Below are 55543 nucleotides of genomic sequence, written 5' to 3' on the forward strand. Positions count from 1 at the left end.
ACACCAGCGCCTCATCCCCGTTGAGCCACGCGTTGCACCGGGCCACCACGGGCGAGTGCGGGTTGAGGTCCGCGCCGTGGATGTGCGCCAGCCGGGTGAACTTCGCCAGGGCGATGCAAATCCACCCCGAGCCCGCGCCCACCTCCACCAGCCGCTTCCCGGCGTACTCGTCCAGCGGCACGCTCAGCAGGCCCTCCATGAAGGTGTAGGCCCACGCCTCGGGGGCGAAGATGGACGGCAGCAGGAACAGCTCCAGCCGCTCCTGCGAGGCGCCCACTACCACCGTCACCGTCACCAGCCGCAGCGGCGCCGTCTCCGGCCGGTTGCGAGCCAGCTCCGCCAGCTCACGCAGCTCCACCAGCGCGCGCGGACGTCGGTCCGGGTGGGACAGGTCCTCCGACAGGGCACGCAGCAGGTGGAACGCATCGCGAGGTGAGGCGGGGTAGGTGGGCATGGCGCGCGGACTGTCCCGGGCGGCATGGGCCGTGTCAACGACATCACTGTCGTCCCCACGCAACAGGTTGGCGCCCCGGGGCAAGTCAAGGATTCGCGGCCTGGTCGTAATTAGAGGTGTGCAGTCCGAAACCCGGGACTGACGGAGAAGCATCGATGTCGCTCATGCCCGTAGGCGGACCCCGTAGTGGAGAGGGGGCAGTGATGGAGATGAACATCTGGTCGCCGGGCCTGGCCGGCATGCAGGGGATGCGGAGCACACCGTCACGGACGCAACGGGCCCTGAGAGACCCCGCGCGGACGCGGTGGGAGGCGCAGTCGTGGCGCCGTCAGCTGCGCGACCCGGGGGAGTACGAGACTCCGGTGGCACGTGGCGCGCTGGTGCAGGCGCTGGTGGCGGAGGGCCTCACGGTGGACGCGGAGGTGGCGCGCTACGCGGGCACGTCGGAGGACAAGGACATCATCAGCGTCGCGCAGGTGGTGCGCTTCGCGGACACGCTGGCGCTGCGCATGGCGCTGGCCCGCACGGATGACGAGGTGCTGCAGCTCGCGCACCTGCGCCGCAACGCCGTGGAGCTGGCGGAGCGGATGATTGAGTGGGCCAACGCCGGCCGCCTGTAGGCGAGCGCCTTCTCTCGAACCGCTGACACTCCGGGCAGGCACCCGGGCGTGTCCTCCTTGACAGAGGCGGAGCCCGGCTGTTCTCACGGGGGGCATGTTCTCCTCGCTCGTCCTGGCGGCCACCCTGGCCGCGGCCCCCGCCCCTCGCTCCGCCGCTTCGGCGCAGACCGTCGTCCACGTCCCCAGGCTGGATGCGATGGCCGGCCTGTCCTCCTTCCTGGAGCGCGCGGGCAACCACGCGGCGCTGCTGCGCCCCTCCGCCTGGCGCGCGGAGCTGCACCCCTTCCTCGTCATCGACCCGACGAAACCGGAGACGCTCGCCTCGGCCGGGTTGGACGCGGCGGGCCCCGCCACGGTGTCCCTGCGTGACGATGGCCGCGTGTCCTGCCTGCGGGTGAAGGACGCGAAGGTCTTCCAGGAGAAGGCCGCCGAGGCCATCTCCGCCGCCGGCGGCGAGGAAGTGAAGCCCACCACCTCCAAGGGCGTGACGACGGTGAGCGTGAAGCGCTCGGCGGGTGGCGCCATGGGCTATGCCCTCAAGGGCCAGGAGGTGTGTTCCTTCGGCGCCACCGACACCGGCGGCCCCGCGCTCCTCAAGGAGGCGGTGAAGCTGGTGGGCAAGGCGCCCGCGCAGGACGCGCGGCTGGGCAAGCTGCCGGGCGTGGCGTACCTCACCTCCGGAGGGACGGTGCTGGGGCTGGACGGCACGAGTAGCGCGCTGAAGGTGGAGGGCACCGCGGCGAAGCTGCCGCTGCCGCCCTTCCAGGCGCGGAGCACCAGCCCCTACGGGACGATGAAGTCCGAGGGGATGCTCTTCTCGCGCGTGGCGGTAGCGCCCGCGGGGGTGTCGCAGGCGGTGGGCTCGCTGCGCGCCACCATCCAGGCCGTGTGCCCCGCGTGTCCCAGGGAGCAGGTGCAGTCCATGACGGACGCGGTGGCGAAGCAGCTCACCGGCAACATGCTGGTGAACATGGACAACGTGCAGGTGCGCGGCTCGCTGCGCGCGCCGGAGTCGCGCTTCTTCGCCGTGCGCCAGGCGCTGGCGGCGGAGGTGACGGACGCGGCGGCGGTGAAGTCCGCGCTCACGCCCCTGGGCAGATTCCCGGGCGCGAAGGCGCTGGCGGATGGCTGGGCGCTGGCGGTGAAGGGCGGCAACGTCTTCGTGCGGCTGAAGGACAAGCAATTGGTGGTGGGCAACGACGAGGCGGTGACGCAGGCCACGCTGGCAGCGCTGCCGGTGACGAGCGCGAAGCTGGAGCGCGCGGCGGACTTCTCGCTGGACCCGAAGAAGCTGGCGCGGGGGCTCAATCAGGTGTCGCTGGCGGACGTGCTCGCCGACGAGCAGCTCGCCGCGCTGTTCGCCGTCAGCTCCGAGCTGGGCCCGCTGCTGGAGCAGAGCGAGCGAATCACGGGGTGGATGGACAGCGCACCCGGCAATGCGCACCGCTTCTCCTTCACGTGGACGCTGCCGGCGGCGAAGTAGGCCTCGATCCGGGAGCGGCTCAGGGTCATCACCGGCACCTGCCCCAGACCTGACTGCCTATCCTTCCTTCAGCTCAACTGATCTTAGCGTCAAAGCGGGCGGTGCTTCTTGAGGAAGGCTTGCAGCTCAGCATGTGGGATACGCTTGAGCTTCCCAAAGTTCGTGTCTTCATTAAAATCCCTGCCCTCAGATTCTTTTCTTCCATAACCTGATAAATCCAGAAGCTTATTAAGCTTACGTTTCGCCCGACCAATCTTGCTAATCACGGTTGGAGTTTCAAAATTCCCAAACCAGCGACCGCCCCCCTTTTCAAGCCGTTGATCCCTCGCTTCGACCAGCTCTATCATCGACAGAACCGCAAGGTCGATGATGGTAGGACTGACAACCGAGCTGTCATCATCCCAGTCCTGCAATTGGTAAGCAATCAGCAACATCGCGTCCTTCGCAGGATAGACGTTCTTTACCGTTACCTTTTGCGTGAGCCTGGCCGACGCCTCTCGCTTCGTCGAAGGCTTCTTTGTCTTGAGCTCGGGGTTATCGTCGTACAGGAGTTTGAGCTCGAGGCGAAAGCCAAGCACGTGCTCATAGTCTGGATATCCTTCTCGGTCGCCCATGATGCCGCGGTGCTTGGTCAGGCCGACATTCGGCATCTCCTTGGCGAGGTGAGGAATCATGGCGTCCATCAGAGCTCCGACAATTGAGCCGAGCTGCGATGGCTCAAAAGCCGTAAGAGCTACTTTCGGAAGAGCCAAGTGTCGGATCTGCGTCCCAACTAGGGGGCTGAGGACGCGTTTCAGCGATGTCAGGTCGCTGGCGGAGATTCGCGGACGAGAGGGAGTCATGCGCCTCCCGATTTCTTGCGAAACTCGCTGGGGGTTATGTCATCAAGCGTGACGCCCAACGCGCGGCACCACTCAAGAGTCTCGACGAAATCGAGCCGCCTTTCCGTCCCCTCCGCTTTCGATACAAAACTCTGTGGACGCTGAAGGCGCTTGGCAAGTTCTTCTTGGCTGACGCCCAACCGCCGCCGTTCGCGTCGAAGCAGGGCAACGAACTCCACGTAAGTGGGCCTCCGCGCTGATGGCATGGCTTAGTGTCGGATCTGGTCAGAGCGCACGAGCTAGCATCGTGCAACGCACAAGCTACTATCCCAAATTGGGATTCGATCGACACATCAAGACGATTGTCTTGACGATGGCGGACCCATGTGTCATCCCCTGACTCCATGGCAAAGCGACATGCTGCCCGCGTCGGCAGAATGGAGTCGATTTTCTTGCGACTGGAGGAACTTGTCCTGGCGAACTCGGGAGAGGATGAGTTCGAGGAGATCTTCAAGCTAGTTATCGCGAAGCTCTGTGCTGAGCGCGCATCAATGGCTGTCCGATTTGGGAAACATCGCTCCCCGGAGCAGACCGCAACCGCCATAAATACGCTCTTGGGGGATGCCGAGCGAATCTGGCCAGGCGTGCTCGGCGAGGAGATACACTCCCGGCTCTCTCCCGAGCACCTCGCCGTGTGCGTTGAGGCACTCGAACCTCATCAACTGTCTTCAGAGGGGTTCGAAGTGATGGATAGCCTCTTTGAGTTCCTGATTTCCCGGCAGGCAAAGGGAGCGAAGGGGCAGTATTTCACCCCTCGACATGTAATCGAGCTTTGCGTACGGATGCTCAAGCCGCAACTGGGTGAAACCATACTCGACCCAGCCTGCGGCTCAGGCGGATTCCTGATCCACGCCTTGAATTACATCCGGAGCAGTGCCAACCCGTCGGCCCGAGAACTCGCGGACTACTGCAAGAAATGCATCTGGGGCGTTGATATCGACGCCCAGGCCATCCGGGTTGCAAAGGCCCTGATGATCATTTCTGGCGGCAGCAATAGCAACATCCTCAGGGCAAACAGCTTGCTGAAGTCGCGTCTCAACCCACAGCTCCTTCCGGGCCTTTTCGACGAAAGCCCAGCATCACAACTATCTATTGAAGAAATCATCCATAAAGTCTTCACAAAAAACAAGGGCTTTGACGTCGTCCTCACCAATCCACCATTCGCTGGAGAGGTGCGAGAGAAGGAACTTCTTAGCACCTATTCTCTCGCGCATGGGCGTGACCGGATTGAGCGCGATGTATTATTCATTGAGCGCTGCCTTCAGTTCCTACGACCTGGAGGAAGAATGGCCATCGTCCTTCCCCACAACAAGTTCGGAGCAGAGTCGTACAGCTACGTGAGAGAACATGTTGCCGCCCATGCGAGAATCACAGCAGTAATTGGGCTGGGGAGAAATACGTTCCTGCCGCACACACACCAGAAAGCAAGCATTCTTGTCCTGCAGAAGAATCAACTTGGCTCGCAGTCCTCCAAAGCGGCAAATATCTTCTTTGCCATTTCCGAAAGGGACGGAAAGGACTCCAAGGGACAGTACATTCTAAAAGGTCACGAGAGTAACTCACTGTGGAACAAGGTAGATCATGACTTCGACGAGGTTGTGAGTGCCTTCGACACATTCTGTGTTCGGGAACGTCGCTTCTCCAAGGAGGCCTGACCATGGCAATCTGTGTGATTCAGTCATTTGCGGACCTAGCCCCCGGATTGGTACTCGCTCCCGAGCGGTATGATCCTCGGCGCCGCGTGAATGCAACCAGAGCCGACACGGCAGGGATGATTGGGGACTTTTTCGCTCTTCGACGGGAGACCATCTCCGCGACTAGCGATTTCAAGCAGCCCATTATTGTCCTAGACACCTCAGACGCCCTCGAAGGAGTCATCCATGGAAACAAACCACAGGTGCCAGTTGCAACCCTGGGAAGCAACAAGAAGCTACTGTGTCCTGGCGATGTTATCATCTCGCGGCTTCGTCCCTACCTGAGACAGGTTGGCTTTCTGGACGCGGGCTTGTTCACAAGCGATAGCCCCCCTCAATTCGTCGCATCGACGGAGTTCTTTGTTCTCCGTCATCTGGGTGAGGGCTCCGGCGCATTCCTGGTGCCGCTCCTTATGACTACAACGGTACAGGCGGCATTGGCGGCCGCGCAAGAAGGCGGGCATCATCCAAGATTCGGTGAGGAAACGCTCTTGAAGCTACCTGTTCCCATGGAACTATGGAGGAAGCGCAAGGAGCTCGCCCTAGCCTTTGAAAACGCGGTAAGCACACTCCGGAAAGCAGAGCAGTCCCTGCTCAATCTTCGCCTGACGGTCGAACCCATGTTACGCAAGCCGTAGCTCGCACTGCGGGCCTGATTCATTGTCAGGAGTTGCGGAGGACTGGCGAGAAGGCTTCACCGCCTTGCCCGAGAGGACCAGCGCCAGGAGCAGTGAGAGTCGACCTCGACGTCGCCTCTCCTGAGTCACGCCGGCCGCTCCTGCCGGAAGCCCCGCTCCGCGCGCCCGGCCCGCTCCGCGCGCGCCTCGTACAGCGCCAGGCCGCGCTGCACGTCCGCCAGGTCCAGCGTGCCCACCAGCAGCCCGTCCTCCGCCACCACGGCAAGCTGCGGCACCTCCTTCTCGGCCATGCGCCGCAGCGCCGTCCACCCGTCCTCCTCCACGCCCACCACCTCCACCGGACGCATCAGCTCGCGCGCGGTCCGCGTGGCTCGCTCCGCCTCCGACACCCCGCCCACCGCCTCCATCCCCACCCAGCCCACGGGCCGTCCGTCCTCCGTCACGGGCAGCGCCAGCCGCCGCGCCTGCCGCAGCGCCCACATGGCCTCCCACGCCGACGCGCCCGCGTCCACGCCCGCCAGCCACGGCGTCATCAGCGCCGACACCGGCACGCGCTCCAGCGTGGCCTTCATCCGCACCTGCCGCGCCTCACCCTCCGCGCCCAGGTAGATGAACACCGCGATGACCATCAGGAACGGGTTGAGGACGAACGCGCCCCACAGGCCGAACAGCACCGCGAAGCCCCGTCCCATCACCGACGCCACCCGCGTCGCGCGCACCGCGCCCAGCCGCCCCGTCAGCGCCGCGCGGACGATGCGACCTCCATCCATGGGGAAGGCGGGCAGCAGGTTGAACGCACCCAGGAAGAGGTTGAGGCTCGCCAGGTAGAAGCACGCGAACTGGAGGTTGAAGGAGCGCGTGCCCTGCAACAGCCATATCGCCACGCCGAAGGCCATCGCCACGAAGATGCTGGCGAGCGGCCCCACCAGCGCCATCAACGCCTCGTCCCTGGGCCGGGGCGGTGCCTCCGTCAGCTCCGACACGCCTCCCACCATCATCAACGTAATCGAGCGCACCTTGCCGCCCCGCCGCAGCGCGTAGACGGTGTGCGCCAGCTCGTGCACGAACACGGACGCGAACAACCCCACCGCCACGCCCAGCCCCCACAGCGCGGGTGAGCCGAGCAACCGTTCCGGTGGCACCTCGGCCACCTCCGCCGCCCGGCGGAACGCTCCGCCGAACATCACCGCCAGCAGCGGCAGGACGAGCAGCAGCGTGAAGTGGACGCGAATGGGAATGCCGCGAAACGCGCCCACCTGCAAAGAACCCCGAGCAGCGCGCATGGCGGACCTCCAGACTCGAAACGTCCGTCTCCTCCCGGCCATCCGCACGGGCCCGGGAAAGGCACGTTCGACCGCCCGCCCCCCCAGTGTCGGCTCCCGGGCGCTCGGGATGTCCGCCCGCGAGCACCTCTCCGGGCCGCGCGCCCGTCCTTCCCCCGGGCGCGTACCCTGGCGCCACACGACGCCCGGCCGGTGTCGCGACACCCATCTCGAGAGGCAGGCATGCGGAACCCCGTCGCGTATGCCCGGACGGCGTGGCGGATGGCGCGCACCCTCCGGAATCCCGAGCAGCTCCAGGACATCCTGGAGCTGGCCGCCGTGCTGGCCCCACCCACCGCCATGCGCCGGCTGGTGGAGCGGCTGATGCACCATGACTCCGCCGCCCACGCCTTCGTCGAGCGCCCGCGCCTGGGCTTCCTCCACCTGGCGTCGCTGCGCACCCTGCCCGAGGGCACCCTGGGCCGCGCCTTCGCGGACCACCTGGTGGAGAACGGGCTGGACCCGGATGCCCTCCCCTACCTGGAGGCCCACACGGACGAAGAGTACGTGCGGGCCCACATGCTGGAGTCCCATGACATCTGGCACGTGCTCACCGGCTTCCACACCGACGTGGCCGGCGAGTTGGGCGTCCAGGCCTTCAGCCTCGCCCAGGTGGGCAGCCCCTTCGCCCTGGGAATCCTCGCGGGCGGGCTGGCCAACACCCTCCTCTACGCCTTCTCCGAGCGGGACGTGCGCATGCGCGCCATCGTCCGGGGGTGGCTGCTGGGCCGCCGCGCCGGCCTCCTCTTCGGCGTGCCCTGGCGCCAGATGTGGGAGCTGCCCCTGACGGAGGTGCGCCAGCGTTTTGCCCTGGACCTGGAGGCCGTGGACGGCGTGCTTCCAGGGAGCGCGCACCCCGCCCAATCGTGCTAGAGGGGGCGCCCATGGACGAGACCTCCGAGAACCCCCTCCGCGCACGGCTCCAGCAGTTGGAGAAGCAGGCCGAGCTGGGCGGCGGTGCCGACCGCATCGCCAAGCAGCACGAGGCCGGCAAGCTCACGGCCCGCGAGCGCATCGACCTGCTGCTCGACCCGGGCTCCTTCATGGAACTGGACAAGTTCGTCACCCACCGCTCGAGCGACTTCGGCATGGGCGACAAGAAGATTCCGGGCGACGGCGTCGTCACCGGCTACGGCACGGTGGAGGGCCGCAAGGTCTTCGTCTTCGCCCAGGACTTCACCGTCTTCGGCGGCTCGCTGTCCGGCGCCTATGCCCAGAAGATCTGCAAGATCATGGACATGGCCACCCGCATGGGCGCGCCCGTCATCGGCCTGAATGACTCGGGCGGCGCGCGCATCCAGGAAGGCGTGGAGAGCCTCGCCGGCTACGCGGACATCTTCCTGCGCAACACCCTGGCCTCCGGCGTCGTCCCCCAGATTTCGCTCATCATGGGGCCCTGCGCGGGCGGCGCGGTGTACTCGCCGGCCATCACCGACTTCATCATGATGGTGAAGGACACCTCCTACATGTTCATCACCGGCCCGGACGTCATCAAGACGGTGACGCACGAGGAGGTGTCGAAGGAGGCGCTGGGCGGCGCGCTCACGCACAACCAGAAGTCCGGCGTGGCGCACTTCGCGGCGGAGACCGAGCAGGCCGCCATCGTCATGACGCGCGAGCTGCTGTCCTTCCTGCCCTCCAACAACCAGGAGGACCCGCCCGCCCAGCCGTGTGATGACGACCCGTTCCGGGCCGAGGCGTCGCTCAAGGACATCGTCCCGAGCAACCCCAACAAGCCCTACGACATCAAGGAAGTCATCAAGGCCGTCGTCGACAACAAGCACTTCTTCGAGGTGCAGGACCAGTTCGCGAAGAACATCGTCGTCGGCTTCGCGCGCATGAACGGGCGCAGCGTGGGCATTGTCGCCAACCAGCCCGCGGTGCTCGCCGGCGTGCTGGACATCGACGCCAGCGTGAAGGCCGCGCGCTTCGTGCGCTTCTGCGACTGCTTCAACATCCCCCTCATCACCTTCGTGGACGTGCCCGGCTTCCTCCCCGGCACCGCGCAGGAGTGGGGCGGCATCATCACCCACGGCGCCAAGCTGCTGTACGCCTACGCCGAGGCCACCGTCCCCAAGGTCACCATCATCACCCGCAAGGCCTACGGCGGCGCCTACGACGTCATGGCGTCCAAGCACATCCGCGCGGACATCAACTACGCCTGGCCCACCGCCGAAATCGCCGTCATGGGCCCCGAGGGCGCGGTGAACATCATCTTCCGCAACGAGCTGCTCAAGGCGCCCGACGCCGCCGCCGAGCGCGCGAAGCTCACCGCCGAGTACCGCGAGAAGTTCGCCAACCCCTTCAAGGCGGCGGAGCTGGGCTACATCGACGAGGTCATCCGCCCGGAGGACACCCGCTCGCGCGTCATCCGTTCCCTGGAGATGCTGAAGGACAAGCGCCAGGAGAACCTGCCGCGCAAGCACGGGAACATCCCGCTGTAGGCCTCTCCCGTGTGGGTCCCGCCTGCCCTCCCCTGCCTGGAGGGCAGGCAGGCACGCGCCATCCAGGAAATTTGAGGGTGGCGGACGGGCTTTCAGGTTGCCAGGAAAGGAACCCCATTTGTCCCACCGCCGACTCATCCTCTTTCTCTCCGACGTTGAAGGTAACCTCACCGCGCTGCGCCAGACGTTGAAGCGCGTATGCGAGGCGGTCGAGCTCCCCACGCCTGAAGTGAAGTGGGTGGAGACGCCACCCGAGGGCCTCGCGGAGGCCGGCTGGCACGCCGCCGAGCTGGAGCTGCCCCCCGCCCCCGGCCGCAAGGCCCGCAAGTCCGAGCAGCCCTTCCTGGAGGAGCAGCTGGACGCCATGACGCAGGCGCTGGCCCAGGACTTCCGCGACAGGGCGCTGGGCGTCTTCGTGGACCGGGAGCACAGCTACGCGCGCACCTGCGTCAGCGGCCCGGGCCGTCCGTCCAAGGCCGTGGAAGGCGAAGTGCTGGATGTCCTCCGCCAGGCCGCGCGCTGGCTGGACGTGGAGACGGGCATGCTGGCCAAGCTGTTCGGTGGCGGCAACGCGGCCCGCAACCTGCTGGCCGCGGCCGTGGACTTCGGCAACGAGCCGGGCAGCGTCAAGCCCCCCTCCCCGCCCGAGCCGGACGAGGATGACCGCTTCGTGGAGGCCAAGCTGGCCCAGGCCAAGGTCTACATGGAGCAGTACCGGAGCAACCGGAAGTAGGGGCGCGAAATCCGAGGCGCCCCGTGCTAGAGGGGCGCCCATGCCCAAGATCCGCAAAGTGCTCGTCGCCAACCGCGGCGAGATCGCCATCCGGGTGATGCGCACCTGCAAGGAACTCGGCATCGCCACCGTGGCGGTGTACTCGGAGGCGGACCGCGCCGCCCTTCACGTCCGCACCGCCGACCAGGCGTTCTTCGTGGGCCCCCCGCCCTCGCGTGAGAGCTACCTGGTGCAGCAGCGCATCATCGACGCCGCCAAGCAGGCCGGCGCGGATGCCATCCACCCCGGCTACGGCTTCCTGTCCGAGAACGCCTCCTTCGTCCGGGCGTGCGAGGCCGCCGGCATCGCCTTCATCGGCCCGCCGGCCTCCGCCATGGACGCCATGGGCGAGAAGACCCGCGCCCGCGCCAACATGATTAAAGCCGGCGTGCCCGTGGTGCCCGGCTCCACCGAGCCCTTCGCCAGCCTGGAAGAGGCGCGCGCCTACGCCCTGAAGATTGGCGTCCCCGTCATGCTCAAGGCCGCGGGCGGTGGCGGCGGCAAGGGCATGCGCAAGGTGGAGCGCGCCGAGGACTTCGACTCCTCGTGGCGCGCCGCCAAGAGCGAGGCGATGAACGCCTTCGGCAACGACGCTGTCTACATCGAGAAGTACCTGGAGAAGCCACACCATGTGGAGATCCAGGTGTTCGCGGACCAGTACGGCAACACCATCCACCTGAACGAGCGCGAGTGCTCCGCGCAGCGCCGGCACCAGAAGGTGGTGGAGGAGACGCCCAGCCCCATCCTCACGCCGGAGATGCGCGCGAAGATGGGCGAGGTGGCGGTGAAGGCGGCCAAGGCCGTCAACTACGTGGGCGCCGGGACGGTGGAGTTCCTGGTCGACGTGCACCGCAACTTCTACTTCCTGGAGATGAACACCCGCCTCCAGGTGGAGCACCCGGTGACGGAGTGGGTGACGGGGCTGGACCTCGTCGCCATGCAGCTTCGCGCCGCCGAGGGCGAGAAGCTCCCGCTCACCGAGGCGCCCGAGCCGCGCGGCCACTCGATTGAGGTGCGCGTGTACGCGGAGGACCCGGGCCGCAACTTCATGCCCAGCCCCGGGAAGATTACGTACCTGCGCGTGCCGGGCGGCCCCAACGTGCGCGACGACTCGGGCGTGTTCCCCGGCTACACGGTGCCCAACTTCTATGACCCGATGATTTCCAAGCTGTCCGTGTGGGCTCCCACGCGGCGCGAGGCGATTGCCCGGGCGCAGCGCGCGCTGTCCGAGTACGTGGTGAAGGGCATCACCACCAACATCCGCTACCTGAAGGCGATTCTCGCGCACCCCGAGTTCATCGAGGGCGACTACGACACCAGCTTCCTCACCCGCGAGCACGAGACGCTGCTGGGCGTGGAGGACGCGAAGCTGAGCGAGATGGCCCTGCTGGCCAGCGCGGTGCACGCGTACCAGCGAGACCAGAAGCGCGCGAAGACGCTGCCCGCGGCCAGTGGCCAGGGCGGCGGCAATGGCGGTGTCTCCCCGTGGAAGCTGGCGCTGCGCACGCGCCGGTAGTCCCCTCCCCTTCGAGCTCGGAAAGACCTCCATGCGTTACTTCACGAAGCAGCAGGGCCAGAAGGAAGCGGTGCCGGTGGACCTGGAGCCGCTGGGCAACGACCAGTACAAGCTGACCGTCAATGGTCAGACGTACCAGGTGGACGCGCTCATGCTGGAGCACGGCACCATGACCATGCTGGTGGACGGCCAGTCCTACAGCGTCGAGTTCGAGGAGAACGGCGACGAGGTGGGCGTGCTGCTCCGCGGGCAGGTGAACCGCATCGACGTGGCGGACGAGCGCCGGCTGCGCCTGCGCGCGGGCACCGCGGCCTTCTCCGTGGAGGGCAGGCAGCTCATCACCGCGCCCATGCCCGGCAAGGTGGTGAAGGTGGGCGACGAGGTGAAGGAGGGCCAGGGGCTGGTGGTGGTGGAGGCGATGAAGATGGAGAACGAGCTCAAGAGCCCCAAGGCCGGCAAGGTGACCGAGCTGTTCGCGAAGGAAGGCACCGCCGTGGAGAACAACGCGAAGCTGGTGGTGGTGGAGTAGTCCGCCGGGCCTGGCAGGGCCCGGCGTCCCGACGCGCGAGGGCTCAGGCCCAGAGCTGCGCGGCCAGCGTGTCCACCAGCGACGCGGCGACCTCGGGCGCGGGCATGCCAGCCTCGGTGACGAGGGCGGCGTCCAGCGGCTGGGCCACCTCCTCGCGCAGCTTCGCCACGGCCTGCTGCTGCGCGGCGCGCAGGGCCTCGCGCTCGGAGGCGGAGAGCCGCTCCCGCGCCCAGCCGTCAATGGCCCAGGACAGCTCGGCGTGCCGCGTCTCGTCCTCGGCGATGCGCACCATGGCGCCGCGCACCTCCTCGTCCCTGGCGTGCAGGGCCTGGTGGTGCGCCACCAGCGCGCCGAACGTCTCCCGCACGCAGCCCTCCACCGCGTTGTCCAGCGCCACGTCGAAGAGGGCGCGCGGCGGCGGCGAGTCCACCTCGAGCCGCATGGGCGTCCCGCCGAAGCGACGGGCCAGCCGCGTGCTGACGTCGGTGTGCATCACCTCCTCCAGCGCGCTGACCAGCGCCGCGTCCCGCAGCGCGACGTCGGCGCCGTGCAGCTCCAGCTCCTCGCGCAGCCGCAGGAAGGCCCGGATGGAGGCGGCCTCCAGATGGGCCACCGTCGCGAAGTGGCGCCCCAGCGCGTCCGAGCAGGCGACAGGGCCCGCGTCGCGCAGGCCCACGGGCCGACGGCCGATGGAGCAGCCCGGGTTGCCCCGCTCGAGGATGTGGCTGCGCACCTCCCGAATCTCTCCGGAGGGGGACACCTCCAGGACGAAGCGCTTCAACGCCGTGTCCTTCCCGCAGGTATGGCCCGTGGTGCCGATGACGCTGAACGTGCCCCCGGACTCCGCCCGGACCGCGCCGCGCTCCAGGTCTTCGCACGACAGTCTGTAGCCGTCGGCGAAGGCAAGCAACGCGGCCTCCTGCGCCGTGTCGATGGTGCCCAGCAGGCTCCGAAGCGACTCCAGTGTCGAGTGGGCAGTCACCTCGTCGCCCCGCGTCGTCGCGACGTAGTACTCCGAGCACACGTCCTCGCAGGAGCGGCGGAAGCCACTCGACGAGCGAAGGGCGCTCAGGGACGACTCGCAGGCCGCGCGGTCGGTGGCCGAGGCGCAGGACATGCCCGAGGAGGCCACGACCGACTCGGACCTGCCCTCCACGCCCCCGTTGGAGCTGACGTGCCGGAGCTGCACGAAGTCCACCGGCGCCGCCGGCGACAGCCCGCTCACCGCGAGGACGCCGCCTTCACAGGCAGGCGCGGCGTACCCCGTCAGGTCCACATCCGTGTCCCCATCACAGCCGGCAAGCAGCAGCGGCGTGGCGAGCGAGGCACGCAGGGCTCGGTTGAACAGTCGGCGCAGCGACATCGGGTGCATGGAGTGGCTCCTGCGAGAAGAGAGGTAGGTCCGCTTGAGCAACACGGATGCCAGCGCCCTGCCCCCGGAGCAGACCCTCCCCGGAGACGCGGCACCTGTGACGGAGGCGACACCCCGGCTCAGAAATCTGACTCCCAGGCCAGCGACGCCTGCTGCTCACGACAGATTCTCAGCATTTCATGGATTCCAACAGACCCGCCTGGCCAGGACGCCCGGCACTCAACCCCGCTTCCAGGTCCGCCAATGACATGAACCGGCATTCATGGTTCGGTCGCCGCGCGTGTCATCAGGTCGGTGCCCTCCAGGATGCATGAGTCTTCCGAAGAGGAGCTGAAGCAGCTTCGGCTCCGGCAGTTCCTCCAGTGGATGTTCCCCGTCGCGGTGGGCTTCCTGCTCGTCTATGCCGTCTTCGCCTTCGTGCTGCGCAGCCCGGCGCTCACGGGCGGGATGGTGGCGGTGGGCATCTACACGGTGGCGCTCGCCTGGGCCCGCAGGCTGGCCCTTCGCGGGAGCACCGAGCGGGCAGCGTGGGTCATCGGCCATGCGCTGCTGGTGATGGTCGCCCTCGGGGCGCTGTTCCTGCACTTCCTCCATCCGGCGCTGCTCTTGATGCCCGTCTGCGGGGTAGCGCTGGTGCTGCCATACCTGGAGCGGCCCGCGCTCGGCCGCTACATGCTGGCCGCCTTTGGCGTGGACACGTGGGTGATGGTGGTGGACGGCCTCCTGCCGCCGCTCGTCGAGCAGCCTCCGCTGCCGCTCCAGCGGTGGGTGCTCGCCGTGGCGGTGATGGCGAGCGTGGGGCTGACGCTGCGGCTGCTGGCGGTGGACTCCGCGCGGCTGCGCCGGAGCCTGAAGCTGGCGGAGCAGGCGGTGTCCACCCGGGACGAGTTCCTCTCGGTGGCCAGCCACGAGCTCAAGACGCCGCTCACGCCGCTCAGCCTCAAGCTGCAGACACTCCGGCGTGAGCTGTCGGCGTCGACGCCCCCCTCGCCACCCGAGCGCGTCCAGGCCCACCTGGACGTGGCCCAGCGGCAGGTGAAGAAGCTGGCGGAGCTGGTGGATGACCTGCTGGACGTGTCGCGCATCTCCGCGGGCCGGATGGAGTTGAACCCCACCCGGGTGGACCTGGCGGCGGTGGTCCACGACGCGGTGGTGCGCTTCGAGCCCGAGGCGGCGCGCGTCGGGTGCGCGCTCACGCTGGAGGTGGACGGGCCGGTGATGGGACGGGTGGACCCGCTCCGCTTCGAGCAGGTGCTCGACAACCTGCTGTCCAACGCCCTGAAGTACGGCGCCGGCAAGCCCGTGCACGTGCGGCTGGAGCGCCAGGACATCCGGGCGCGACTGATTGTTCGGGACGAGGGGCTGGGCATCGCTCCCGAGGCGCTCGAGCGCATCTTCAATCGCTTCGAGCGGGCCGTGTCGGGACGTCACTTCGGCGGCCTGGGGCTGGGGCTCTACATCGTCCGGAGGATTGTCACGGCGAGTGGCGGCACCATCTCCGCGGCCAGCGTCCCGGGACAGGGCGCGACGTTCACCGTCGAGCTACCGCTGGGCGCCAGCGCCTCCCTTGTTCCGTTGGCGAGCGGCGGGCGGTAAGGTCCGCCCCCGCGCCATTCCCCTCCCGCGCGCCCGAGGTCATCGCATGGAGATGCTCTGCACCCTTCGCAGCGCCACGGAGGCGCAGCGGAACGCCCTGCTCCAGGCCCCCGAGCGGCTGGAGGCCTTCGTCGACGACGAAGAGGACTTCGGCGATTCGAAGGGCGCGGCGTTCGTGGAGCTGGACATCGGCGAGGCCTGGCACGGCCTCCAGTACCTGCTCACCGGCACGCCCTGGGAGGGCGCCGCGCCGCTGGACTTCCTGGTGCGCGGGGGCGAGGACGTGGGGGACATCCCCTCGGACGAGGGCACGGCGCGCAGCTTCACGCCCGCACAGGTGAAGGCGCTCTCCGCGGCGCTCCAGAAGGTGTCCGAGGACACACTGCGCCGCCGGTATGACCCGGTGGAGATGCAGGCCCAGGACATCTACCCCGGCACCTGGGACGAGCCGGAAGAGGACGTGGACCCGCTGGAGGAGCTGATCTCCTACTTCGAGGAGCTCCAGAAGTTCATGGCCACCGTGGCGAAGCGCGGGGACGCGCTGCTGGTGCACATCGGCTGACGGGCCTCAGCCCATCACCAAATCGCTCCCCAGCTTCAGCACCAGCGCCAGCACCACGCCGAGCACCACCTTGCGCACCAGCGTGTCGCCGCCCTTCACCGCGAGGTGCGCGCCGACGTACGCGCCGACGAACTGGGCGCCGGCCATGGGCAGCGCCACCTTCCACAGCACCACGCCCTTGAAGGCGAACATCGCCACCGAGGCGAGGTTGGAGGCGAAGTTCACCACCTTCGCGTCGGCGGACGCGCGCGCCAGGCCGTGGCCCAGCAGCGTGGAGAAGCCCACGATGAGGAAGGTACCCGTGCCCGGCCCGAAGAAGCCGTCATAGGCGCCGATGCCCAGCGCGATGAGCGCGCCAATCGCGTGAGCGCGGGGGCGGGGGCCGGGCTCGGGCCTGTCACCGGGGCGCGGGGCCTTGCGAAAGGTGAGGAACACCGCCACCGCGATGAGCAACACGAGCACCAGCGGCTTGAGCACCTCCGGCTTCACCAGCAGCACCAGCCCGGCGCCCGCGAAGGCGCCCACCAGGCCGAAGGGGAACGTCACCCGCGCCAGCTTCCAGTCCACCAGCCCCGCGCGGGAGAAGCGCACCAGCGCCGCGAACGAGCCGAAGACGGACTGCCCCTTGTTGGTGCCTAGCGCCACGTGCGGCGGCAGGCCGACGGCCAGCACGGCGGGCAGGGTGATGAGCCCGCCGCCTCCGGCGATGGCGTCGACGATGCCCGCGGTGAACGCGGCCAGGCAGAGCAGGATGATGTGCAGCGTGCTGACGTCCACGTCCACCGGGAGCCCACCTCCGCGCGGGCGCGCCTGGGTACCACGCTCCGCGTGCGCCGTCGCGGCTGCCCGCTTCTTGCGTCGCCGCACGCCTTGGGCGTCAATGGCGGCGCGACTCCGCTTCCCTGCCCGAGGTCCCCGTGCTCGCTTCCCTCATCACCGTGCTGGCGCTCACGCTGGCCTCGGCTCCGCCCTCGCAGGACCCGTCCGCGCCCACCTGCCGCTCCATCGATGGGCAGGTGTCCTGCGGCTACGGGTGCAAGTCGGACGGACAGCGGGTGCGGTGCGCGCAGACACCCCAGGGCCGCTGCCAGGTGGTGGACGGACAGGCCGTGTGCTTCGACCCGCCGGCCTACGTGCTGAAGGCGTACGGCTCGGCGCTGCCAGAGCCCCAGTGCAAGAACATCGATGGGGTGGTGGCATGTGGCTACAACTGCGCGATGCAGCCGGGCAAGGTGAAGTGCGCGAAGTCTCCGGCCGGGGTGTGCAAGGGGCGCGGTGGCGAGGTGGAGTGCTTCGACCCGCCGGCGGTGGTGTTCGCGGTGTACGGCAAGGAGACGCCCCCCGCGGACTGCCGCACCAACGGGGTGCAGCTGACGTGTGGCTATGGCTGTGTGAATGCCCCGGAGGGGGTGCGCTGCGCCCGGACGCCCGCGGGTGTGTGCAAGCTGGCCAGCGGCCGCATCACCTGCTTCGACCCGTCCCCGGCGGCGCTGTGCGCCTGGAAGCGCTCGCTGCCCACGCCCGAGTGCCGCAATAGCGAGGTGGGGCCGGTGTGCGGCTACGGGTGTACGACAGCGTTCTCGAAGTCGGACTGCGCCTCGACGCCCGCGGGGATGTGCAAGGTGTTCGATTCAGAGGTGTTCTGCTTCGACCCGCCCGCCGAGCAGCAGGCGGATGCCGCGTGCCTGGCGGCGCTGGGGCTGGCGGCGCTGGACGGCGCGACGCCCTGACGCGGAATACGGGCATCCCGCCCGGTCGTCTGCTTTGAGACACCCGGGGACAGCGGTAGGGTTCTCCTTTCTCGCAACCTCTTCGGAGTCGAGCGGCGCATGGCGGAGGGTGAGGTCCGGCAGTACTGGGTTCGCAACGACAGGGGCACCATGTGGGGGCCCCTCACCCTGCCGACCATCGAGCTGCTCGTGGAGAGCGGCTCCATCAAGGGCAAGCTCCAGGTCTCCGAGGACGGCCTCAACTTCGCCTTCCCCTGGCGCTTCCCCGAGGCCCGCGACTCCTTCCCCCGAGCCCTGTGGGGCGATGGAGCGCCGGAGGTCCCGGCCGGGGCGCCCGCCAGTTCGCCGGGTCCCAGGCCCGCTGCGGCTCCGGGCGGCCAGCCCCCGCCGGGAGCGCCTGTAGCAGGCCCGGGCGCGGCGCCGATGGCGGGCCCCGGCACCCGTCCGCCGATGGCGGGCCCGGGTGCGGCACCGATGGCCGGCCCGGGCGCGGCGCCCATGGCAGGCCCCGGCACCCGTCCGCCGATGGCGGGCCCGGGCGCAGCGCCCATGGCGGGGCCCGGTACCCGTCCGCCCCAGGGCCCCATGCCGATGGCGGGCCCGGGAACCCGCCCGCCCGTGGCCCCGGGAGCGGCTCCGGCGGCAGGTCCCGGTCCCCAGGTTCCCCCGGGGCGCCCGGTGGCCGCCCCGCAGCCCGGTGCCGTGCCGGGAAGGCCTCCCGTTGCGCCCGGCACGCCCCAGGCGGCGGGCCCCACGGTGGCGCCGAATGCCGTCGCCAGAGGCGCCACGGCCCCGACACCGCCTCCGTTCGCCAACCCCACGGCCGCCGCGCCCGTCGCCGCACCGCCGCCCGCGCCCGGCCCCGCCGTGGTACCGGAAGATGCGTCGCCCTTCACGGTCCCAGCCCAGGGGCCGCTGGACCAGCACTCCTCCATCCGGCTCTATGGCCGCATCGCCGCCGGGGAGCAGACGGGCCTGCTGTCGCTCCTGCTGTCGGACCGCACCGTCCTCATCCACTTCCGCAAGGGCAACCCGGAGTTCGTCGACTCGTCGCACGCGGAGGACGCGCTCGGCACGTCCCTGGTGGGGGCGAAGCTCCTCACGCCCGAGCAGCTCCAGCAGGCCGAGTCCTCGCGAGAACGCTTCGGCGGGGACCTGCTCGCGGCGCTCTTCGGTCAGGGCCTGCTCCAGCCGGCCAGCGCCTTCACGTACCTGGCGCAGCGCGCGGTGAGCATCCTGTCCAAGGGCCTGCGCGCGGAGTCCGGCACCTTCACCTTCGAGCCGCGTGATTTGCCGGGGCAGAAGGCGATGCCGCTGGGCAACCGCTGGGCGGTGCTGAGCGACACGGTGCGCCGCCTGCCGACGGGGGACCTCAAGCGCCGGCTGGCGCCGGTGCTCCAGCTTCCCATCATGAAGTCCGGCGGACTGGTGGCCGCGAGCGAGCTGCGCCTCACCCCGCACGAGGTCCGCGCGCTGGCTGTCATCGACGGTGTGCGCTCGGTGGCGCAGCTCCTGAACGACTTCCCGCAGGACGCCGACCACCTGCTGCGCATCTCCTTCCTGCTCAAGGAGCTGGACGCGGTGTCCTTCGCCGCGCCCGCGAGGGCCGCCGCCGTGTCACCGCCCCCTGGCGCCTCGGCCACGCCGCCCCCGCCGGCCGCCGCGCAGCGGCCCGCGCCACCGCCCCAGGCCACCGCCGCGCGGCCTCCGGGTGCACCACCGCCCGCCGCCGCTCCCCAGGCGGGGCCTGGCGCCCAGCGCCCGCCGCCCGTGGTGGGCGCGTCCAGTCCAGGTGCTCCCGCCCAGCCCGGCGCACCCCGTCCCGCCGGCCCGCCCGTCGTGGGCCCGAGCGCCGGAGCGGCATCCCCTCCCCGTCCCGCGGGTGCCGCGCCCGTCGCGGGTCCGGGTGCCACCGCCGCGCGGCCTCCGGGTGCGCCGCCGCCCGCCGCCGGTGCGGCGCAGCCCCGTCCTCCCGTCGCCGCGCCCCAGGCTCCGCAGCGTCCGGCGCCTCCCACGGTCGCCGCGGCGCCCGCGAATGCTCCGGGCTCCGAGGAGATTCCCGCGCTGCGTCAGCTGGCCATGGCGATGAAGCAGCAGAACTTCTTCCAGCGACTCAGCCTGACGGAGCAGACGAACGCGAGCGCGGTGAAGATTGCCTACTTCCGGCTGGCAAAGCTGTACCACCCGGACACGCTGCCGCAGGGGGCGCCGCCGGAGCTGGAGAAGCTGAAGGCGGAGGTCTTCGCGTACATCGGCGATGCGTACCGGATGCTCTCGGACGACAAGAGCCGGGCCGAGTACATCGAGGAGCTGAAGAGCGGCGGCGCCGGGGCCGACGTGGACATCAACTCCATCCTCATGGCCGAGGAGCTGTTCCAGAAGTCCTGCATCCTCGTGAAGGCGCGCAAGTTCCCCGAGGCCGTGAAGATGCTGGACGAGGCCATCAAGCTGAACGCCGAGGAGGCGGAGTTCTACGCGTGGCGGGGCTACGCGCGCTTCTTCATGGCCACGGACAAGAAGGCGGCGCAGCCCGAGGCGTTCCGTGAAATCCAGAACGCCATCAAGCGCAATGAGCGCTGCGCGCCCGCGCACTACTTCCTCGGGGTGATTGCCAAGCTGGTGGGCGATGCTTCGAGCGCCCTGAAGCACTTCAAGAGGACCGTGGAGCTTCAGCCAGACCACATCGACGCGCAGCGGGAGATCCGCATGGCGACGCAGAAGAAGTAGGGTGCGTCCCCCGTCGTCGTCGGCCGGGGCGCCCTGCCCCCGCCACCTACCAAGAAGGAGTTGAGGAACGTGCCGCTCACCGGGAAGCAACGCCGCGCCCTGCGCGCGCTAGGACACCACCTGGAGCCGGTGGTCATCGTCGGACAGCACGGCGTCACCGAGGGCGTCATCGCCGCACTCGATCAGGCCCTGACGGACCACGAGCTCATCAAGGTGAAGATCAACGAAGGCCCGGAGACGCGCCAGGAGGCCGCCGCGAAGATGGCCGAGGGCACCCAGTCAGAGCTGGCCCAGCTCCTGGGCCGCACCGCGCTGCTCTTCAAGAAGCGGAAGGAGAAGTCGAAGTTCGAGAAGTTCTAAGGGCAGGCGCTACCAGGACAGGGCTTCGGGCGCCTCGCTGAAGAGCGCCCGGAGTTCACGGTGTTGCCGCTGCTGCCGCTTCATCTCCCACCACACCGTAGGATGCGCCGCCAGCTGGATGGCCTCGATGCGCCGCTGGAGCGCTGCACGCGAGGCGCCACCCTCCCGAAGGGTGATGTACTCAGCGAGGCGAGCCCGGTAGGAACCGAAGGCCTCTGCCCGGGCGACCGTGAGGAGTTCCCGGTTCAGCCGCAGGATGCGCCGCGTGTAGTCGGCCCGCTCGTAGTCGCGTGTGCCCCTCGTGTCCATTGGCTCGAACATGAAGGTGCCCTGAAGGTCGAGGACCAGGAAGGCCATCGGGTCCTCACCGCGCGGGTCGATGAGCGCGGGCTCGCCCTTGGGTGGGGGCCGTGAGGGAACACGGGAAGAAGAGCTGACCTCGACAGGCTTGCGTGACCAGCCTGGGAAGACCGCGAACTGGTTGTTCTTCGGCCCGTTACACGGACCACAGGCATACAGGTAGTTGCGCCAGGCGAAGACCAGCTCCGGATAGAGATCTTTGGGCCGGATGTGCTCGACCTCGTCGGCGGCGGAGTCCTCACAGTACCCGCAGCGTTGAGCCCCTGAGCACATCGCCGTGAGCTGCCGGCGGACCTCCGCGAACGTCCTGTTCCGGGGAGTGTTGCGCTGCTTGAAGATTCGCTTCGCGGCCTCGACGCGCGCCGTATGGCTCGCGAGTGCATCCACTTCCGCCTGCCAGCTCATGAGCTGCCGGGCGGCGGTCGTGGGCAGCGGAATGTCGGGCAGCTTGATCACTCCCTGCCCCACGCCTCCGATTCATGGACGGTCATCGCCGCGGTGGGCTGGCTCGCGCGCAGGGTTGCCTGCTCCTTGCGCTCAGCAGCGGTAAGCCCCTTCCGCAATTCCTTCATGTTCAGCTCGGCCAACCGCTGGAGCCTCTCCTTCGCGCGCTCCGACCGGGTGATTCCCTCGCCGAACACGCCCGTGCCATAGGCGTCGAGCACGTTGCCGTAGATGAGCCGGTCCAGTTCCACGCCGGTCACCTGCCGAGCCTCTTCATCCGTACCCGGCTTGGGGAGCCGCCAGACCGTCCCCTCTTCCGCTGCCTGACAAACCAGGGGGCTGTGGGTCGTGACGAGGAACTGCATCTTCGGGAAGTGCTTCCGGAACCAGAGCCCCACGTTGCGCTGCCACGTCGGGTGCAGGTGGGCGTCCACCTCGTCGATGAGCACCACGCCCGGCACGTTGATGCGTGTAGGGTCCTTCGCGTCGAAGACCCGTTTGGCGCCATAGGCAGCCACGAGCTGGCGGATAAGCTCGAAGGTCATGCTCAAGATGGAGCGATAACCATCGCTCAGTTCCTCCACTGGGACATGGTGCCCATTGCCATCCACGAAGATCACCTCGTCCGAGGTAATCTCCTCCAAGCGCGCATGATGCGGCAGGAAGTCAGGCTGATTGATGAACTTCTTGAGCAAGCGCAGCAGTTGGCCCTCGGGCCCCTTCTCGAGCGCCTTGAACTTCAACTGCTGAAGCCACTTCAATCCCTCAGTGAGGGCAACGCTCTCGTCGAAAACAGACAGATGGCGAGCAAGTTCGGGGTTGGAGGAAAAGAGCTGGTCGTAGTCCTTATCTCCCCCGGTGAACCTCCGGAAGGGACCGTACGAGGCAGAGAACCATCCTGTTCTATCCCCCTGCGAGAACCACGCGGGCGCGTGATCAATGAAGGCGGTCACGGTCCTTGACCCGAACTTCATAGGCGCAAGCTGGAAACCAGCTTGAATCGCGCGGTTCTGCGACTGTTTTTCTTTGCTCTTGTCGAACCTGGGTTCAGGCGCGAGTGTCAGGTGAACGGCTCCATTCGGCCCGTGCCGTGGCCACCGTGCCAAGTCGACACGGAGCGCGGACGCCCCAAGATGCCCCACGAGCGCCAGTGCGATAGAGCGCAGGACCGAAGACTTCCCGGATCCGTTATCTCCTAGGATGACGTGCCAGCCCGGTGCGTTCTGGAGTGGGACCTCCCACTCCAGCTTCCGGATGGCCCGGATGTTCTCGATAGTGAATCGCGTCAGGTACATGGCTCGGCCGAACACGCTAGCCGCATCCGCGCTCCGTTCCCAGAAAGGACGATGATGCTCACGCCAGGGCCACTACGTCTGCACACGGTCCCGACTGCATCCACCGCACCTCCCCTTCCCCCCGGGTAGAACCCGCCACCCGCCGGATGCACACCTGTGTCATCCGGCAAGGCAATGGCCCCCACCGCGCCGCACCCCAGCTTCCGGGGTGATGCGAGTTCCCGCGACCTTCGCTTCCATTGCCCTGCTGTTCCTCGTCCCGGGGTCCATGGCCCTGGGCCAGTCCTTCGTCTCCGACGAGGGACTGCACCCGCTCGACGCCGGCCCTCTGGAAGGCGCGGACTGCTCACTGCGTCCCGAGGGCTGTCTCCCTGTCGCGGCCGCGTCGGCCCGCGAGGTCATCTACGCCTTCCTCGACGAGGGCACGCTGGCGGACGCGGACCTCATCCTCGCGGACCGCTGGCCCGTGCCCCGCTTCGAGCCGGTGCACCTCGGCCCGTCGCTCACGTGGACCGAGGACCCCTTCGCGGAGAAGTACTGGCGCTTCACCTTCTACGGCATGCGGCCCACGCGCCACCTGCTCTGGGCCTGGCGCCAGACGGGAGACCCGCGCTACCGGGACAAGCTCCTCCACGTGCTGGAGGGCTTCGTCGTCCGCGGGCACCAGTCCGAGCACGCCTGGGACAAGCACACCGCCGCCTTCCGGGCCATGGTGCTGGTGAACACCTACGTCAAGCTGCTGTCCGACAAGAGCCTCAAGGAGCCGCTGGCGGGCCGGCTGCGCCTGCGCATCCAGGAGCTGGGGGTCTTCCTCCGAGATCCGAAGAACTTCGAGGATGACTACAACCACGGACTCGCCGAGGCCGGGGCGCTGCTGCTCATCGCGGAGAACTTCCCCGGCTTCGACGCCGCGCCCGAGTGGCGGGCCACGGCGGTAGCGCGGCTGGAGGGGCTGCTCGACAAGGTGCTCGACGCGGACGGCGTCGAGGTGGAGCAGTCGCCCTTCTACCATTTCTACTTCCTGACGGGCTTCTGGCAGCTCTACCACTGGGCGCACTCCCACGGCGTGCTGCTGTCCCCGGGTGCCGAGCAGCGAATCGTGCAGATGCTCCGCTACGCCACGCACATCGTCCTGCCGGACGGGGACATCCCGATGATTGGCTCCAGCGTGGAGCGCAACATCCGCAAGTCCCAGGACACGCCGCTGTACCAGCAGATGGCCGTCCTGGACCCGAGGTTCGCCTATGTCCTCTCCGCCGGCGCCACGGGAACCCCGCCCCCGGAGACTCGCGTGCTCTTCCCCTCGTCTGGACAGGCCGTGCTGCGCTCCAGCTTCGGGACGGTGAAGAACTTCAAGATGCAGACCCACGTCATCTTCGACGTGGGGCCCTACCGCACGCTACACAGCCACCTGGACGCGCTGGCGGTGCAACTCTACTCGGCGGGGCGCACGCTGCTGCCCGACTCGGGCCACTTCACCAACGAGCCCGAGACGGCGGGCTACGACTACTTCCGGGGCACGCGCTCCCACAACACGGTGTTGGTGGACGGCAAGGACCAGCGCGAGGGCACCGCGCAAGCGGGGCTCTCCACCGGAGGCCCGCCGGGCGGCTGGGCGTACCAGTCCGGCTGGCACGCGCTCTACGACGGCGTGGTGCACAAGCGCGCGGTGGCGCTGCTGCGGCAGGACCTGGTGCTCGTCCTCGACGACCTCGCCAGCGACACCGCGCATACGTACGACCAGACCTGGCACCTGTTCCCCCAGGCGGACCTGCAGATGGACCGGCTGCGCGCGAGGGCGCTGGACCCCGTCACCGGGAAGCCCCTGCTCGCCATCCAGCAGGTCCTCACGGCCAGCAGCATGACCGTCAACGTCCGCAAGGGACACGCCACGCCAATGGAGGGCTGGCACTCCGCGAAGTTCGAGCAGAAGGAGCCGGGCTTCACGCTGCGCTGGCGGCGGACGGCGACGAAGCGCGTGCAGTTCGCCACGCTGCTCGTGTCCGGCGGCTTCGCGGAGTCCACCGCGCTGCCTGCCTTCGTGGAGCGCAACGCCCAGGGCTGGGTGGCCACCGTGTGCATCCCGGATGGCCGGGGCTACCGGCTCACGGTGCTGGACCTGGCGGGCCCCGGAGAGCGGGCGATGATGGAAGTGACGAGTTCCTGCCCGCTCACACCCGCTCCCTGAGCCCCACGGCACGAGGCCCTCTCGCGCCGCCGCTCAGCGGCCGGTGAAGCGTGCTTCGCGGCGCTCGATGAAGGACTGCACGCCCTCGGCCGCATCCTCCGAGCCGACCAGCTGGAGCAACCGGGGGAGCAGGGCCTTCGCGGCGGCCTCGGGCCCCTCGTGCAGCGTCTGCCGGGCGGAGGCCAGCGTCGCCTGCACACCGAGGGGCGCCTGCTTCGCCACCGTCTCCGCCAGGGCGAGCGCGCGCTCCAACTGACGGCCGCGCTCCACCACCTCCTGCACGAGCCCGATGCGGTGCGCCTCACGCGCATCGAACTCGTCACCGGTGAGCAGGTAGCGCATGGCGTTGCCCCAGCCGGCCGCCTGCGGGAAGCGCAGGGTGGCGCCGCCGAAGGGGAAGATGCCGCGCTTGATTTCAATCTGTCCGAAGCGCGCGTCCTCGGAGGCGACGGAGATGTCGGCGGCGAGGATGAGCTCGATGGACAGCGTGAGGCACAGGCCCTGGACGGCGACGATGAGCGGCTTGGTGCGCACATCGCCCTGGGTGGCCCACGGGTCGATGAGGCCCTTCGGCGCGAGCCCCTCACCCTGGGCGAGCGCGGGCGCCACGCTGGCCAGGTCCAGACCGGCGGAGAAGTGGTCTCCCACGGCGTACACCACCATGCAGCGCACGTCCGGGTTGCGGTCCGCGTCGGTCATGGCCCCGGCGAACGCGCGCAGCATGCCCAGGTCGAACGCGTTGCGCTTCTCGGGACGGTTGATGCCGATGACGGCGATGTGGCCACGCACTTCCAGGGTGATGCGGGGGTCGGTCTGGCTCATGGGGCTCCCGAGGGGCGAAGAGTCGCCGGGCATCTTCACCCGTCCCAGGGACGCCGCACATCGCCTTGTGGCCGGAGGACGGCCAAGCATCGTCCACGGCACATCACCCGGCCCGCGACGTCAGCGCGTGAAGCCCGCCGTCTCCGCCGCCAGCTCGGCGCCCTCGGCCAGCCTCTCCAACAGGACCGGCCCGAAGTACTGGCGCATGGACTCACCGCGCCGGTCCTTCACCAGCTCCGGCGACTCCACGTAGCCCACGTACCCATCCGCCAGCCCGAGCACTCCCGTGGCGCCGGTGCGTCGCACCAGCTCCGCGCCCGCGTCCACCGTGGGCTCACCCGGCACGGCCAGCAGCTCCAGCGGTCCCAGCGCCAGCGCGCCCACTTCCGCCACGCGCTGCGCGGAGCTGCACAGCAGGTTGTCCCCGGCCGCGCGGGTGAACGCCGGCACCAGCCGCGACGCATCCGGACGGGGCATTGCTACCTCCACGCGCGCCAGCGACAGTCGCACCGACTCGCCCACGGGTGACAGGGCCACCGTGCCCGCCAGCGTCGCCAGCGTCCGGGCGAAGCCCGACACGCGCTCCAGCCCCTTCCCTTCCGAGAAGGCCACCGAGGCGTTGCCCACCGTCCCCTGCAACAGCAGCGTCACGCCGCTGCCCTCCGACTCCCGCAGCGCGCTGAGCCGGCCGGGATAGTCCGGGTCCACGTACGCGCGCTCGCGAGGCACCATCGTCGGGTGCGCCGAGTACAGGAGCAGCTCCGCCACCGGCCCCGCCGCCCCCCGCAGCACCGCGCGAGTCATCGCTCCGTCCGGCGCCGTCCCCCCGCTGCGCGAGTAGACGAGTCCGGGCTCGCGCACCTCACCCACCTCCAGCTTCACGTCGGTGAGCGACGCGTGCGCCCGCGCCAGCGCATCCACGGCCGCGGCGGTGATGGCATCCACCGACTCCTGCCGGAAGCGGCCGGTGCCGACGAGCTGCGCCACCAGCCGCTCGTCATACCCACCGAGGGACGAGTGCGTGTGCGTGGCCATCACCAGCACCTCGCTCAAGCCCAGGGCGGTGGCCTGCGAGCGCACGCGCTCCATCACCTCGCTGGTGACGGAGAGCAGCTCCAGGGACACCAGCCCCACGCGCGCTCCCCCGGCCTCCAGCACCACCGCGCGCGCATGCAGCGGAGGGTCCGCCTGGCCTGCCTCGGGACGGGGCGGCGAGTAGCCGGCCACCACCACCGGGAAGGGCGGCGCGAGGGCCACCTTCGCCGCGCCCGCGCGCAGCGGGCCCTCGCCCCGAGCCTGGGACAGCACCACGGGCGCGCGCTCCGCCCAGACGCCGCACCAGTTCCAGGACGCCAGCGAATAGGCGGCGCCCACGGTGAGCAACACCAGGGGAATCAGGGAACGCCAGGGAACATGTCGCAGGAAGGCCATTTCGCCGGCCAGAGTACCCGTACACCCCGCGTCCCGCGATGCCTCATGGCCCACATGAGCCGACTCTGGCGGCGGGTGGAATACCCACCAGAGGGGCATGCGTTCCTGTTCCGCTCATCGCCCGAAAGGAGTAAGGCACGCGCCATGTGCGGCATCTTTGGAATCGTGGGGCACGCCGAGGCCTCCAACCTGACGTACCTGGGACTGCATGCCCTCCAGCACCGCGGGCAGGAGTCCGCGGGCATCGTGTCCTCTGACGGCAGCGGCCTTCGGGCGCACCGGCAGATGGGGCTCGTGGCGGACATCTTCGACGCGCCGGTGCTTGCCAGCCTGCCCGGACAGGCTGCAATCGGGCACGTGCGCTACTCCACCGCGGGTGGCAGCGCCCTCAAGAACGCGCAGCCGCTCTTCGTGCAGTACGCGGGCGGCCAGTGCGCCATCGCGCACAATGGAAACCTGGTCAACGCGGCCGAGCTGAAGGAACAGCTCGAGGCCGACGGCGCCATCTTCCAGTCGGACGCGGACACGGAAGTCATCCTGCACCTGCTGGCCCGCTCCAAGCAGGCCACCTTCGAGCAGAAGCTCGTGGAGGCGCTGCGCCGGGTGAAGGGCGCGTACAGCCTGCTGGTCCTCACCGAGAACAAGCTCGTCGCGGTGAGAGACCCGATGGGCATCCGCCCGCTGGTGCTGGGGCGGATGAAGGAAGGCGCGTATGTGCTCGCCAGCGAGTCGACGGCGCTGGACCTCATCGAGGCGGACATCGTTCGCGAGTTGGAGCCGGGCGAGCTGCTCGTCATCGAGAACGGCGTGATGCGCACCAGCAAGCCCTTCGCGGAGCCGAAGCGGCTGGCCCAGTGCATCTTCGAGCACGTGTACTTCGCGCGGCCGGACTCCACGCTGTTCGGCAACAACGTGTACGAGGTGCGCAAGCGCCTGGGCATGCAGCTCGCCCGCGAGCAGCCGGCCGAGGCGGACCTGGTCATCGCGGTGCCGGACTCGGGTGTGGCGGCGGCCATCGGCTTCTCGCAGCAGAGCGGGATTCCGTATGACGTGGGCCTCATCCGCAGCCACTACGTGGGCCGCACCTTCATCGAGCCGCAGCAGTCCATCCGCCACTTCGGCGTGAAGCTGAAGCTGTCCGCGGTGCGGCAGGTGCTCAAGGGCAAGCGCGTGGTGGTGGTGGACGACTCCATCGTCCGTGGCACCACGAGCCGCAAAATCGTGAAGATGATCAAGGCCGCAGGCGCGGTGGAGGTGCACCTGCGCATCTCCTCTCCGCCGACGAAGTGGCCCTGCTACTACGGCATCGACACGCCGAGCCGGCAGGAGCTCATCGCCGCCACGCACTCCATCGAGGAGATCGCGAAGTACGTCACGGCGGACTCGCTCGGCTACATCTCCATCGAAGGACTGGGGACGGCGGTGGGTGACCCGAATCGCGACAAGTTCTGCACCGCGTGCTTCTCCGGTCAGTACCTCGTCGGCGAGCTGACCTCCCCTTCGGAAGGGCCCAGCAAGCTGACCGCCTGAGGCCGCGCTCCGCGTGGCCTCACCCGCCAGGCCCCCTGCCCTCACCGGGTCGGGGGCCTTGGCGTTTCTGCAGCCTCAGTGGCGGTTGTCGAACTTGATGCCCTCGCGGACCTCGCTGAGGGCCTGCTCGGTGAGACCGATGGCCTTCACGCGATGGCCGCCCTTGTCGGTGTCCGCGTTCTTCAGCGACGTGAGCGCCCGCTCCAGGTGCGCGAGCGCGTCCCGCATCTTCGGCTGGCGGTCGGCATGGGCCTGGTTGGCGAAGCCGCCCAGGACGAAGGCGGCGGTGACGGCGACGAGGGTGCGGCGCATGGTGGGCTCCAGGGAGGGAAACAGCGTGTTTCCCCCATGAACCCGGGTGCCCGCCGGAAGTTGCGCCGGGAGTTTTCGATGACGTTCCGGGGCCCGGAGCGCTCAGGCCGCGTCGGGCTCGGACTCCGGCCGCGCGCCAGGCAGCGGCCTGCCGTCGATGAAGTCGGTGAGGTCCGCGGGCAGCGGCGCCTCGAACGCGCACTCCTGACCGGAGCCCGGGTGCGGGAAGACGATGCGCGCGGCGTGCAGCGCGTGCCGGGGCAGGCGCAGCCGGAGCCACGCCTCGGGCTCCAGGCAGTGCTTGCTGAAGCGGTCGAAGTAGCCGGGGTCCGGCCCGTACATCTTGTCGCCCACCAGCGGGAAGCCCGCCTCGCGCAGGTGGACGCGAATCTGGTGCTGCCGTCCCGTCTCCGGGAAGCAGCGCAGCAGCGCGAAGGGCTCGCCGTCGCGGGAGAAGCGCTGGAGCACCTGGAAGCGGGTGCGGCTCTCCTTGCCCTCCACCGCGTCGATGCGGACGGCGATGCGGATGAGCTCGGTGCCCTCGGCGATGGGCGCGTCCACGACGAAGGAGTCCTCGGGCGGATGCCCCTCGCAGACGGCGAGGTACTCCTTGTGGACGTCGCGCGACATGAAGAGCCGGCCCAGCACACGGCAGGAGTCGGTGGTGCGGCCACAGACGACGAGGCCGCTCGTCTCGCGGTCCAGGCGGTGCGCGGGCTCGGCGTGGCGCTCCCCGAAGCGCTCGCGCAGGAGGGTGACGAGGGTGCCCTTGTGGTAGCGCGCCGTGGGGTGGATGGGCAGCCCCGCCGGCTTGTCGAGCACCATCAGCCACTCGTCCTGGAAGACCACGGGCAGGTCCGTGGGCGTCTCGGGCTCCTCGCTGGCGCGGCGGCGGAGGCGGAAGGTGAGGCCCGGGTAGACGGGCGTGGACGGCTTCAGCTTCCGCTCGTCGCAGAGGATGCCGCGCCGGATGACGCCCTGCAGGCGCTCGCGCGTCATGCGGCGGATCTTCTGTCCCAGGTATCGGTCCAACCGCCACCCGGCGTAGTTGGGCTCCACGACGTAGGTGATGTCGACGTAGCCCTCGGGGGCCTCGTCCGTCGTCACGAAGGCGGGGGAGTCCGCGGGTGTGTCCTGCTCGCTGTGCATGGGCCTTCCGCGCGCTCTAACACGGCCGACCCCGCCGCACAGTCCACATGGACGCCAGGCCCCCTGACAGCGAAACGGGCACCACCCCGCCCCCCTGTCGGGAGACGCGGCCGGTGCCCGTCACGTCACTGTCGGAAGGCGCGTCCGCCGCTCAGGCGTAGACCGCGCGCAGCGGGGCGTTCTCCACGCCCAGGTAGCGCGCGAACAGGTCGGCGATGCGCTCGCCGGCGCGGCCGTCCCAGAGGTCCGGGATGCGGCCCTTCTTGCCCTGACCATCGAGGATGCGGTCCGCGGCCTGGCGGATGCGGTCCGGGTCGGTGCCCACCACCTCGTTGGTGCCCTCCTCCACGGTGATGGGGCGCTCGGTCTGCTCGCGCAGGGTGAGGCACGGCACGCCCAGCGCGGTGGTCTCCTCCTGGAGGCCACCCGAGTCGGTAAGGATGAGCTTCGCCTGCGACATCAGCCCCACGAACTCCATGTGGCCCATGGGGTCCACGGGGCGCAGGTTCGGGTGACGCTCGAACCAGTGGCCCAGGCCCTGCTCGGCAATCATCTTCCGCGTGCGCGGGTGCACCGGGAAGATGACGGGCAGGCGCGTGGACACGTGGGCGACGGCGGACAGCAGACCGCCGAGCAGCCGCGGGTCATCCACGTTGGACTGACGGTGGAGCGTGCACACCGCGTAGCCGCGAGGGGTGAGGCCCAGGTCCTTCAGCGTGGGCAGCCGCTCCGCCTTCTCCTTGGACGCGATGAGCGAGTCGATCATCACGTTGCCCACGAAGTGGATGCGGGCCGGGTCGCAGCCCTCCTTCAGGAGGTTGGTGTCCGCGTCGCGCGAGGGCGTCAGCAGCAGGTCCGACAGCCGGTCGGTGACGAGGCGGTTGACCTCCTCCGGCATGTGCTGGACGAAGCTGCGCAGGCCCGCCTCCACGTGCGCCAGGGGAATGGCCAGCTTCGACGTCACCAGCGCGGCGGCGAGGGTGCTGTTCACGTCACCCACCACGGAGACGAGGTCTGGCTGGTGCTCCAGGAAGACCTTCTCCAGTTCCACCATCATCCGCGCGGTCTGCTGCGCGTGACTGCCCGAGCCGATGCCCAGGTGGACGTCCGGCGCCGGGAGTCCCAAGTCCGAGAAGAAGACGTCGCTCATCTTGACGTCGTAGTGCTGTCCGGTGTGGACGAGAAGCTGCTGGAGCGAGGTGCGCGCCGCGATGGCCTTGTAGATGGGGGCCACCTTCATGAAATTGGGACGCGCGCCGACGATGTGGATGACCTTCTTCATGTCGCCAGCGAAGCTAGGCACTGACTTGCAGGTGACTAGTGGTTGAAGGTGGGCGCCCCCATGGGTGGCGGAGATGCGTCCTGAATCTGATAGACGGGATGTGTCATGTCCGCGTCGCCCGCCTCCAAGACTGTCGCCGTCATCCCCGCCCGCCACGCCAGCACGCGCTTTCCGGGCAAGCCGCTCGCCCCCATCGCCGGCCGGCCGATGATTGAGCACGTGTGGAACCGCTGCCAGGAAGCCAACACCTTCGACGAGGTGTGGGTGGCCACGGACGACGAGCGCATCCGCGCCACGGTGGAGGGCTTCGGCGGCCGGGCGGTGATGACCCGCCCCGACTGCGCCACCGGCACGGACCGGGTGGCGGAGGTGGCGCGAGGGCGTCCGGACGTGGACGTCTGGGTGAATGTGCAGGGCGACGAGCCACTGGTGGACCCCGCCGCCCTCCGGGTGCTGGCGGGCCTCTTCGCGGACCCGGGCGTGCGCATGGGCACGCTGGTGCGGCCCCTGGAGGCTGACGAGGCGGGCAGCCCCAACGTGGTGAAGGCGGTGCTCGCGCTCAACGGGGACGCGCTCTACTTCAGCCGCAGCCTGGTGCCCTTCGTCCGCGAGCCGGGGACGTCCGTGCGGCGCTGGGGGCACATCGGCCTGTACGGCTACCGGCGGGACGTGCTGCTGTCGCTGGCGGGCCTGGCGCCCACCCCGCTGGAGGAGGCGGAGAAGCTGGAGCAGCTCCGCGCGCTGGAGCACGGCATCTCCATCCGCTGCGCGCAGGTGTCCTGGCGCACGGTGGCGGTGGACGTGCCCGAGGACGTGGCGAAGGTGGAGACCGTCATGCGTGAGCGGAGGCCATAGCCATGGGCTTCTGGAGTGACCTGTTCGGCGGCAAGAAGCAGGAGGCGAAGGAGGAACCCGCCTCCAGTGCACCGGCCACGGAGAAGGCGCAGGCGCCGCCGGAACCGAAGCCGGAGCCCCCCAGGCCCGCCCCACCGCCGAAGCCGAAACCCGAGACCCGCAAGCAAGCGCAGCAGCAGGAGGAGGACGAGGACATGGAGGGCGTGCAGCGGCTGTTGTCGCGCAAGGTGGAGCGGGTGCTGGAGCAGCTCGGGGCGATGGCGGCGCGAGCGCGCACGGGCGAGGAAGTGCCCTCGCTCACCGTCACGCTGCACCTGGCGCACGGGCACTCGATGACGGGCGAGGTGGTGGACTACGTCCCGCGCGAGTCGGTGCTGATGGCGCTGGGCAAGGAGGGCCTGCTGCGCTCCGCGTCCGTGGCCTACGTGGACCTGACCACGGTGGTGGCGGTGTCGGTGGGCAACGCGGACAAGCTGCTGGACATGGCGCCGCTGGTGCGGCCGAACCCCACGCGGCAGGACGTGATGTCGCTGATGGAGAAGCTGCCACACGCCATCACCGAGCAGTTCTGGCCGGGCGAGGCGACGCTGGGCGGCCGCCCGCTGCGCTTCGAGGTGGACTGGGTGGGGCTGGACGACGAGTCGGGCCGCCGCGCGCTGGAGACGGCGATGAACGTGGCGGGCCACGCGCTGCGCGCGCTGGCGCAGGAGCAGGGGCGCGAGGTGCTGCGCCGCATCCTCACCGTGCGCTTCATCAAGGGGCGCGACACGCGCGTGGCCATGGAAGGCGACACGGGCACCGTGACGGTGGCCCCCGGCGCTGGAGACCCCACGGTGTCCGCGTTCCGGAAGGCCTTCGCCGCCGGAATCAGATGACGGGCAGCTCGCCGGTGTCGGGGCCTGGAGGAAAGGCCGCGTCGAGGCGGGCCAGCTCCTCCGGCGAGAGCGTCAGCGCCGCGGCCGCGGCGTTGTCGCGCATGTGGGCCTCGCGGCTGGCCTTCGGAATGGCGAACAGCGACGGCCGCCGCACGAGGAACCGCAGGGCCACCTGGTACGGGCTGGCACCGTGGGCGCGGGCGATGGCCCCCAGCACCTTGCCGCCCGGACTGTCCGGCGTCGGGAAGCTGCCGTTGCCGAAGGGGCTGTAGCCCACCACCGCCACACCGTGGGCCTCGCACCAGGGGATGACGGCGTGCTCAATCGCGCGCTCCTCCAGGTGGTAGAGCACCTGGTTGCAGGCGATGCGGCCCGGCCCCGCCAGGGCGAGCGCCTCCTCCAGGTCCTCCACCCCGAAGTTGCTCACGCCCCAGGAGCGAATCTTCCCGTCCGCCACCAGCTTCTCGAAGGCGCGCACCGTGCCCTCCAGCGGGTGTCGGCCAGTCCAGTGCAGCAGGTAGCAGTCCAGCCGGTCCGTGCGCAGCCGCTTCAGGCTCCGCTCACACGCGGCCAGCGTGCCCTCGTAGGTGGCGTTGGAGGGCATCACCTTGGACACGAGGAACACCTCGTCCCTGCGGCCGGCAATCGCCTCGGAGACGATGCTCTCCTCCACCTTGCCGTAGCCGTACAGCTCGGCGGTGTCCACGTGCGTCAGGCCCAGGTCCAGCCCCGCCCGCAGGGCGCGGATGGCGCCTGCCTGGTCGTCGTCCTCCATCTGCCACGTCCCCTGCCCCAGGACGGGCACCTCCACGCCCGTGCCACCAAAACGGCGCTTCTCCATGGCACACCTCATGACGCGCAATCCGCTCCGGAAGGATTAGCACCGCCCGGAAGGACTGGCAGCCCCCTGAAGTGCACGCCTGGAGAGCCCGCGTTAGGCTCCGCCGGTGTCTTCTCCAGAAAAGTCCTCGTCCACGCCTCCCCCCACCCGCATCCCGCTGCGACGCCTGCTCGCCCTGGCGCGCCCCGAGCTGGCCAGCCTGGTCGGGGGCACCTTCTTCCTGCTCGTGAGCAGCGCGGCCACCCTCGCCTACCCCAAGGCCATCGGCGGGCTGGTGGACGAGGCGCTCGGCTCCCGCAGCCGGGAGATGCTCGACGGGCTCGCGCTGATGATGCTTGGCGTCTTCGTGGTGCAGGGTGTGGCCATGGCCCTGCGCGCCTACCTCTTCAACACCGCCGGCGAGCGCGTGGTGTCGCGGCTGCGCAAGGACCTCTTTCGCGCCCTGCTGTCCCAGGAGGTGGCCTTCTTCGACGCGCGCCGCACCGGGGAGCTCACCAGCCGGCTCGCCTCGGACACCACCGTCCTGCAGAACACCGTCACCGCCAACATCTCCATGGCCCTGCGCTACGCCGTCCAGGCGCTGGGCGGGGTGGGGCTCCTCTTCTACACGTCCGCCCGGCTCACCGGCGTCATGCTCGCCATCATCCCCGCGGTGGCGGTGGGCGCGGTGCTCTACGGCCGCCGCGTGCGCCACATCTCCCGCCAGGTGCAGGACGCGCTGGCGGCCAGCAGCGAGGTGGCCGAGGAGGACCTGTCCGGCATCCGCACCGTGCGCTCCTTCGCGGCCGAGCCACACGAGGTGGAGCGCTATGGCACCGCCGTGGACCGCGCCTTCATGCTCGCGCGCCAGCGCACGTTCCAGTCCTCCGTGTTCATGGGGGCCGTCTCCATCGCCGGCTATGGCGGCATCGCCGCGGTGCTCTGGTACGGCGGCCGGCTGGTGGTGGATGGGAATCTGAGCGTGGGCGCCCTCACCTCGTTCCTCATCTACACCATGCTGGTGTCCTTCTCCTTCAGCGCCATGGCGGAGCTGTGGGCGGACTTCATGCGCGCCAGCGGCGCCGCGGACCGCGTCTTCGAGCTGCTGGACCGCAAGCCCGCCATCGCCTCCGGCGGCGAGCGCCTGCCCGAGGTGCGCGGCCACGTGGAGTTCCGCGACGTGCGCTTCGCCTACCCCACGCGCCCGGACGTGCCGGTGCTCCAGGGGCTCAATCTGGAATTGCGCCCCGGCGAGGTGGTGGCGGTGGTGGGCCCCTCGGGCGCGGGCAAGTCCACGCTGGCCTCGCTGCTGTCGCGCTTCTATGACCCGCAGGGCGGCGCGGTGCTGCTGGACGGCCACCCCCTCACCTCGCTGGACCCGGAGTGGCTGCGCCGCAACATCGGCATGGTGGCCCAGGAGCCGCAGCTGTTCTCCTGCTCCATCGCGGATAACATCCGCTACGGCCGGCCCGAGTCCACCGACGCGGAAATCGAGGAGGCCGCCCGCGCCGCCAACGCCCACGCCTACATCCAGCGCTTCCCGGAGGGCTACGGCACCCAGGTGGGCGAGCGCGGCGTGCAGCTGTCCGGCGGCCAGAAGCAACGCGTGGCCATTGCCCGCGCCGTGCTGAAGGACCCGCGCCTGCTCATCCTCGACGAGGCCACCAGCGCGCTGGACTCGGAGAGCGAGCACCTGGTGAAGGACGCGCTGGAGCGGCTGATGAAGGGCCGCTCCACCCTCATCATCGCCCACCGCCTGTCCACCGTGGCCAACGCGGACCGCGTGCTGGTGCTGGAGGGAGGCCTCATCATCCAGAGCGGCACCCACGCCGCCCTCATGGGCCAGGACGGCCTCTACCGCCGGCTGGTGGAGCGGCAGTTTGTCGCCGCCTGAACGCCTGCCTACCTTTCAGGCGCATTAATGGGTCCAAGGAGTATGGCGCGGCCTCCAGGCCGGGATTAAATCCGGCTCCTCGAAAGGAGGTGATGCCTTGATCGACAGCAAGACTCAGGCGTCCACCTCCGCTTCGGTGGCCTGAAAAGGCCCTGAAGCGGTGGCAGACGCCGGCGGTTCGGGCCCGTTCCCGCCTTGGTGGGGACGGGCCTTTTTATGTCCGCTCGGGAATGCCGACCCGACCTCCCTGTTCCGACGCCCCGGGGGGAGTGGCCGACCCAACACGTTTCATCCGGGAGTTCCCGCCGTGTCCATTACTCCTTGCCCCAGCCCCCTGCCCACCGCCCTCCGTGACGAGGAGGCCGTGGATACGCAGCGCAACCTGTTCTGCCCCAACTATGACGCCTGCCTGCACCTGGTGGTGAAGCGCGGCTGGGAGGGGTGGAGCTGCCGGAACTGCGACCTCCGCCAGTTCCGCGTCGGCCAGCCGACCGCCCGGGACTTCGCCGTGGCCCGTCCCGGAGGTTGGGACGGCAACTGACGCCGCCCTGCCTGGTTGTGCACCCGAAACAGAATAATTGACGCATCCCTCCCTCAGTTGGCAGAACGGGACATGCGCTCCAAGAAAACCAAGTTCATCTTCGTGACGGGCGGAGTGGTCAGCTCCCTCGGCAAGGGCCTCGCCTCGGCATCCATTGGCGCCCTGCTGGAGAACCGCGGGCTGGCCGTCACCCTGCTGAAGCTGGACCCGTACATCAACGTGGACCCGGGCACGATGAGCCCGTTCCAGCATGGCGAGGTGTTCGTCACCGAGGACGGCGGTGAGACGGACATGGACCTCGGCCACTACGAGCGGTTCACCAACGCCCGGATGAGCCGGCTCAACAACTTCACCTCCGGCCGCATCTACCACTCCGTCATCATGAAGGAGCGGCGGGGCGAGTACCTGGGCAAGACGGTGCAGGTGATTCCGCACGTCACCGACGAAATCAAGGCCAACATCCGCCAGGCGGCCCAGGACGCGGACGTGGTCATCGTCGAAATCGGCGGCACCGTGGGCGACATCGAGTCGCTGCCCTTCCTCGAGGCCATCCGGCAGATGCGCTACGACGTGGGCAGCGAGAATGTCGTCTACGTCCACCTCACGCTGCTGCCCTACATCGGCGCGGCCGGCGAGGTGAAGACCAAGCCCACGCAGCACTCGGTGATGAAGCTGCGCGAGATTGGAATCCAACCGGACTTCCTCGTGTGCCGCACGGACCGCGAGGTGTCGCGGGAGATAAAGGACAAGATTGCGATGTTCTGCAACGTGGACACGCGCAGCGTGTTCACCTCGCCGGACGTGAAGAGCATCTACGAGCTGCCGCTGGAGCTGCACCGCCAGGGTCTGGACGAGCGGCTCGCGGAGGTCCTCAACATCTGGAGCCGCGCGCCCCACCTGCAGCAGTGGGAGAACATCATCCGCAAGGTGTACGAGCCCAGCCGCGGCCAGGTGCAGGTGGCGATTGTGGGCAAGTACGTGAACCTCACGGAGAGCTACAAGAGCCTCAACGAGGCGCTGCTCCATGGCGGCATCGCCAACGACGTGAAGGTGAACCTGCACTTCGTGGACAGCCAGGACGTGGAGACGCAGGGGCCGGAGAAGCTGCTGGCCGGCGTGGACGCCATCCTCGTGCCCGGCGGCTTCGGCGTGCGCGGCACGGAAGGGAAGATTGCCGCCGTCCGCTACGCGCGCGAGAAGAAGGTGCCCTTCTTCGGCATCTGCCTCGGCCTGCAGATGGCGGTGGTGGAGTTCAGCCGCTCGGTGCTGGGCCTGACGCAGTCCAACAGCCTGGAGTTCAACGAGCACACCCCGCACCCGGTGGTGACGCTCATGGAGAGCCAGGTGAAGGTGCAGGACAAGGGCGGCACCATGCGCCTGGGCAGCTACGCCTGCGCGCTCAAGCCCGGCTCGCTGGCGCACAAGCTCTACGGCCAGGACATGATTCAAGAGCGCCACCGCCACCGCTACGAGGTGAACAACACCTACCGTGGCAAGCTCCAGGAGGCCGGGCTCGTCATCTCCGGCCACAACCCGGAGCTGAACCTGGTGGAGATGATTGAGCTGGCGGACCACCCGTACTTCGTCGGCTGCCAGTTCCACCCCGAGTTCAAGAGCAAGCCGTTTGCTCCCCATCCCCTCTTCTCCGGCTTCATCCGCGCGGCGCTCGAGCAGCGTGACGCCACCGCGGCGGCCGGCCAGGTGCGCGCATGAGCGGTACCCTCCCGATTGAGCTGTGTGGCTTCAAGGTCGGCCCCGGCCAGAAGCTCTTCGTCATCGCCGGCCCGGACAGCATCGAGTCCGAGGAGATGGCGCTGCGCCACGCCCGCATGCTCAAGGAGATGACGGGCCGGCTGGGCGTGCCGTACGCCTTCAAGTGCTCCTACGACAAGGCCAACCGGACCAGCGGGAAGTCCTTCCGAGGCCCGGGCCTCAAGGAAGGGCTGCGAATCCTAGCACGCATCCGGGATGAAGTAGGCGTCCCGGTGCTCACGGACGTCCACGAAACCAGCCACGTCGGGCCTGCCTCGGAAGTTGTGGATATCATCCAGATACCGGCCTTCCTGTGCCGGCAGACGGACCTGGTGGAAGCCGTGGCGAGAACGGGCAAGGGCGTGAACCTCAAGAAGGGCCAGTTCGTGGCCCCGAAGGACATCGTCCACTCGGCGCGCAAGGCGTTCGAGACGGGCAACCCCAACATCCTCGTCACCGAGCGCGGCTCCACGTTCGGCTACAACAACCTCGTGGTGGACATGCGCGGCCTCGCCCAGATGCGCGAGGCGGGCCTGGCCGTATGCTTCGACGCCACCCACTCCGTACAACTGCCCAGCAGCGGTAACGGCGAGACGGGAGGCGAGCGCAAGTTCGTCTCATTGCTCGCCAGGGCTGCCGCAGCTGCCGGGATTGACGCGTTGTTCACGGAAGTCCATGAGGATCCGGATCGTGCCCTGTGTGACGGTCCGTGTTCCCTGAATCCACAGATGTTCGAGGACGTGGTACGAAATGTGCTGAACATCCGCCGGGTGTTGGGACACGAGCCCGGTTGATGCGGTTGAACCACGGGGAGGAGCCAGGCAAGCCATGGTGACGGAAGCGCCTTCCAAACCTGGAAAGGAAGAGCTGACGTCCCGCGCGGCGCGCGTGCGCCTGCTCGTCTTCGACGTAGACGGGGTCCTCACCGACGGTGGCCTCTATTACGGCGCCGAGGGTGAGCTGATGAAGCGCTTCGACGTGAAGGACGGCCACGCCCTGGTCATGGCCCGGCTCTCGGGTCTGCCCGCCGCCGTCCTCACCGCCCGCACCTCGAGCATCGTGGAGGTCCGCGGGAGGGAGCTCGGGCTGGCTGCCGTATTCCAGGGCCGCCGCGACAAGGGTGCCGCACTGGATGAGCTGCTCCAGCAGCTCGGTGTCTCCCCCGAGGCCTGCGCCTATATGGGAGATGACCACAACGACCTGGGCCCGCTGTCACGGGTGGGCCTGGCCGCATGTCCCGCGGACGCTGTTCCGGAGGTGCGTCAGGAAGTCCACTTCGTTACCCAGAGTCCAGGCGGTCGAGGGGCCGCTCGGGAGCTCGTGGAGCTCTGCCTCAAGGCCAGTGGCCGTTGGCAGGACGCAGTGGGTCTCATGAGGGGGGCTGATGGACGCGGTGTGCAGAGAGGTTGATGAAACCCCGTATTCAAGGTAGGTGAATTACTCCATGGGCAGCGGAATGATGCAGCAAGAGGGGAGTACGGCGATGACGGACCAGCTCTACACGACGCACGACATCAGTCGTTTGCTTCAGGTGGATCCGTCCACGGTGAGCAAGTGGATTGACCGCGGCATCCTGATGGCATTCAGGACTCCGGGCGGTCACCGCCGGGTGCGCTCGGCGGACCTGCGAGCCTTCCTCATCACCCACCAGATGCCGGTTCCGGACGAGCTCGGCAGCGGCACGGTGCGGCTGCTGGTGGTGGACGACGAGCGTCCGGTGCTGGAGGCCATCAAGCGCGCCTTCAAGCCCTACGCGGCGCAGGTGGAGCTGCAGACGACGACGAGCGGCGTGGAAGCGCTGCTGCTGGTGTCCGAGCAGAAGCCGCACGGCATGATTATCGACCTCAACATGCCGGACATCGACGGCCTGGAGGTCTGCCGGCGGATTCGCGCGCGCAAGCAGATGGAGGGCGTGCGGCTCATCACCATGACGTCCCTGCACACGCCCGAGGTGGTGGAGCAGTCCAAGCAGGCCGGCGCGCTCGCGTGCATGGCCAAGCCGCTGGACGTGCAGCAGGTGCTGGAGCTGTTCCGCGTGCCGCTGGCGCTCAGCGCCAAGCGCTAGGAAGTCAGGGCTTCCGCCACCCCTCGCGGAAGCCCTGGACAGGGGGGAAGTGGGGAGGAAGCCGCGCCCGTCATCCGGCAGCGGCCTCCCTGGAGAGGTGTGTGCGCGTCAGCCCTGGACCTTGACCTCGATGACGCGGGGCTTCGTCTCCTCGCGCCGGGGCAGCGTCAGCGTGAGCACACCATTCTCGTACTTCGCCTCCACCTTGGTGGCATCCACGGTGTCCGGCAGCGCGAAGGAGCGAGCGAAGGTACCGAAGGCACGCTCCTGGCGGCGCACGGTGACACCCTCGGCCTTCGGCTCCGCCTTGCGCTCGGCCTGCACGGTGAGGACGTCGTTCTCCACCTTCACCTGGAGGGCCTTCGCGTCCAGCCCGGGCATGTCCAGGTGCAGCGTCAGGCCGCTCTCGGACTCGATGATGTCGGCCGCGGGCACGCGCTCACGGGGCGCCTGACGCCACACCGGCTGCGTCAGCTCGCGGACGAGGGCGTCGAAGTCGCGCATCAGCGGGTTCACGACGACGGCGGAGTTGAACGGGTTGCGAGTCTGCATGGTCTTCTCCTGTTCGTGTCGCCTGTCTGGGCGCACGGCATGAACAGCTTTGGGTTGTCCTGGTTCGCGGTCGCCGCGGCCCCCACCGGGCTCCAGCGCCGCCTCACAAGACTCAAGAGAACCATGGATGAAGACGTGTCAAGCAACGCCCCCGCGCGCCCGGGGCGCCCTCCCAGGCCCGTCTCCGGAGCCCGCCTGGGAGCCCGCTTCAGAGCGCACTTGGGAACCCGCCTGCCCGCCTGCCTGGCACGCGGCCAGTCCGTCCGCCCACCCGCCCGCCTGCCCTTTTTCGTCAGTCGTCGTCGCGTCCGAGGTGGACTGAGACACCATCCTCCTCGCGGGACACATGGACGTTCCAGGGCCGGCAGCACACCGGACAGTCCTCGATGTACGACTCGGAGCTGGCCCCGATGGGGTCCACGTCGACCTCCACCTCCTCACCGCAGTAGGGGCAGAGCTGGGTGGCGGCTTCGGCGAAGGGTTGCATGGGGTGCCTCCTCGCTTTCGGGGCGGGCATGTGAGTCATGGACTCAGCGTCCGCGCTTTCAGACGGTAGACTGTTGAACCATGGCCGCTCCTTCCCGAAACCGCATCGGAGAAATCCTCGTCAAGGCTCGCGTCCTCGATGACCTGCAGCTGCGCAGCGCGCTCGCCACGCAGGACCAGTGGGGGGGCCGCCTGTCGCGCATCGTCGCGGACCTGGGCCTGGCCAGCGAGGAGACCATCGCCGAGGCCATCTGCCAGGGCATGGGCATGCAGCGCGTGCAGTTGGGCAACATCACCCGTGACGCGGGCGCGCTGGCGCGCGTGGACGTGAGCCTGGCGGAGCAGAAGGGCATCTTCCCCGTGGGCCTCAAGGACAACGGGAAGACGCTGGTGCTCGCCATGGCGGACCCCTCGGACCTCGCCACCATCGACCAGGTGGCGGCGAAGAGCCGTGCCCGCGTGGTGGTCATGGTGGCGAGCGAGCTGGAAATCGAGCACGCGATTCTGCGCCACTACCGGAACCAGGAGCCGGCAACGAGCGCGCGCTTCCGAAACTCCCCGTCCCAGTCGGCGAGCAGCGAGTTCGACGACCAGGGAGACGACGACGACTTCAAGGTCGTCGACATGAGCGGCAAGACGGTGGTGAAGCGCATCTCCGACATCGTCCCGCCGGGCTCGCCCGCCGTCGCGCCCCCGCCCCCGCCCGCCCCGGCCGCGCGCGCCGCGGAGAAGCCGGGCCCGCCGGTGCCCGGCGCCGGCTCGAGCGCCTCGGACATCCTGGACGAAATCCTCGCGGGCGGCACGGCCACGCCCGAGTGGACGGAGGAGGACCTGCAGCGGCTCCAGACGGTGCAGCAGAACCAGGAGAAGAGCTCCAAGATTCTGCGCGCCCTGCTGGAGCTGCTCCTGGAGAAGGGCCAGCTCCAGCAGCGGGAGCTCGCGGCGAAGATGCGGCTGTAGGCCGCGCAGCGCTTGCGTGCGGCGCGCAGGCCTTGCGCGCCCCGCCTCAGCCCACTTCCTGGAGCTCGCGGGCGGTGAGCCCCAGCAGGTGGAGGATGGCGTCCAGGCCGCTCGCGGAGATGGACGTGTCCGCCGCCTCGCGCAGCTTCGGCTTCGCGCGGAAGGCGATGCCCAGCCCGGCGCGCTCCAGCATCAGCAAGTCATTGGCGCCGTCGCCCACGGCGATGACCTGGTCCAGGAGGATGCCCTCCTGCCGGGCCAGCGCCTCCAGCAGCTCCGCCTTGCGGCGCGCGTTGACGATGGGGCCCACGGTGCGGCCGGTGAGCTTCCCGTCCTGCTCCTCCAGCACGTTGGAGTAGGCGTGGTCGATGCCGAGCCGCGCCTTCAGCGCCTCGGCGGCCACGGAGAAGCCGCCGCTGATGACGGCGGTGCGGTAGCCCAGGCGCTTGAGTACGCGCACCAGCGTCTCCGCGCCCTCGGTGAGCGGCAGGTTGTCGGCGAGGCGGCGCAGCACCGCGACGTCCAGCCCCGCCAGCAGGCCCACGCGCTGGCGCAGCGACTCGTCGTAGTCCATCTCCCCGTGCATGGCGCGCTCGGTGATGCGCGACACCTGCTCGCCCACGCCATGCGCGCGCGCCAGCTCGTCGATGACCTCGATGCGGATGAGCGTGGAGTCCATGTCCATCACCACCATCCGCTTGCCGCGCCGGAAGAGACTCTCGCGCTGCAGGGCCACGTCGAAGGAGCCGGCCTCCATGGACAGCGAGAGCAGGGAGCGCTTGAGCGCGTCCGGGGCCGTGCCCGGCGGCAGCGTGAGGTGGAACTCCACGGAGCCCAGGTGCGTCTCGGTGAGGCGCGTAATCCGCTCGATGTTGGCGCCGTGCTCCGTCAGCCGCCAGGCCACCGCGTGCAGCTCCAGGGCGCCCAGCGCGCGGCCCACGGCGGTGACGACGTAGCGCACGGGGCTCGCGCCCTCGGGCACCGGGGCGGGCGCGTCCAGCACCTGGAAGTCCAGCGCCACGCCCAGCTCGTGCGCGGCGAAGAGCAGCTCCTTGAGGACGCCGCGCGCCTCGGACAGGCGCACCAGCAGGCAGAGGGTGAGCCGCCCCTGCACCACCACCTGCTCGAGGTCGAGCAGCTCCGCGTCGGACTCGGCCAGCAGGCCGGTGAGGCGCGAGGTGATGCCGGGATGGTCCTTCCCGGTAACGGTGACGAGCACGCGGTCTGACGGGGGCGGAGTCATGGTCACCCGTCAGTCTGGCAGCCCCCCACACGCCGGGCGAGCCCGGAGTGCGGCGGGGCCGCCCGCCCGCCCGTCACTCCTTCGGCGCGTCCGAGGAGAGGACGAGGTCGCCGCGGCCGAGGAACTCCTTGTCCGGGAAGGCCTTGTAGAAGTCCTCCAGCATGGCGTCCACGTCCGGGTAGCGCTGGTCGCGCTTGTCCTGGGTGGCCTTGTCGAAGAGCTGGTCCAGGCCGCTGGGGGCCTCGGGGTTGACCTCGGAGGGCAGCGCCGAGCGGCGGCCGGGAATCTGCCCGGTGAGCATCTCGTAGAGGAGGATGCCCAGCCCGTACACGTCCGCGGAGGCGCCCGGCTCCTTGGCCCCCCGGTTCATCAGCTCGGGCGCCATATAGGACATGCCGCCGGTGCCCATGAAGACCTGGGGCATGCCCTTGGTGGCGTCCACCTCCACCACGCGGCCCAGGCCGAAGTCGGCCAGCTTCGCGTTGCCGTACGCGTCGAAGAGGACGTTCTCCGGCTTGAGGTTGTGGTGGGTGAGGCCCGCGGCGTGCGCGGCCCGCAGGCCATACGCCATCTGGAGGAAGGCGCGCAGCGCGAGGGACACCGGCACGCCGTTGCCACCGCCCGCGTCCAGCCGCTCGCGCAGGCTGCCGTGCATCAGCTCCAGCACGAAGTAGGGCCGCGCCGCGTCCACGTTCTGGTCCACCACCTGGACGACGCCCGGGTGCCGCACCTGGGCCTGGGCGCACAGCTCCTTCTTCAGCCGCCGGAGCACCTCGCCGCGCTGGAGGAAGGAGAAGTAGCCGAAGATGTCCTTCAGCTCCTTGAGGCAGATGTCCAGCCCCAGCGCGGTGACGCGGCCCTTGAAGACGGTGCCGAGCGGCCCGGTGCCGATGGGGTCGAACTTCTGGTAGCGCAGGTCCAGCTCGGCGCCCTTCGGGGCGGAGGAAGCGGCGGCCGGCGCGGCAGGGGCAGGGGCGGCGGGAGGAGGCATGGGGGCGGCGGCGAGCGGCGAGGTGATGGAGGGCAGCGGCGCGGAGCCGGGCGGGGGCGTGGTGTTCCCGAAGGGCGCCGGGGCGATGATGGTCGCCTCGCGACGGGCCTCGGGAGCAGGCGCTTCCACCCGGGCCACGGCGGGAGCGGGAGCAGGCGGCAGGGGGATGGGCGCGGCCTGCGGCGCCGTCACCTCCAGCGCCGGCATGGCCGTGCGCGAGGGCCGGGCCGGGGCCATGGACGGGGGTGGCGCGGGCGGGGCCGAAGGCTGAGGCGGCGGCAGCACCTCCGTCTCGTCCAGCAGCAGCTCTGGAGGAGGCGGCGGCATCACCAGCGGCTCATCGGTGCCGGGCGCCACGGGGGGCTCGTCCTCGGCGGACGCGAGCTGATCCGCGAAGAACTCGCCCACCTCGGTGGTGAAGCGGTCCTGCAGGTCCCCTCCCGCCACCCGCTCACCCTGCTCGGTGAGCTTGAGCTGGGCCTCGCGGTCCATGGCGATGTAGTGGAACTTGCGGAGGAAGAAGAAGTAGTTGTCGAACTCCAGCGACACGGACGGCTCGAGCACGGCCTTGACGTCGGCCAGCTTGTTCGAGCGTCCAAGACGACCGTTCTCCCTCAGGTTGCGGAGGATGAACAGCGCCTCGCCACTGACGGTGTCGCGGTTGATGGCGGGCTTCGGCATGGGTGGGAGACTCTACGCCGTCCCCGCGCCACCGCTCAACGTAGGACTACAGGTAAAGCGCGCATCATTTGATGCGCAGCAGCTGCTTCACCGTCTCCAGCACTTCCACGAAGCGCACCGGCTTGCGCAGGTAGATGTCCACGCCCAGCTGCATGGCGCGGTCCTGGGCCTCCTTGCCGCCGGCGGAGATGGCGATGATGGGGATGGCCCTCAGGGCCTCCTCCTCGCGGATGCGCTCCACGAGGGCGAAGCCGTCCATCACCGGCATGTAGAGGTCCGTCATCACCAGGTTGAAGCGGCCCTCGCGGAGCATCAGCAGGGCGTGGTGCCCGTCCGGCGCGAAGTGGACCTCCAGGGGCACCTTCCCGTGCAGCTCGCCGCTGGCCAGCTTCTTGAGGACGTAGCTGTACATCTCGATGATGTGCGGGTTGTCCTCGACGATGAGCACACGGTACCCCTCGTGCTCTGCGTGGGACGGTTGGCTGTCTGCTCCTGCCGCACTCAAGATGTCACCCAGTTTCCGCCGGTCCTCTTCGTGCTCCACGCGGACGCCAACGCCCCCGGGATGATCGGAGGCCGCCGGCCTGACCCAGGCCACGGTTCCGGTGACTTCTACCGGATCCAGCAGCCCCGGGAAAGAAAGTGCGAGCCGCACCGGGTCTCCCAGGGTGAATGCCTGCTCGGTCTGCACGAAGAGTCCCGTATGGGACAGGTTCTCCGTCACGTCACGGGCCTGGCGCCCGTCCGTGTAGTCCACCCTCAGCACGGCCGGGACCCGGGTGTGCTGACGCTTGTTCTCTGGTCCCGGGTTCATAACAAGGCGTTGAAATCGCTCGGCAATTTGCTGATGGCCGCCCAGTGTAGCGTCGAGGGTTTATGTTGACAACGCAGCCATTGGGGCAATACGTACGCCCCGCCATGGCGGAGCCCCTGTTCACCCCTGAAGAGCAGAAGAAGTTCGACGCGGGAATCGCGGAGATCATCTCCCACTACCCCCCGGATCGCAAAAGCGCGGGCATGCTCCCCGCCTTGCGCCTGCTCCAGGATCTCAAGGGTTGGCTGCCGCCCGAGGGCCTCCGGCTCGTGGCGAAGAAGCTGGAAGTCACGCCCGAGCGCGCCATGGAAGTGGCGAGCTTCTACGTGATGTACCACCTGAAGAAGCCGGGCAAGTACGTCATCGACGTCTGCACCAACCTCTCCTGCTCGCTGTGGGGCGCGGAGAAGATGCTCGCCTACCTGGAGGAGAAGCTCGGCCTCAAGGCAGGTGAAGCCAACGAGAAGTTCACCTTGCGGGAGACCGAGTGCCTCGCCTCCTGCGGTACGGCGCCGTGCCTGCAAATCAATGAGGATCATCACGAGAGCCTCACCAAGGCGAAGCTGGACGCCATCCTCGCCAAGCTGAGCTGATCCTCCACCCCTTCCTTTTCAGGACGTCATCCACATGGCCTCTACGGCAAAGGCGATTGAACCGATCATCTCGGCGGCCTGGGGCAAGCCGCAGTCCTGGACCCTGGACAGCTACCGCAAGCGCGGCGGCTACGAGGCGCTGAAGCGGGCGCTGGAGATGCAGCCGGCCGCCATCATCGACGAGGTGAAGAAGTCCAACCTCCGCGGGCGCGGCGGCGCGGGCTTCCCCACGGGCCTGAAGTGGAGCTTCGTCCCCAAGGACAGCCCCAAGCCCAAGTACCTCGCCGTCAATGGCGACGAGTCCGAGCCGGGCACCTTCAAGGACCGCTACATCCTCAGCGACGACCCGCACATGATGCTGGAGGGCATCGCCATCGCGTCCTACGCGCTGGGCGTGCACACCTGCTACGTGTACCTGCGGGGCGAGTTCAAGTTCCAGGCGGAGCGCACCCAGGCGGCCATCGACGAGGCCTACAAGGCCGGCATCTTCGGCAAGACGCTGCTGGGCAAGGACTTCGAGCTCAACTGCTACGTGGTGCGCGGCGCGGGTGCGTACATCTGCGGCGAGGAGACGGCGCTGCTGGAGAGCCTGGAGGGCAAGAAGGGCTGGCCCCGGCTGAAGCCCCCGTTCCCCGCGGTGGTGGGCCTGTTCGGCTGCCCCACGGTGGTGAACAACGTGGAGACGCTCGCCAGCGTGCCCGCCGTGTTCCAGAAGGGCGCGGACGCGTACGCGAAGCTGGGCACCGACAAGTCCGGTGGCACGCGCCTCGTCTGCCTCTCCGGTTCGGTGAACCGGCCGGGCGTGTACGAGGTGTCGATGTTCACCACCCTGTCCGAGCTCATCTACGACGACCAGTACGGCCGGGGACTTCCGGCGGGCCGCAAGGTGAAGGCGGTGATTCCGGGCGGCTCCTCGGCGCCGGTGCTGGGCGCGGACGAGCTGGACGTGGCCATGGAGTTCGAGGCCCTCAAGGTGAAGCAGACCATGGCGGGCTCCGGCGGCGTCATCGTCATGGACGACGCCACCTGCATGGTGCGCAGCCTGTGGCGCGTGGCGCGCTTCTACGCGGAAGAGTCCTGCGGCCAGTGCACGCCGTGCCGAGAGGGCACGCCGTGGCAGACGCGCCTGCTGCGCAAGATTGAAGAGGGCCGCGGCGAGCCGGGCGACATCGACATGCTGTCCAACGTCGCGTCCTCGATTGCCCCCTACCCGCCCATCGGCCTGGGCAACACCATCTGCGCGCTTGGCGACGCGGCCGCGCTGCCCACGCACTCGTTCCTCATGCGGTACCGGGACGAGTTCGAGGCGCACATCCGTGAGCACCGCTGCCCGTTCGGCGACAAGCCCTGGGGTTCGTTCGGAGACTGGTCTTGAACATCGAGCTCATCCTCTTCGGGGCGTTCGCGCTCCTGACGCTGCTGTCGGCCGGCATGGTCATCTTCGCCCGGAGCCCCATCAACTCCGCCATGGCGCTGGTGTCCACGTTCTTCTTCCTGGCCGGCATCTACGTGCTGCTGTGGGCACACACCGTGGCGGTGATGCAGGTGCTCGTGTACGCGGGCGCCATCATGGTGCTGTTCCTCTTCGTCATCATGCTGCTCAACCTGGGCGAGTCGCCCACGCGCGGCCGGCCCACGCTGGCGCGCCTGGCGGGTGGCGCGGCCACGGTGGGCCTGCTGGCGGTGCTGTCCATTGCCATCCTGAAGCTGCCCGAGGGCGTGGCGGACCTGGGGGCCGGAACCAAGGAGCAAATGGCCTTCGGCACCATGGCCACCATGGGCTGGGAGATCTTCACCAAGTGGCTCTTCCCCTTTGAAGCGGTGAGCCTGCTGCTGCTGGTGGCCATGGTGGGCTCGGTGGTGGTGGCCAAGTCGCGAATCTGATCGCCGTCCCCGGACAACTTTACTGTGCTACATGGCGGCGGACGTTGCCGCTCGCGAGGCGCCGAATCGGCCCATGGTCCCCATCACCTACTACCTCCTGCTTGCCGCCGCGCTGTTCTGCATGGGCATGTTCGGCGTGCTGGTGCGCCGCAATGCCCTGGTCGTCTTCATGTGCGTGGAGCTGATGCTCAACGCGGCGAACCTGACGTTCCTCGCCTTCGCGCGCATGCACGGCGACAACACCGGCCACGTGTCCGCATTCTTCGTCATCGCCGTCGCGGCGGCGGAGGCGGCCATCGGCCTGGCCATCGTCATCGCCGTCTTCCGCAGCCGCGGCAGCGTCCTGGTTGAAGACATCCGGACGATGAAGCACTGACGCCCGCCCCGCCAGGAGCCTTCCTTCATGAACCTCGCTGAATTCTTCCAGGTGGCGCCCGTCCCGCCGGAGCTGCTGGCGCCCTCACTGTGGCTCATCATCGCGCTGCCCCTGCTGGGCGCGTTCATCTGTGGCGTGTTCGGCCGGATGCTGGGCCGGGCCAACGTCCACCTCATCGCCTGCTCCGCGGTGGCCGGCGCCTTCGTGCTGAGCGTGCTGGCCTTCTGGGCCACCAGCCACACGGGCCCGGGCACGGCGGAGGGCACGCGACGGCTGCTGGCCTTCTACCGGAACCCCTTCGGCATCGAGGCCGACTTCGTCCGCTACGCGCTGGCGTATGACTACGGCACGTGGTTCGCGGCGGGCGACTTCCGGGTGAACTTCGGGCTGGCGGTGGACCACCTGTCCGGAATCCTGCTGCTGGTCATCACCGGCGTGGGCTTCCTCATCCACCTGTACTCCACCAGCTACATGGAGCACGACGACGGGTACTGGCGGTACTTCGCGTACCTCAACCTCTTCGTCGCGGCGATGCTGACGCTGGTGCTGGCCGACAACCTCGTCCTGCTCTTCGTGGGCTGGGAGGGCGTAGGCATGGCCAGCTACCTGCTCATCGGCTTCTGGTACACGGACCCGGCCAAGGCCTGGGCGGGGCGCAAGGCCTTCGTCACCAATCGCATCGGCGACTTCGCCTTCCTCATCGGCACCTTCCTGCTGGTGCTGCTGGTCTCCGCCTTCACGCGCCAGGCGAACTCCGCCGACTATGCCAACGCCGGCAGCAGCGGCCCGCGCTACACGTCTTCGCTGCAGGAGAAGGGCCCGCTCACCTTCAAGGGCCTGGAGAAGCTGGCCGAGGGCATGGTGGACACGGGCACCGACAAGGTGGACCTGACCACGCCCATCGAGGCCGGCCCGCTGGAGGGCTACACCTTCGGCGGGGTGATGACGGCGGCGATGCTGCTGTTCCTCCTCGGCGCGGCGGGCAAGAGCGCGCAGCTGCCGCTCTACGTCTGGCTGCCGGACGCCATGGCGGGCCCGACGCCGGTCTCCGCCCTCATCCACGCGGCGACGATGGTGACCGCGGGCGTCTACCTCTTCAGCCGCATGGCCTCGCTGCTGGTGCTGAGCCCCACCGCCATGGCCACGGTGGCCATCATCGGCGCGCTCACCTCGCTGCTGGCGGCGCTCATCGCCTTCGCGCAGGACGACATCAAGAAGGTGCTCGCCTACTCCACGGTGTCCCAGCTGGGCATCATGTTCATGGGCGTGGGCATGGGCATCTTCTGGGCGGCGGTGCTGCACCTGGTCACCCACGCCTTCTTCAAGGCCTGCCTCTTCCTGGGCGCCGGCAGCGTCATGCACGGCAACGGGGACGAGACGGACATCAAGAAGCTGGGCGGCCTGCGCCACGAGATGAAGTGGACGTGGGGCACCTTCCTGGTGGCCACGCTGGCGATTACGGGCATCATCCCGCTGTCCGGCTTCTTCTCGAAGGACGCCATCTTCCACGGCGTGCACCACAACCACCTGCACGGGCTGGAGTGGGTGTCCGGCGCCCTCTACTACGTGGGCCTGCTCATCGCCGCGTGCACCGCGTTCTACATGACGCGCCTGTACCTGCTCACCTTCGAGGGTCCCCGCTCGAAGGAGGCCCGGGTGGCGCACGCGCACGAGAGCGCCTGGCAGATGACGCTGCCGCTGGTGGTGCTGGCGGTGCTCAGCGTGCTGTCCCTGGTGTACGCGCTGCCGCTGATGCGCAGCTCGGGCTCGGGCCAGCCGCAGCCGGTCTTCGAGAACTTCCTCAGCCCGGTGTTCGGCGCCATGAGCCGCATCGCCAATGCGGCGAAGACGGCGGAGCTGGACACCAGCGTCCCCAGCATCGTCGACTACGTGAAGGCGTGGGTGGTGGCGCTGTCGGGCGGCGTGGGAGCGGCCTTCCTGTACCTGCGCTTCTTCCCGGCGCGGGTGGGGCAGCCGGTGCCGGCCTTCGCCCGGGCGGTGCGCCGCACGGCGCAGAACAAGTTCTATGTGGATGAGCTGTACGAGCTGGTCATCATCCGGCCCGTGAAGTTCATGAGCTTCATCCTCTTCCGCGTGGTGGACGCGCTCCTCATCGACACCGTGGCCGTGCGCGGCACGGCGTGGGTGACGGCGCGAGTGGGCAGCGCGCTGCGCTACGTGCAGACGGGCGACGCCCAGGCCTACGCCGCAGTGATGGCCATCGCCCTGCTGGGCGGCGTGGCCTACGCCCTCATCCAGGTGATGCAATGAGCTTCTTCGACAACCACCTGCTCAACCTCGTCGTCTTCCTGCCGCTCGTCTTCGCGGCGCTGGTGCTGCTGCTGCCCGGGAGCGAGGCGGGACAGATTCGCACCGTCACCTTCATCGGCATGGTGGTGGACCTCGTCTTCGGGGTCTGGGCCTACATGCGCTACGTGCCGGGCGGGCCGGAGTTCCAGCTCGAGTACCGGGTGCCCTGGTTCGAGATGTTCGGGACCAGCTACCACCTCGGCGTGGACGGCCTGGCGGTGAGCCTGCTGCTGCTCACCGTGTTCCTGGGCCCCCTGGTAGTGCTGGCCTCCACCACGTACATCAGCCACCGCATCAAGGAGTTCCACCTGGCGCTGCTGGTGCTCCAGACGACGATGCTGGGCGCGCTGGTGTCGCTGGACGTGCTGCTCTTCTACATCTTCTTCGAGGCCATGCTCATCCCCATGTACCTCATGGTGGGTGTGTGGGGCGCCGAGGACCGGCAGATGGCGGCGGTGAAGTTCTTCCTCTACACGCTGGCCGGCTCGCTGCTGATGCTGGTGGCCATCATCGCCGTGTACTTCATCAGCGCGCCCGCGGGCAGCCGCTCGTTCGACTACGCCGCCATCTACAACGGGCTGCTGGACGCCAACCGCCAGCTGTCCGCGTGCTCGAGTGGACCGGAGGGGGCGTGCAGCTCGCTCACCGGCCTGGCCAGCACACTGCACACGTGGGGGCCGTGGCTGTTCGGCGCCTTCGCGCTGGCGTTCGCCATCAAGGTGCCGATGTGGCCGGTGCACACGTGGCTGCCGGACGCGCACGTGCAGGCGCCGGTGGCCGGCTCCATGATTCTGGCCGGCGTCATGCTGAAGATGGGCACCTTCGGCTTCTGGCGCTTCGCGATTCCCTTCTTCCCGGTGGCCGCGCAGCACATGCGGCCGTTCCTGGCGGTGCTGTCCGTCATCGGCATCGTCTACGGCGCGCTGATGTGCCTGGCGCAGCGGGACATCAAGAAGCTGATTGCGTACTCGTCCGTGAGCCACCTGGGCTACTGCATGCTGGGCATCCTCGCCATCACCGCCGAGGGCGCCACGGGCAGCGCGTACCAGATGCTCAACCACGGCGTGTCCACGGGCGCGCTGTTCCTCCTGTTCGGCTTCCTCTACGAGCGCCGCCACACGCGGCTCATGGCGGACTTCGGCGGCATCGCCAAGGTGATGCCGGTGTTCACCGCGTCGTTCCTCATCATCACCTTCTCGTCGGTGGCGGTGCCGGGCACCAACGGCTTCATCGGCGAGTTCCTGGTGCTGCTGGGCACCTTCAAGAGCGACCTCGGCGCGGCCGCCGGCAACCCGCACCTGACGGCGGTGTTCGGCGCCTTCGCCACGCTGGGCGTCATCCTCGGCGCGGCGTACATGCTGTGGATGGTGCAGAAGGTGTTCTTCGGGGGCCTCACCCACCGGGAGAACCAGCACCTGCGCGACATGAACCTGCGCGAGGGGCTCACGGTGCTGCCCTTCGTCGTCCTCGTCCTGGTGATGGGGCTGATGCCGCAGCCGTTCCTGGACCGCATCGCCCCGTCCACGGACCGCTTCCTCGCTCGCGCTCGCGTGGGCACCCCGGGGGCCTCGGTGCAGGATGACCAGGTCCGCGTGGAGGTGATGCCGCTGCCCCCGAGCACCACCGCCGCCGCGCCTTTCGCGCCCGTCCCGCTGGCCGCCGTCCCCTCGCAGCGGCAGTAGGCCGCCAGAGCCCCCATCATGAACCTGCCCAATCTTTCCCTGGCAGACTTCCTCCCGCTGCTGCCCGCCATCATCATGGTGGTGGGCGCCTCCATCCTGCTCCTGTCGGAGGTCTTCCTCTCCGCCACCTCGTCGCGCGCCTACCAGGCGGTGCTCACCGTGGTGACGGCGGTGGCGGCCGGCGGCGTGGCGCTGTCGGTGATGTTCGAGCCGGCGCAAGAGGTCATGCTCGGCTTCGGCGTGCTGGACCCGTTCTCCAGCTTCCTCACCTTCGTGGTGTGCGTGGGCCTGGCGCTGGCGGCGCTGAGCTCCGTGAGCTTCCTGCGCAAGCGCGGCGCCGAGCGCGGTGAGTTCTACGCGCTGATGCTGTTCGCCTCGGCGGGCATGAGCCTGCTGGCGATGTCCAACGAGCTCATCACCCTCTTCGTCAACGTGGAGGTCCTCTCCATCGCCACCTACGCGCTGACGGCGTACCTGCGCCGCGGCACGCGGCCGAGCGAGGCGGGCTTCAAGTACTTCATCCTCGGCGCCTTCTCCTCCGCGGTGCTGCTGTACGGCGCGGCGCTGCTGTACGGCGCCACCGGCACCACGCAGCTGACGGCCATGGTGGGCCCGCTGGGCGCGGCCATCCAGAGCCAGCCGGCGCTGGTGTACACGGGCGTCGTGCTGGTGGGCGCGGGCTTCGCGTTCAAGGTGGCGGCGGTGCCGTTCCACATGTGGACGCCGGACGTGTACGAGGGTGCCCCCACGCCCGTCACCGCGCTGATGAGCGCGGGCGTGAAGGCGGCGGCCTTCGCGGCGATGGTCCGCGTGTTCATCACCGTGGGCAAGGGCATCGACCCGCAGATGCTGCTGGTGCTGTTCTCCACCCTGGCCTTCCTCACCATGGTGGCGGGCAACCTGCTGGCGATTCCCCAGCGCAACGTGAAGCGCATGCTGGCGTACTCGTCCATTGCCCACGCCGGCTACCTGCTGGTGGGCGTGGCCGCCCTCTTCGTCACCGCGCCGGGCGAGCAGTTCCGCCTGCTGGGTGCCTCCGCGCTGACGGGCGGCACGCCGCTGGACGCGGCCCGCGCCGAGGCGCTGCGCGGCATCCTCTACTACCTGCTGGCCTATACCTTCAGCGCGGTGGGCGCCTTCGCCATGGTGTCCGCGCTGGAGCGCCGCGAGGACGAGGAGAAGGGCACCGCGTGGGACTTGGAGCGCTTCAGCGGGCTGGCGCAGCGCCGGCCGGGCTGGGCCTTCGCCATGGCGGCCTTCATGCTGTCGCTGGGCGGGATTCCCCCCACCATCGGCTTCATGAGCAAGCTGCTCATCTTCCAGGCCGCGGTGGACGCGGGCCTCATCGGCCTCACGATTGTGGGCGTGCTCTCCAGCGCCGCGGGCGTCTATTACTACCTGCGCGTGGTGGTCTACATGTTCATGCGGCCGGTACCCGAGGGCGCGCAGGTGCTCGAGCGGAGCTGGTCCACCGAGCTGGCCCTGGTGCTCTCCACGGCGGCGGTGGTGATTCTGGGCATCATCCCCGGCCCCGTCATGGGGTGGCTGATGCAGGCCAGCACCATCTTCGGCCAGTAGCCCCTGGCCTCGCGGCGGGGGCACGCCCCCGCCCTTCCACGCCCGCCCCGGCCTCGTGCCCGGGCGGGCGTTGGCTTTTCAGGGGCCGGGCGGGGGCAGCGGCCCGCGCAGCTCCAGCGTCTCATGGCGCACCTCGGCGCCCGCCTCGCGCAGCAGCCCGTCCAGGCGCGCGTCGTCCGTCACCACCAGGTTGAGCGCCGCCACGTCGTCCGGCAGCTGGGCGAAGGCCGCCTCCAGCAGCGCCCGCGCATGGCCGGGGGACACCGCGAAGAAGGGGAAGAGCAGCCGCCCGGCGGCGCGCTGGTCCATCACCCCCAGCGGGGCGTCCGAGGCCGCGGCCGGGTCCACCAGTCGGGACAGCTGGTGCGAGGGCTTCGCGGCGAAGCGCGCCAGCTTGCCTGGAATCATCCCGAAGGCCGCCGTCAGCGGCGCATGCTCCTCCAGGCCTACCGGCAGCAGCCGCAGCCCCGGCGGCGCGGCCGGCAGCGCCGCCACCTGGGCCCGCGTCACCAGGAGTGTCGCCGCCTCGCGCACGGGCCGCATCCCCACCGAGGTGTAGAGGCGCAGCGCGGGCAGGTTGTCCCGCTTCACGTACAGCGCCCAGCGCTGGCAACCCTGCGCCCGGAGGCGCTCCGCCAGCCGCGCCATCATCCACCGACCCAGGCCCTGCCCCCGCGCGGATGGGTCCACCACCAGCTGCCCCACGTACCCCACCTCGCCCAGGGACTCTGTCATCGCGTAGGCCACCACCCCACCCCGCCCTTCCGCGAAGACGGTCAACGGGGCGAGCTCCGACTCCCACACCGGCGGCGGAGGTGGGGGGTCGTCGACCCCAAGCTCCGCGAACAGCCGGATGAAGAGTGCATGGTCCTCGGGCCGACCGGCTCGCAACACCCACGATGAGCCCTGCTGTCCCACGTCCACCGCCATCAGGCACCCCTCCTCACGCATTGGAAGGGGACTGACGGAAACGCGAAAGCTTTCTGGACGTAGAAAAGAAGGCGGCCCGACACCCCATAAGGGTGCCGGGCCGCGGGTCTTCTCAAGGTGACTCACCGGAAGTGCTGAAGGGGTGGGG

General features: G+C 69.0%; 52 protein-coding genes (1 of these 52 running past the window's edge). 32 read left to right on the plus strand and 20 right to left on the minus strand.

The window, feature by feature from the left end; translation table 11 throughout:
• Positions 1-454, minus strand: the 5' end (the start) of a protein-coding gene (locus G4D85_RS03820; protein WP_164007932.1) for an aminotransferase class I/II-fold pyridoxal phosphate-dependent enzyme. 2633 nt of this gene lie to the left of the window's left edge; only the first 454 of its 3087 coding nucleotides appear in the window; the start codon lies at positions 452-454; its stop codon lies beyond the left edge, outside the window.
• 203 nt (positions 455-657) lie between these two features.
• Here G4D85_RS03820 and G4D85_RS03825 point away from each other — a divergent pair, with 203 nt between their 5' ends.
• Both G4D85_RS03825 and G4D85_RS03830 read left to right on the plus strand, forming a co-directional pair.
• Positions 658-1074: a hypothetical protein gene (locus tag G4D85_RS03825; protein ID WP_240359057.1), complete on the plus strand. Its 417-nt coding sequence runs from the start codon at positions 658-660 to the stop codon at positions 1072-1074.
• Between the two features lie 94 nt (positions 1075-1168).
• Positions 1169-2557, plus strand: a complete 1389-nt coding sequence (locus G4D85_RS03830; RefSeq protein ID WP_164007936.1) for a hypothetical protein — start codon at positions 1169-1171, stop codon at positions 2555-2557.
• Between the two features lie 89 nt (positions 2558-2646).
• Here G4D85_RS03830 and G4D85_RS03835 read toward each other — a convergent pair whose 3' ends face one another.
• Both G4D85_RS03835 and G4D85_RS50665 read right to left on the minus strand, forming a co-directional pair.
• A complete protein-coding gene (locus G4D85_RS03835; RefSeq protein ID WP_164007938.1) occupies positions 2647-3240 on the minus strand; it encodes a hypothetical protein in 594 nt (197 codons plus the stop codon).
• Between the two features lie 155 nt (positions 3241-3395).
• Positions 3396-3644: a helix-turn-helix domain-containing protein gene (locus G4D85_RS50665; RefSeq protein ID WP_164007939.1), complete on the minus strand. Its 249-nt coding sequence runs from the start codon at positions 3642-3644 to the stop codon at positions 3396-3398.
• A 186-nt stretch (positions 3645-3830) separates the two neighbouring features.
• Here G4D85_RS50665 and G4D85_RS03845 point away from each other — a divergent pair, with 186 nt between their 5' ends.
• On the plus strand, positions 3831-5093 hold the full coding sequence (locus G4D85_RS03845; protein WP_205525406.1) for an HsdM family class I SAM-dependent methyltransferase: 1263 nt from the start codon (positions 3831-3833) through the stop codon (positions 5091-5093).
• Positions 5094-5095: 2 nt separating this feature from the next.
• Positions 5096-5770: a hypothetical protein gene (locus G4D85_RS03850; RefSeq protein WP_164007944.1), complete on the plus strand. Its 675-nt coding sequence runs from the start codon at positions 5096-5098 to the stop codon at positions 5768-5770.
• Between the two features lie 125 nt (positions 5771-5895).
• On the opposite strand, the gene G4D85_RS03855 is transcribed toward G4D85_RS03850, so the two are convergent.
• On the minus strand, positions 5896-7053 hold the full coding sequence (locus G4D85_RS03855; RefSeq protein WP_164007946.1) for a site-2 protease family protein: 1158 nt from the start codon (positions 7051-7053) through the stop codon (positions 5896-5898).
• 222 nt (positions 7054-7275) lie between these two features.
• Between G4D85_RS03855 and G4D85_RS03860 the strand changes: the two genes are divergently transcribed.
• The 5 genes from G4D85_RS03860 (at position 7276) to G4D85_RS03880 (ending at position 12353) form a co-directional block, all read left to right on the plus strand.
• Positions 7276-7965 (plus strand): Coq4 family protein, encoded by a 690-nt coding sequence (locus G4D85_RS03860; RefSeq protein ID WP_205525407.1) that lies wholly within the window; start codon positions 7276-7278, stop codon positions 7963-7965.
• An 11-nt stretch (positions 7966-7976) separates the two neighbouring features.
• Entirely contained in the window at positions 7977-9536 is a 1560-nt protein-coding gene (locus G4D85_RS03865; RefSeq protein ID WP_164007948.1) for an acyl-CoA carboxylase subunit beta, read from the plus strand.
• A gap of 118 nt (positions 9537-9654) precedes the next feature.
• On the plus strand, positions 9655-10269 hold the full coding sequence (locus G4D85_RS03870) for a hypothetical protein (RefSeq protein ID WP_164007950.1): 615 nt from the start codon (positions 9655-9657) through the stop codon (positions 10267-10269).
• 40 nt (positions 10270-10309) lie between these two features.
• Entirely contained in the window at positions 10310-11824 is a 1515-nt protein-coding gene (gene accC / locus G4D85_RS03875) for an acetyl-CoA carboxylase biotin carboxylase subunit (RefSeq protein WP_164007952.1), read from the plus strand.
• Between the two features lie 31 nt (positions 11825-11855).
• Entirely contained in the window at positions 11856-12353 is a 498-nt protein-coding gene (locus tag G4D85_RS03880) for a biotin/lipoyl-containing protein (RefSeq protein WP_164007954.1), read from the plus strand.
• Between the two features lie 43 nt (positions 12354-12396).
• Here G4D85_RS03880 and G4D85_RS03885 read toward each other — a convergent pair whose 3' ends face one another.
• Positions 12397-13725: a ferritin-like domain-containing protein gene (locus G4D85_RS03885; protein WP_164007956.1), complete on the minus strand. Its 1329-nt coding sequence runs from the start codon at positions 13723-13725 to the stop codon at positions 12397-12399.
• Positions 13726-14031: 306 nt separating this feature from the next.
• Between G4D85_RS03885 and G4D85_RS03890 the strand changes: the two genes are divergently transcribed.
• Complete coding sequence (locus G4D85_RS03890) at positions 14032-15321, plus strand: sensor histidine kinase (protein ID WP_164007959.1); 1290 nt, start codon at positions 14032-14034, stop codon at positions 15319-15321.
• Between the two features lie 46 nt (positions 15322-15367).
• On the plus strand, positions 15368-15883 hold the full coding sequence (locus G4D85_RS03895) for a YfbM family protein (RefSeq protein ID WP_164007961.1): 516 nt from the start codon (positions 15368-15370) through the stop codon (positions 15881-15883).
• A gap of 6 nt (positions 15884-15889) precedes the next feature.
• Here G4D85_RS03895 and G4D85_RS03900 read toward each other — a convergent pair whose 3' ends face one another.
• Positions 15890-16666 (minus strand): TSUP family transporter, encoded by a 777-nt coding sequence (locus G4D85_RS03900; RefSeq protein ID WP_164007963.1) that lies wholly within the window; start codon positions 16664-16666, stop codon positions 15890-15892.
• Positions 16667-16800: 134 nt separating this feature from the next.
• Here G4D85_RS03900 and G4D85_RS03905 point away from each other — a divergent pair, with 134 nt between their 5' ends.
• The 3 genes from G4D85_RS03905 (at position 16801) to yhbY (ending at position 20700) form a co-directional block, all read left to right on the plus strand.
• Positions 16801-17613 (plus strand): hypothetical protein, encoded by an 813-nt coding sequence (locus G4D85_RS03905; protein WP_164007965.1) that lies wholly within the window; start codon positions 16801-16803, stop codon positions 17611-17613.
• Positions 17614-17712: 99 nt separating this feature from the next.
• Positions 17713-20340: a DnaJ domain-containing protein gene (locus tag G4D85_RS03910; RefSeq protein ID WP_164007967.1), complete on the plus strand. Its 2628-nt coding sequence runs from the start codon at positions 17713-17715 to the stop codon at positions 20338-20340.
• A 69-nt stretch (positions 20341-20409) separates the two neighbouring features.
• A complete protein-coding gene (gene yhbY, locus G4D85_RS03915; protein WP_164007968.1) occupies positions 20410-20700 on the plus strand; it encodes a ribosome assembly RNA-binding protein YhbY in 291 nt (96 codons plus the stop codon).
• A gap of 9 nt (positions 20701-20709) precedes the next feature.
• Here yhbY and G4D85_RS03920 read toward each other — a convergent pair whose 3' ends face one another.
• Positions 20710-21516, minus strand: a complete 807-nt coding sequence (locus G4D85_RS03920; protein WP_205525408.1) for an HNH endonuclease family protein — start codon at positions 21514-21516, stop codon at positions 20710-20712.
• The gene (locus tag G4D85_RS03925) at positions 21513-22799 is read right to left on the minus strand and encodes an AAA family ATPase (RefSeq protein WP_164007970.1); all 1287 of its coding nucleotides are present in this window, start codon (positions 22797-22799) and stop codon (positions 21513-21515) included. Before G4D85_RS03925 ends, G4D85_RS03920 begins: the two co-directional genes overlap by 4 nt.
• A gap of 211 nt (positions 22800-23010) precedes the next feature.
• On the opposite strand from G4D85_RS03925, the gene G4D85_RS03930 reads away from it, so the two are divergent.
• Positions 23011-24987: a heparinase II/III family protein gene (locus G4D85_RS03930; protein ID WP_164007972.1), complete on the plus strand. Its 1977-nt coding sequence runs from the start codon at positions 23011-23013 to the stop codon at positions 24985-24987.
• Between the two features lie 33 nt (positions 24988-25020).
• Here G4D85_RS03930 and G4D85_RS03935 read toward each other — a convergent pair whose 3' ends face one another.
• Both G4D85_RS03935 and G4D85_RS03940 read right to left on the minus strand, forming a co-directional pair.
• Positions 25021-25809, minus strand: a complete 789-nt coding sequence (locus tag G4D85_RS03935; protein ID WP_164007975.1) for a crotonase/enoyl-CoA hydratase family protein — start codon at positions 25807-25809, stop codon at positions 25021-25023.
• 120 nt (positions 25810-25929) lie between these two features.
• Positions 25930-27240 (minus strand): neutral/alkaline non-lysosomal ceramidase N-terminal domain-containing protein, encoded by a 1311-nt coding sequence (locus tag G4D85_RS03940; RefSeq protein ID WP_164007977.1) that lies wholly within the window; start codon positions 27238-27240, stop codon positions 25930-25932.
• Between the two features lie 144 nt (positions 27241-27384).
• On the opposite strand from G4D85_RS03940, the gene purF reads away from it, so the two are divergent.
• The gene (gene purF / locus G4D85_RS03945; protein WP_205525409.1) at positions 27385-28770 is read left to right on the plus strand and encodes an amidophosphoribosyltransferase; all 1386 of its coding nucleotides are present in this window, start codon (positions 27385-27387) and stop codon (positions 28768-28770) included.
• Between the two features lie 75 nt (positions 28771-28845).
• On the opposite strand, the gene G4D85_RS03950 is transcribed toward purF, so the two are convergent.
• The 3 genes from G4D85_RS03950 to wecB all read right to left on the minus strand — a co-directional run bounded on the left by G4D85_RS03950 (position 28846) and on the right by wecB (position 31513).
• A complete protein-coding gene (locus G4D85_RS03950) occupies positions 28846-29082 on the minus strand; it encodes a hypothetical protein (protein WP_164007978.1) in 237 nt (78 codons plus the stop codon).
• 102 nt (positions 29083-29184) lie between these two features.
• Positions 29185-30231: an RluA family pseudouridine synthase gene (locus G4D85_RS03955; protein WP_164007980.1), complete on the minus strand. Its 1047-nt coding sequence runs from the start codon at positions 30229-30231 to the stop codon at positions 29185-29187.
• 151 nt (positions 30232-30382) lie between these two features.
• Positions 30383-31513: a non-hydrolyzing UDP-N-acetylglucosamine 2-epimerase gene (gene wecB, locus G4D85_RS03960; RefSeq protein ID WP_164007982.1), complete on the minus strand. Its 1131-nt coding sequence runs from the start codon at positions 31511-31513 to the stop codon at positions 30383-30385.
• A gap of 105 nt (positions 31514-31618) precedes the next feature.
• Here wecB and kdsB point away from each other — a divergent pair, with 105 nt between their 5' ends.
• Positions 31619-32368, plus strand: a complete 750-nt coding sequence (kdsB, locus tag G4D85_RS03965) for a 3-deoxy-manno-octulosonate cytidylyltransferase (RefSeq protein WP_164007984.1) — start codon at positions 31619-31621, stop codon at positions 32366-32368.
• 2 nt (positions 32369-32370) lie between these two features.
• Complete coding sequence (locus G4D85_RS03970; protein WP_164007986.1) at positions 32371-33243, plus strand: hypothetical protein; 873 nt, start codon at positions 32371-32373, stop codon at positions 33241-33243.
• Here G4D85_RS03970 and G4D85_RS03975 read toward each other — a convergent pair.
• Positions 33236-34084, minus strand: a complete 849-nt coding sequence (locus G4D85_RS03975; RefSeq protein ID WP_164007988.1) for an aldo/keto reductase — start codon at positions 34082-34084, stop codon at positions 33236-33238. The genes G4D85_RS03970 and G4D85_RS03975 overlap by 8 nt on opposite strands.
• A gap of 106 nt (positions 34085-34190) precedes the next feature.
• On the opposite strand from G4D85_RS03975, the gene G4D85_RS03980 reads away from it, so the two are divergent.
• From G4D85_RS03980 to G4D85_RS04005, 6 genes are all read left to right on the plus strand, one after another.
• The gene (locus G4D85_RS03980; protein ID WP_164007989.1) at positions 34191-35957 is read left to right on the plus strand and encodes an ABC transporter ATP-binding protein; all 1767 of its coding nucleotides are present in this window, start codon (positions 34191-34193) and stop codon (positions 35955-35957) included.
• Positions 35958-36264: 307 nt separating this feature from the next.
• Positions 36265-36498: a hypothetical protein gene (locus G4D85_RS03985; RefSeq protein ID WP_164007992.1), complete on the plus strand. Its 234-nt coding sequence runs from the start codon at positions 36265-36267 to the stop codon at positions 36496-36498.
• Positions 36499-36570: 72 nt separating this feature from the next.
• Positions 36571-38211 carry a CTP synthase gene (locus G4D85_RS03990; protein WP_164007993.1) on the plus strand — a complete coding sequence of 547 codons (1641 nt, stop codon included), beginning with the start codon at positions 36571-36573 and terminating at the stop codon, positions 38209-38211.
• Positions 38208-39044 carry a 3-deoxy-8-phosphooctulonate synthase gene (kdsA, locus tag G4D85_RS03995; RefSeq protein ID WP_164007995.1) on the plus strand — a complete coding sequence of 279 codons (837 nt, stop codon included), beginning with the start codon at positions 38208-38210 and terminating at the stop codon, positions 39042-39044. Before G4D85_RS03990 ends, kdsA begins: the two co-directional genes overlap by 4 nt.
• A 34-nt stretch (positions 39045-39078) precedes the next feature.
• Positions 39079-39660, plus strand: coding sequence for a KdsC family phosphatase (locus G4D85_RS04000; protein ID WP_164007998.1), 582 nt, complete (start codon positions 39079-39081; stop codon positions 39658-39660).
• 34 nt (positions 39661-39694) lie between these two features.
• Positions 39695-40315 carry a response regulator gene (locus G4D85_RS04005; RefSeq protein WP_164008000.1) on the plus strand — a complete coding sequence of 207 codons (621 nt, stop codon included), beginning with the start codon at positions 39695-39697 and terminating at the stop codon, positions 40313-40315.
• A gap of 108 nt (positions 40316-40423) precedes the next feature.
• Here the strand turns inward: G4D85_RS04005 and G4D85_RS04010 are convergent, their stop codons facing one another.
• Positions 40424-40867 carry an Hsp20/alpha crystallin family protein gene (locus tag G4D85_RS04010; protein WP_164008002.1) on the minus strand — a complete coding sequence of 148 codons (444 nt, stop codon included), beginning with the start codon at positions 40865-40867 and terminating at the stop codon, positions 40424-40426.
• 292 nt (positions 40868-41159) lie between these two features.
• Positions 41160-41354, minus strand: a complete 195-nt coding sequence (locus G4D85_RS04015; RefSeq protein WP_164008008.1) for a CPXCG motif-containing cysteine-rich protein — start codon at positions 41352-41354, stop codon at positions 41160-41162.
• Between the two features lie 80 nt (positions 41355-41434).
• On the opposite strand from G4D85_RS04015, the gene G4D85_RS04020 reads away from it, so the two are divergent.
• Entirely contained in the window at positions 41435-42313 is an 879-nt protein-coding gene (locus tag G4D85_RS04020; protein WP_164008010.1) for a GspE/PulE/PilB domain-containing protein, read from the plus strand.
• Positions 42314-42359: 46 nt separating this feature from the next.
• Here G4D85_RS04020 and serB read toward each other — a convergent pair whose 3' ends face one another.
• From serB to G4D85_RS04035, 3 genes are all read right to left on the minus strand, one after another.
• Positions 42360-43556, minus strand: coding sequence for a phosphoserine phosphatase SerB (serB, locus tag G4D85_RS04025; RefSeq protein WP_164008012.1), 1197 nt, complete (start codon positions 43554-43556; stop codon positions 42360-42362).
• Positions 43557-43629: 73 nt separating this feature from the next.
• Positions 43630-45228 carry a serine/threonine-protein kinase gene (locus G4D85_RS04030; RefSeq protein ID WP_164008014.1) on the minus strand — a complete coding sequence of 533 codons (1599 nt, stop codon included), beginning with the start codon at positions 45226-45228 and terminating at the stop codon, positions 43630-43632.
• Positions 45229-45292: 64 nt separating this feature from the next.
• A complete protein-coding gene (locus tag G4D85_RS04035; protein WP_164008016.1) occupies positions 45293-46042 on the minus strand; it encodes a TIGR02266 family protein in 750 nt (249 codons plus the stop codon).
• A gap of 104 nt (positions 46043-46146) precedes the next feature.
• On the opposite strand from G4D85_RS04035, the gene G4D85_RS04040 reads away from it, so the two are divergent.
• The 7 genes from G4D85_RS04040 (at position 46147) to G4D85_RS04070 (ending at position 54465) form a co-directional block, all read left to right on the plus strand.
• Positions 46147-46635 carry an NADH-quinone oxidoreductase subunit NuoE family protein gene (locus G4D85_RS04040; RefSeq protein ID WP_164008018.1) on the plus strand — a complete coding sequence of 163 codons (489 nt, stop codon included), beginning with the start codon at positions 46147-46149 and terminating at the stop codon, positions 46633-46635.
• A gap of 34 nt (positions 46636-46669) precedes the next feature.
• Complete coding sequence (nuoF, locus tag G4D85_RS04045; protein WP_164008020.1) at positions 46670-48010, plus strand: NADH-quinone oxidoreductase subunit NuoF; 1341 nt, start codon at positions 46670-46672, stop codon at positions 48008-48010.
• Positions 48007-48519 (plus strand): NADH-quinone oxidoreductase subunit J family protein, encoded by a 513-nt coding sequence (locus G4D85_RS04050; RefSeq protein WP_164008022.1) that lies wholly within the window; start codon positions 48007-48009, stop codon positions 48517-48519. The genes nuoF and G4D85_RS04050 overlap by 4 nt, the downstream gene beginning before the upstream one ends.
• A gap of 73 nt (positions 48520-48592) precedes the next feature.
• Positions 48593-48895: an NADH-quinone oxidoreductase subunit NuoK gene (nuoK, locus tag G4D85_RS04055; protein WP_164009105.1), complete on the plus strand. Its 303-nt coding sequence runs from the start codon at positions 48593-48595 to the stop codon at positions 48893-48895.
• Between the two features lie 27 nt (positions 48896-48922).
• Complete coding sequence (nuoL, locus tag G4D85_RS04060) at positions 48923-51166, plus strand: NADH-quinone oxidoreductase subunit L (protein ID WP_164008024.1); 2244 nt, start codon at positions 48923-48925, stop codon at positions 51164-51166.
• On the plus strand, positions 51163-52887 hold the full coding sequence (locus tag G4D85_RS04065) for a complex I subunit 4 family protein (RefSeq protein ID WP_164008026.1): 1725 nt from the start codon (positions 51163-51165) through the stop codon (positions 52885-52887). The genes nuoL and G4D85_RS04065 overlap by 4 nt, the downstream gene beginning before the upstream one ends.
• An 18-nt stretch (positions 52888-52905) precedes the next feature.
• The gene (locus G4D85_RS04070) at positions 52906-54465 is read left to right on the plus strand and encodes an NADH-quinone oxidoreductase subunit N (protein ID WP_164008028.1); all 1560 of its coding nucleotides are present in this window, start codon (positions 52906-52908) and stop codon (positions 54463-54465) included.
• Between the two features lie 78 nt (positions 54466-54543).
• Here the strand turns inward: G4D85_RS04070 and G4D85_RS04075 are convergent, their stop codons facing one another.
• Positions 54544-55395, minus strand: a complete 852-nt coding sequence (locus tag G4D85_RS04075; RefSeq protein ID WP_240359058.1) for a GNAT family N-acetyltransferase — start codon at positions 55393-55395, stop codon at positions 54544-54546.
• Between the last annotated feature and the right edge of the window lie 148 nt (positions 55396-55543).

The sequence above is a fragment of the Pyxidicoccus trucidator genome (assembly GCF_010894435.1).
Lineage (GTDB): Bacteria > Myxococcota > Myxococcia > Myxococcales > Myxococcaceae > Myxococcus > Myxococcus trucidator.

What these genes read in the sequence shown, in the direction of transcription:
- G4D85_RS03825 (WP_240359057.1), top strand. Translation starts at nt 658, where the DNA reads ATGGAGATGAACATCTGGTCGCCGGGCCTGGCCGGCATGCAGGGGATG.
- G4D85_RS03830 (WP_164007936.1), top strand. Translation starts at nt 1,169, where the DNA reads ATGTTCTCCTCGCTCGTCCTGGCGGCCACCCTGGCCGCGGCCCCCGCC.
- G4D85_RS03835 (WP_164007938.1), bottom strand. Translation starts at nt 3,240, where the DNA reads ATGGACGCCATGATTCCTCACCTCGCCAAGGAGATGCCGAATGTCGGC.
- G4D85_RS50665 (WP_164007939.1), bottom strand. Translation starts at nt 3,644, where the DNA reads ATGCCATCAGCGCGGAGGCCCACTTACGTGGAGTTCGTTGCCCTGCTT.
- G4D85_RS03850 (WP_164007944.1), top strand. Translation starts at nt 5,096, where the DNA reads ATGGCAATCTGTGTGATTCAGTCATTTGCGGACCTAGCCCCCGGATTG.
- G4D85_RS03855 (WP_164007946.1), bottom strand. Translation starts at nt 7,053, where the DNA reads ATGCGCGCTGCTCGGGGTTCTTTGCAGGTGGGCGCGTTTCGCGGCATT.
- G4D85_RS03860 (WP_205525407.1), top strand. Translation starts at nt 7,276, where the DNA reads ATGCGGAACCCCGTCGCGTATGCCCGGACGGCGTGGCGGATGGCGCGC.
- G4D85_RS03865 (WP_164007948.1), top strand. Translation starts at nt 7,977, where the DNA reads ATGGACGAGACCTCCGAGAACCCCCTCCGCGCACGGCTCCAGCAGTTG.
- accC (WP_164007952.1), top strand. Translation starts at nt 10,310, where the DNA reads ATGCCCAAGATCCGCAAAGTGCTCGTCGCCAACCGCGGCGAGATCGCC.
- G4D85_RS03880 (WP_164007954.1), top strand. Translation starts at nt 11,856, where the DNA reads ATGCGTTACTTCACGAAGCAGCAGGGCCAGAAGGAAGCGGTGCCGGTG.
- G4D85_RS03885 (WP_164007956.1), bottom strand. Translation starts at nt 13,725, where the DNA reads ATGCACCCGATGTCGCTGCGCCGACTGTTCAACCGAGCCCTGCGTGCC.
- G4D85_RS03890 (WP_164007959.1), top strand. Translation starts at nt 14,032, where the DNA reads ATGCATGAGTCTTCCGAAGAGGAGCTGAAGCAGCTTCGGCTCCGGCAG.
- G4D85_RS03895 (WP_164007961.1), top strand. Translation starts at nt 15,368, where the DNA reads ATGGAGATGCTCTGCACCCTTCGCAGCGCCACGGAGGCGCAGCGGAAC.
- G4D85_RS03910 (WP_164007967.1), top strand. Translation starts at nt 17,713, where the DNA reads ATGGCGGAGGGTGAGGTCCGGCAGTACTGGGTTCGCAACGACAGGGGC.
- G4D85_RS03925 (WP_164007970.1), bottom strand. Translation starts at nt 22,799, where the DNA reads ATGTACCTGACGCGATTCACTATCGAGAACATCCGGGCCATCCGGAAG.
- G4D85_RS03930 (WP_164007972.1), top strand. Translation starts at nt 23,011, where the DNA reads ATGCGAGTTCCCGCGACCTTCGCTTCCATTGCCCTGCTGTTCCTCGTC.
- G4D85_RS03935 (WP_164007975.1), bottom strand. Translation starts at nt 25,809, where the DNA reads ATGAGCCAGACCGACCCCCGCATCACCCTGGAAGTGCGTGGCCACATC.
- G4D85_RS03940 (WP_164007977.1), bottom strand. Translation starts at nt 27,240, where the DNA reads ATGGCCTTCCTGCGACATGTTCCCTGGCGTTCCCTGATTCCCCTGGTG.
- purF (WP_205525409.1), top strand. Translation starts at nt 27,385, where the DNA reads ATGTGCGGCATCTTTGGAATCGTGGGGCACGCCGAGGCCTCCAACCTG.
- G4D85_RS03950 (WP_164007978.1), bottom strand. Translation starts at nt 29,082, where the DNA reads ATGCGCCGCACCCTCGTCGCCGTCACCGCCGCCTTCGTCCTGGGCGGC.
- G4D85_RS03955 (WP_164007980.1), bottom strand. Translation starts at nt 30,231, where the DNA reads ATGCACAGCGAGCAGGACACACCCGCGGACTCCCCCGCCTTCGTGACG.
- wecB (WP_164007982.1), bottom strand. Translation starts at nt 31,513, where the DNA reads ATGAAGAAGGTCATCCACATCGTCGGCGCGCGTCCCAATTTCATGAAG.
- kdsB (WP_164007984.1), top strand. Translation starts at nt 31,619, where the DNA reads ATGTCCGCGTCGCCCGCCTCCAAGACTGTCGCCGTCATCCCCGCCCGC.
- G4D85_RS03970 (WP_164007986.1), top strand. Translation starts at nt 32,371, where the DNA reads ATGGGCTTCTGGAGTGACCTGTTCGGCGGCAAGAAGCAGGAGGCGAAG.
- G4D85_RS03975 (WP_164007988.1), bottom strand. Translation starts at nt 34,084, where the DNA reads ATGGAGAAGCGCCGTTTTGGTGGCACGGGCGTGGAGGTGCCCGTCCTG.
- G4D85_RS03990 (WP_164007993.1), top strand. Translation starts at nt 36,571, where the DNA reads ATGCGCTCCAAGAAAACCAAGTTCATCTTCGTGACGGGCGGAGTGGTC.
- kdsA (WP_164007995.1), top strand. Translation starts at nt 38,208, where the DNA reads ATGAGCGGTACCCTCCCGATTGAGCTGTGTGGCTTCAAGGTCGGCCCC.
- G4D85_RS04000 (WP_164007998.1), top strand. Translation starts at nt 39,079, where the DNA reads ATGGTGACGGAAGCGCCTTCCAAACCTGGAAAGGAAGAGCTGACGTCC.
- G4D85_RS04005 (WP_164008000.1), top strand. Translation starts at nt 39,695, where the DNA reads ATGGGCAGCGGAATGATGCAGCAAGAGGGGAGTACGGCGATGACGGAC.
- G4D85_RS04010 (WP_164008002.1), bottom strand. Translation starts at nt 40,867, where the DNA reads ATGCAGACTCGCAACCCGTTCAACTCCGCCGTCGTCGTGAACCCGCTG.
- G4D85_RS04015 (WP_164008008.1), bottom strand. Translation starts at nt 41,354, where the DNA reads ATGCAACCCTTCGCCGAAGCCGCCACCCAGCTCTGCCCCTACTGCGGT.
- G4D85_RS04020 (WP_164008010.1), top strand. Translation starts at nt 41,435, where the DNA reads ATGGCCGCTCCTTCCCGAAACCGCATCGGAGAAATCCTCGTCAAGGCT.
- serB (WP_164008012.1), bottom strand. Translation starts at nt 43,556, where the DNA reads ATGACTCCGCCCCCGTCAGACCGCGTGCTCGTCACCGTTACCGGGAAG.
- G4D85_RS04030 (WP_164008014.1), bottom strand. Translation starts at nt 45,228, where the DNA reads ATGCCGAAGCCCGCCATCAACCGCGACACCGTCAGTGGCGAGGCGCTG.
- G4D85_RS04035 (WP_164008016.1), bottom strand. Translation starts at nt 46,042, where the DNA reads ATGAACCCGGGACCAGAGAACAAGCGTCAGCACACCCGGGTCCCGGCC.
- G4D85_RS04040 (WP_164008018.1), top strand. Translation starts at nt 46,147, where the DNA reads ATGGCGGAGCCCCTGTTCACCCCTGAAGAGCAGAAGAAGTTCGACGCG.
- nuoF (WP_164008020.1), top strand. Translation starts at nt 46,670, where the DNA reads ATGGCCTCTACGGCAAAGGCGATTGAACCGATCATCTCGGCGGCCTGG.
- nuoK (WP_164009105.1), top strand. Translation starts at nt 48,593, where the DNA reads ATGGTCCCCATCACCTACTACCTCCTGCTTGCCGCCGCGCTGTTCTGC.
- nuoL (WP_164008024.1), top strand. Translation starts at nt 48,923, where the DNA reads ATGAACCTCGCTGAATTCTTCCAGGTGGCGCCCGTCCCGCCGGAGCTG.
- G4D85_RS04065 (WP_164008026.1), top strand. Translation starts at nt 51,163, where the DNA reads ATGAGCTTCTTCGACAACCACCTGCTCAACCTCGTCGTCTTCCTGCCG.
- G4D85_RS04070 (WP_164008028.1), top strand. Translation starts at nt 52,906, where the DNA reads ATGAACCTGCCCAATCTTTCCCTGGCAGACTTCCTCCCGCTGCTGCCC.
- G4D85_RS04075 (WP_240359058.1), bottom strand. Translation starts at nt 55,395, where the DNA reads ATGGCGGTGGACGTGGGACAGCAGGGCTCATCGTGGGTGTTGCGAGCC.